Origin of the sequence: Streptomyces himastatinicus ATCC 53653 (assembly GCF_000158915.1) — a bacterium.
GTDB classification, from domain to species: Bacteria; Actinomycetota; Actinomycetes; order Streptomycetales; family Streptomycetaceae; genus Streptomyces; species Streptomyces himastatinicus.
Window position 1 is genome coordinate 17723 of sequence record NZ_GG657754.1, and the last position, 56210, is coordinate 73932.

At 69.6% G+C, this 56210-nt stretch carries 49 protein-coding genes and 10 pseudogenes (1 of these 59 cut by a window edge); 30 read left to right on the forward strand and 29 right to left on the reverse strand.

The genetic code is table 11. From position 1 onward, the window contains the following. Positions 1-48: 48 nt before the first annotated feature. On the reverse strand, positions 49-471 hold the full coding sequence (locus SSOG_RS00090; protein ID WP_245606173.1) for a hypothetical protein: 423 nt from the start codon (positions 469-471) through the stop codon (positions 49-51). A gap of 347 nt (positions 472-818) precedes the next feature. Here SSOG_RS00090 and SSOG_RS00095 point away from each other — a divergent pair, with 347 nt between their 5' ends. The 8 genes and pseudogenes from SSOG_RS00095 to SSOG_RS00135 all read left to right on the forward strand — a co-directional run bounded on the left by SSOG_RS00095 (position 819) and on the right by SSOG_RS00135 (position 13138). Next, positions 819-4607 carry an nSTAND1 domain-containing NTPase gene (locus SSOG_RS00095; protein ID WP_009712132.1) on the forward strand — a complete coding sequence of 1263 codons (3789 nt, stop codon included), beginning with the start codon at positions 819-821 and terminating at the stop codon, positions 4605-4607. Positions 4608-5260: 653 nt separating this feature from the next. Next, positions 5261-6243: pseudogene (locus SSOG_RS47885) on the forward strand (IS5 family transposase). A 581-nt stretch (positions 6244-6824) separates the two neighbouring features. Continuing rightward, on the forward strand, positions 6825-7913 hold the full coding sequence (locus SSOG_RS00115) for a radical SAM protein (protein WP_009712137.1): 1089 nt from the start codon (positions 6825-6827) through the stop codon (positions 7911-7913). Then, positions 7913-9226: a preATP grasp domain-containing protein gene (locus SSOG_RS00120; protein WP_009712138.1), complete on the forward strand. Its 1314-nt coding sequence runs from the start codon at positions 7913-7915 to the stop codon at positions 9224-9226. Before SSOG_RS00115 ends, SSOG_RS00120 begins: the two co-directional genes overlap by 1 nt. Positions 9227-9238: 12 nt before the next feature. After that, positions 9239-10411, forward strand: a complete 1173-nt coding sequence (locus SSOG_RS00125; protein ID WP_009712139.1) for an MFS transporter — start codon at positions 9239-9241, stop codon at positions 10409-10411. 659 nt (positions 10412-11070) lie between these two features. Continuing rightward, the gene (locus tag SSOG_RS55290) at positions 11071-11364 is read left to right on the forward strand and encodes a hypothetical protein (RefSeq protein ID WP_245606553.1); all 294 of its coding nucleotides are present in this window, start codon (positions 11071-11073) and stop codon (positions 11362-11364) included. Further along, positions 11297-12503, forward strand: a pseudogene (locus tag SSOG_RS55295) (ISL3 family transposase); the annotation flags it as partial. The gene SSOG_RS55290 and the pseudogene SSOG_RS55295, both read left to right, overlap by 68 nt. A gap of 179 nt (positions 12504-12682) precedes the next feature. Then, a complete protein-coding gene (locus SSOG_RS00135; RefSeq protein WP_039940379.1) occupies positions 12683-13138 on the forward strand; it encodes a GNAT family N-acetyltransferase in 456 nt (151 codons plus the stop codon). A gap of 380 nt (positions 13139-13518) precedes the next feature. On the opposite strand, the gene SSOG_RS58170 is transcribed toward SSOG_RS00135, so the two are convergent. Beyond that, a complete protein-coding gene (locus SSOG_RS58170; protein ID WP_167542443.1) occupies positions 13519-13836 on the reverse strand; it encodes an acyl-CoA-like ligand-binding transcription factor in 318 nt (105 codons plus the stop codon). A gap of 307 nt (positions 13837-14143) precedes the next feature. Between SSOG_RS58170 and SSOG_RS00140 the strand changes: the two are divergent. Together SSOG_RS00140 and SSOG_RS55310 are read left to right on the forward strand one after the other, a co-directional pair. Beyond that, positions 14144-15015 (forward strand): annotated as a pseudogene (locus SSOG_RS00140) (tRNA (adenosine(37)-N6)-threonylcarbamoyltransferase complex transferase subunit TsaD). Next, positions 15012-15467, forward strand: a pseudogene (locus SSOG_RS55310) (GNAT family N-acetyltransferase). Before SSOG_RS00140 ends, SSOG_RS55310 begins: the two co-directional pseudogenes overlap by 4 nt. Positions 15468-15486: 19 nt before the next feature. Here SSOG_RS55310 and SSOG_RS47900 read toward each other — a convergent pair. Then, positions 15487-16468, reverse strand: a pseudogene (locus SSOG_RS47900) (IS5 family transposase). A gap of 204 nt (positions 16469-16672) precedes the next feature. Continuing rightward, the gene (locus SSOG_RS00155) at positions 16673-17464 is read right to left on the reverse strand and encodes an ABC transporter permease (protein ID WP_009712146.1); all 792 of its coding nucleotides are present in this window, start codon (positions 17462-17464) and stop codon (positions 16673-16675) included. Between the two features lie 419 nt (positions 17465-17883). On the opposite strand from SSOG_RS00155, the gene SSOG_RS00160 reads away from it, so the two are divergent. The 3 genes from SSOG_RS00160 (at position 17884) to SSOG_RS00170 (ending at position 19168) form a co-directional block, all read left to right on the forward strand. Then, entirely contained in the window at positions 17884-18144 is a 261-nt protein-coding gene (locus SSOG_RS00160; RefSeq protein ID WP_009712147.1) for a hypothetical protein, read from the forward strand. 304 nt (positions 18145-18448) lie between these two features. Then, positions 18449-18727, forward strand: a complete 279-nt coding sequence (locus SSOG_RS00165) for a hypothetical protein (RefSeq protein WP_009712148.1) — start codon at positions 18449-18451, stop codon at positions 18725-18727. 138 nt (positions 18728-18865) lie between these two features. Further along, positions 18866-19168 carry a hypothetical protein gene (locus SSOG_RS00170; protein ID WP_009712149.1) on the forward strand — a complete coding sequence of 101 codons (303 nt, stop codon included), beginning with the start codon at positions 18866-18868 and terminating at the stop codon, positions 19166-19168. Here the strand turns inward: SSOG_RS00170 and SSOG_RS47905 are convergent. Then, a complete protein-coding gene (locus SSOG_RS47905; protein ID WP_078510206.1) occupies positions 19165-19914 on the reverse strand; it encodes an HAD family hydrolase in 750 nt (249 codons plus the stop codon). The two genes, SSOG_RS00170 and SSOG_RS47905, sit on opposite strands and share 4 nt — an antisense overlap. Positions 19915-20071: 157 nt before the next feature. Between SSOG_RS47905 and SSOG_RS00180 the strand changes: the two genes are divergently transcribed. Continuing rightward, positions 20072-21433, forward strand: a complete 1362-nt coding sequence (locus tag SSOG_RS00180; protein WP_086015775.1) for a PHB depolymerase family esterase — start codon at positions 20072-20074, stop codon at positions 21431-21433. A 1-nt stretch (position 21434) separates the two neighbouring features. On the opposite strand, the gene SSOG_RS00185 is transcribed toward SSOG_RS00180, so the two are convergent. From SSOG_RS00185 to SSOG_RS00200, 6 genes are all read right to left on the reverse strand, one after another. Further along, positions 21435-22358: a VOC family protein gene (locus tag SSOG_RS00185; RefSeq protein ID WP_009712152.1), complete on the reverse strand. Its 924-nt coding sequence runs from the start codon at positions 22356-22358 to the stop codon at positions 21435-21437. After that, positions 22355-23077, reverse strand: a complete 723-nt coding sequence (locus SSOG_RS55315) for an RraA family protein (protein WP_009712153.1) — start codon at positions 23075-23077, stop codon at positions 22355-22357. The genes SSOG_RS00185 and SSOG_RS55315 overlap by 4 nt, the downstream gene beginning before the upstream one ends. A gap of 220 nt (positions 23078-23297) precedes the next feature. After that, the gene (locus SSOG_RS52030; protein ID WP_154685872.1) at positions 23298-23567 is read right to left on the reverse strand and encodes a hypothetical protein; all 270 of its coding nucleotides are present in this window, start codon (positions 23565-23567) and stop codon (positions 23298-23300) included. A 547-nt stretch (positions 23568-24114) separates the two neighbouring features. Continuing rightward, positions 24115-24711 carry a hypothetical protein gene (locus tag SSOG_RS00190; protein WP_154685873.1) on the reverse strand — a complete coding sequence of 199 codons (597 nt, stop codon included), beginning with the start codon at positions 24709-24711 and terminating at the stop codon, positions 24115-24117. 404 nt (positions 24712-25115) lie between these two features. After that, a complete protein-coding gene (locus SSOG_RS00195; protein WP_039936165.1) occupies positions 25116-25910 on the reverse strand; it encodes an inositol monophosphatase family protein in 795 nt (264 codons plus the stop codon). A 130-nt stretch (positions 25911-26040) separates the two neighbouring features. Continuing rightward, entirely contained in the window at positions 26041-26649 is a 609-nt protein-coding gene (locus SSOG_RS00200; RefSeq protein ID WP_039936167.1) for a TetR/AcrR family transcriptional regulator, read from the reverse strand. Positions 26650-26695: 46 nt separating this feature from the next. On the opposite strand from SSOG_RS00200, the gene SSOG_RS00205 reads away from it, so the two are divergent. Next, positions 26696-27160 carry an SRPBCC family protein gene (locus SSOG_RS00205; protein WP_039940380.1) on the forward strand — a complete coding sequence of 155 codons (465 nt, stop codon included), beginning with the start codon at positions 26696-26698 and terminating at the stop codon, positions 27158-27160. A gap of 14 nt (positions 27161-27174) precedes the next feature. Here the strand turns inward: SSOG_RS00205 and SSOG_RS00210 are convergent, their stop codons facing one another. Both SSOG_RS00210 and SSOG_RS00215 read right to left on the reverse strand, forming a co-directional pair. Next, positions 27175-27594, reverse strand: a complete 420-nt coding sequence (locus SSOG_RS00210) for a CorA family divalent cation transporter (RefSeq protein WP_009712160.1) — start codon at positions 27592-27594, stop codon at positions 27175-27177. Between the two features lie 9 nt (positions 27595-27603). Beyond that, entirely contained in the window at positions 27604-28698 is a 1095-nt protein-coding gene (locus SSOG_RS00215) for a YihY/virulence factor BrkB family protein (protein WP_106516329.1), read from the reverse strand. A gap of 273 nt (positions 28699-28971) precedes the next feature. Between SSOG_RS00215 and SSOG_RS00220 the strand changes: the two genes are divergently transcribed. From SSOG_RS00220 to SSOG_RS00230, 3 genes are read left to right on the forward strand one after another with little or no spacing between them, the layout of a single operon-like run. Continuing rightward, complete coding sequence (locus tag SSOG_RS00220; protein WP_009712162.1) at positions 28972-29298, forward strand: phage holin family protein; 327 nt, start codon at positions 28972-28974, stop codon at positions 29296-29298. Further along, the gene (locus SSOG_RS00225) at positions 29295-29663 is read left to right on the forward strand and encodes a DUF3618 domain-containing protein (protein WP_009712163.1); all 369 of its coding nucleotides are present in this window, start codon (positions 29295-29297) and stop codon (positions 29661-29663) included. The genes SSOG_RS00220 and SSOG_RS00225 overlap by 4 nt, the downstream gene beginning before the upstream one ends. Then, on the forward strand, positions 29660-29926 hold the full coding sequence (locus tag SSOG_RS00230; RefSeq protein ID WP_039936169.1) for a DUF4235 domain-containing protein: 267 nt from the start codon (positions 29660-29662) through the stop codon (positions 29924-29926). The genes SSOG_RS00225 and SSOG_RS00230 overlap by 4 nt, the downstream gene beginning before the upstream one ends. A 208-nt stretch (positions 29927-30134) precedes the next feature. Here the strand turns inward: SSOG_RS00230 and SSOG_RS00235 are convergent, their stop codons facing one another. Together SSOG_RS00235 and SSOG_RS00240 are read right to left on the reverse strand one after the other, a co-directional pair. After that, positions 30135-31037: an ABC transporter permease gene (locus tag SSOG_RS00235; protein WP_009712165.1), complete on the reverse strand. Its 903-nt coding sequence runs from the start codon at positions 31035-31037 to the stop codon at positions 30135-30137. After that, positions 31034-31642 (reverse strand): ATP-binding cassette domain-containing protein, encoded by a 609-nt coding sequence (locus SSOG_RS00240; protein WP_009712166.1) that lies wholly within the window; start codon positions 31640-31642, stop codon positions 31034-31036. The genes SSOG_RS00235 and SSOG_RS00240 overlap by 4 nt, the downstream gene beginning before the upstream one ends. A gap of 659 nt (positions 31643-32301) precedes the next feature. On the opposite strand from SSOG_RS00240, the gene SSOG_RS00245 reads away from it, so the two are divergent. Further along, positions 32302-33642, forward strand: a complete 1341-nt coding sequence (locus tag SSOG_RS00245) for a polyprenyl synthetase family protein (protein ID WP_245606176.1) — start codon at positions 32302-32304, stop codon at positions 33640-33642. A 216-nt stretch (positions 33643-33858) separates the two neighbouring features. On the opposite strand, the gene SSOG_RS00250 is transcribed toward SSOG_RS00245, so the two are convergent. Continuing rightward, entirely contained in the window at positions 33859-35271 is a 1413-nt protein-coding gene (locus SSOG_RS00250) for an RICIN domain-containing protein (protein ID WP_039936170.1), read from the reverse strand. Between the two features lie 936 nt (positions 35272-36207). Between SSOG_RS00250 and SSOG_RS00255 the strand changes: the two genes are divergently transcribed. Further along, entirely contained in the window at positions 36208-38112 is a 1905-nt protein-coding gene (locus SSOG_RS00255; protein WP_009712169.1) for a hypothetical protein, read from the forward strand. A gap of 48 nt (positions 38113-38160) precedes the next feature. On the opposite strand, the gene SSOG_RS00260 is transcribed toward SSOG_RS00255, so the two are convergent. The 4 genes and pseudogenes from SSOG_RS00260 to SSOG_RS53030 all read right to left on the reverse strand — a co-directional run bounded on the left by SSOG_RS00260 (position 38161) and on the right by SSOG_RS53030 (position 40401). Continuing rightward, positions 38161-39258, reverse strand: coding sequence for a barstar family protein (locus SSOG_RS00260; protein ID WP_009712170.1), 1098 nt, complete (start codon positions 39256-39258; stop codon positions 38161-38163). Positions 39259-39448: 190 nt separating this feature from the next. Continuing rightward, positions 39449-39655 carry a hypothetical protein gene (locus SSOG_RS53025; RefSeq protein WP_167542445.1) on the reverse strand — a complete coding sequence of 69 codons (207 nt, stop codon included), beginning with the start codon at positions 39653-39655 and terminating at the stop codon, positions 39449-39451. Then, positions 39655-39849: pseudogene (locus SSOG_RS58175) on the reverse strand (WYL domain-containing protein); the annotation flags it as partial. The pseudogene SSOG_RS58175 and the gene SSOG_RS53025, both read right to left, overlap by 1 nt. Before the next feature lie 96 nt (positions 39850-39945). Next, positions 39946-40401, reverse strand: a complete 456-nt coding sequence (locus SSOG_RS53030) for a helix-turn-helix transcriptional regulator (RefSeq protein ID WP_050799706.1) — start codon at positions 40399-40401, stop codon at positions 39946-39948. Positions 40402-40543: 142 nt separating this feature from the next. On the opposite strand from SSOG_RS53030, the gene SSOG_RS00270 reads away from it, so the two are divergent. Beyond that, complete coding sequence (locus SSOG_RS00270) at positions 40544-41269, forward strand: NAD(P)-binding protein (protein ID WP_039936171.1); 726 nt, start codon at positions 40544-40546, stop codon at positions 41267-41269. Positions 41270-41521: 252 nt separating this feature from the next. After that, positions 41522-43102 carry a purine-cytosine permease family protein gene (locus tag SSOG_RS00275; RefSeq protein ID WP_208867309.1) on the forward strand — a complete coding sequence of 527 codons (1581 nt, stop codon included), beginning with the start codon at positions 41522-41524 and terminating at the stop codon, positions 43100-43102. Positions 43103-43141: 39 nt separating this feature from the next. Here SSOG_RS00275 and SSOG_RS47935 read toward each other — a convergent pair. After that, positions 43142-43255 (reverse strand): annotated as a pseudogene (locus SSOG_RS47935) (carboxymuconolactone decarboxylase family protein); the annotation flags it as partial. A gap of 498 nt (positions 43256-43753) precedes the next feature. Between SSOG_RS47935 and SSOG_RS58180 the strand changes: the two are divergent. From SSOG_RS58180 to SSOG_RS00290, 3 genes and pseudogenes are all read left to right on the forward strand, one after another. After that, positions 43754-43909, forward strand: a pseudogene (locus SSOG_RS58180) (DapH/DapD/GlmU-related protein); the annotation flags it as partial. A 1473-nt stretch (positions 43910-45382) separates the two neighbouring features. Continuing rightward, on the forward strand, positions 45383-45577 hold the full coding sequence (locus tag SSOG_RS00285) for an iron-containing alcohol dehydrogenase (protein WP_425385399.1): 195 nt from the start codon (positions 45383-45385) through the stop codon (positions 45575-45577). 71 nt (positions 45578-45648) lie between these two features. Continuing rightward, positions 45649-46248, forward strand: a complete 600-nt coding sequence (locus SSOG_RS00290; RefSeq protein ID WP_106516571.1) for a hypothetical protein — start codon at positions 45649-45651, stop codon at positions 46246-46248. Between the two features lie 538 nt (positions 46249-46786). Here the strand turns inward: SSOG_RS00290 and SSOG_RS00300 are convergent. The 5 genes and pseudogenes from SSOG_RS00300 to SSOG_RS55330 form a co-directional block, all read right to left on the reverse strand. Continuing rightward, on the reverse strand, positions 46787-47131 hold the full coding sequence (locus SSOG_RS00300) for an MFS transporter (protein WP_009712177.1): 345 nt from the start codon (positions 47129-47131) through the stop codon (positions 46787-46789). Positions 47132-47569: 438 nt separating this feature from the next. Further along, positions 47570-47959, reverse strand: coding sequence for an NUDIX hydrolase (locus SSOG_RS00305; protein WP_245606177.1), 390 nt, complete (start codon positions 47957-47959; stop codon positions 47570-47572). Between the two features lie 84 nt (positions 47960-48043). After that, a complete protein-coding gene (locus SSOG_RS00310; protein ID WP_009712179.1) occupies positions 48044-49483 on the reverse strand; it encodes an FAD-dependent monooxygenase in 1440 nt (479 codons plus the stop codon). A 69-nt stretch (positions 49484-49552) separates the two neighbouring features. Further along, on the reverse strand, positions 49553-49948 hold the full coding sequence (locus SSOG_RS55325) for a BBE domain-containing protein (RefSeq protein WP_063631525.1): 396 nt from the start codon (positions 49946-49948) through the stop codon (positions 49553-49555). Positions 49949-50426: 478 nt separating this feature from the next. Continuing rightward, a pseudogene (locus SSOG_RS55330) lies at positions 50427-50810 on the reverse strand (FAD-binding oxidoreductase); the annotation flags it as partial. Between SSOG_RS55330 and SSOG_RS47945 the strand changes: the two are divergent. Further along, on the forward strand, positions 50779-51195 hold the full coding sequence (locus tag SSOG_RS47945; protein ID WP_009712180.1) for a TetR/AcrR family transcriptional regulator: 417 nt from the start codon (positions 50779-50781) through the stop codon (positions 51193-51195). The pseudogene SSOG_RS55330 and the gene SSOG_RS47945 overlap by 32 nt on opposite strands. 38 nt (positions 51196-51233) lie before the next feature. On the opposite strand, the gene SSOG_RS00325 is transcribed toward SSOG_RS47945, so the two are convergent. Further along, on the reverse strand, positions 51234-51752 hold the full coding sequence (locus SSOG_RS00325; RefSeq protein WP_009712182.1) for a GNAT family N-acetyltransferase: 519 nt from the start codon (positions 51750-51752) through the stop codon (positions 51234-51236). Here SSOG_RS00325 and SSOG_RS00330 point away from each other — a divergent pair. Further along, positions 51751-52341: a helix-turn-helix domain-containing protein gene (locus tag SSOG_RS00330; RefSeq protein ID WP_039936174.1), complete on the forward strand. Its 591-nt coding sequence runs from the start codon at positions 51751-51753 to the stop codon at positions 52339-52341. The two genes, SSOG_RS00325 and SSOG_RS00330, sit on opposite strands and share 2 nt — an antisense overlap. 49 nt (positions 52342-52390) lie before the next feature. Then, positions 52391-52996 carry an MFS transporter gene (locus SSOG_RS00335; RefSeq protein WP_009712184.1) on the forward strand — a complete coding sequence of 202 codons (606 nt, stop codon included), beginning with the start codon at positions 52391-52393 and terminating at the stop codon, positions 52994-52996. 317 nt (positions 52997-53313) lie between these two features. Here SSOG_RS00335 and SSOG_RS00340 read toward each other — a convergent pair. Together SSOG_RS00340 and SSOG_RS00345 are read right to left on the reverse strand one after the other, a co-directional pair. After that, positions 53314-54524, reverse strand: a pseudogene (locus SSOG_RS00340) (cation:proton antiporter); the annotation flags it as partial. Between the two features lie 100 nt (positions 54525-54624). Continuing rightward, positions 54625-54942 carry a hypothetical protein gene (locus SSOG_RS00345; protein ID WP_063631634.1) on the reverse strand — a complete coding sequence of 106 codons (318 nt, stop codon included), beginning with the start codon at positions 54940-54942 and terminating at the stop codon, positions 54625-54627. A 275-nt stretch (positions 54943-55217) separates the two neighbouring features. Here SSOG_RS00345 and SSOG_RS00350 point away from each other — a divergent pair, with 275 nt between their 5' ends. After that, positions 55218-56168: a HAMP domain-containing sensor histidine kinase gene (locus SSOG_RS00350; protein WP_039936177.1), complete on the forward strand. Its 951-nt coding sequence runs from the start codon at positions 55218-55220 to the stop codon at positions 56166-56168. Between the two features lie 2 nt (positions 56169-56170). After that, on the forward strand, positions 56171-56210 hold the 5' portion of the coding sequence (locus tag SSOG_RS00355; protein ID WP_009712188.1) for a response regulator. The gene runs 620 nt beyond the window's last position; the window shows 40 of its 660 coding nt (coding positions 1-40); the start codon lies at positions 56171-56173; its stop codon lies beyond the right edge, outside the window.

The following is a 56210-nucleotide window of genomic DNA, read 5'->3' on the forward strand; positions in this document are numbered from 1 at the left end:
CGCCGAGGTGTGGCGTGGAAACGCCGTCAGGCGGGGGCTCGGCTGTGTCTACCAGGCGCGCTTGCAGTTGAGGAGCGGTTTCTTGCCGACCTTGCGGTCGCAGGCGTAGGCATACACGTTCGCCTTGTTCTTGAACGACCACGACTTAGTGCCGTTCACCACGGCGACCTTGTTCTTCACGGGGCGCCATGCGCCGCCGGTGAACTCGTCGTACTTGAGCGCCAGGACGGCCTCGTAACCGTCACCGGCGACACGGTCCCTGGCCGTCGCGCCGGAGAAGGATCCGTCGTAGAGCGTACGGCCGGCGGCGGTTCCGGAGACCCAGTACTTGTATGTACCGCTGATCTCGGCCTTGCCGCTGGTCGACCTCACGTTGAAGCCCACGCTCACTGCGTTCGCCGAAGTGCTGGCCCCCATGACCAGCGCGGAGGCCAGACACATGGCTCCCACGACCCCGCGCTTGGTGAACATGATCATTACGTTTCCCCCTGAGAAGAGTTGGATCCGGACGCTTCGCGGACTGCGAAACGGCGTCTGTCGGGTTCGCCAACGTCCTCAGTTTGCATTTTGGACGCCATTGAAGACCCTCTTCGCGTTAGTGGGCTGTTCATGGATGCCGACCCGTGGCCAGGGTGGCCACTGGGGGCGTCCTGGATCGAGTTCACCGGGTTTCGGGTTGTTGCACAGCCGTGTCCCGGGCATGAAACAAAGCAGGTCACAGGCCTGGGATGGCGGGATGGTGCCTTTCATGATGGTGGGGCGCGTGTTGGGATGAGACGCCGCCGCAGGTCGCGGGCGGCACGGGGGAAGGAAGCGATATGGGGCGTCCCGAGGCGGACCTCGATCCGGGGCTGGGGCCGGTTCAGCGATTTGCGTTCGAGTTGCGCAAGCTGCGCCAGGAAGCGGGCGGCATTACCTACCGGCAGATGGCCCGGCAGGTGGAGGTCTCGGTCTCCACCCTGTCCAGAGCGGCCAAAGGAGAGCAACTGCCCTCCCTGCCGGTGGCCTTGGCCTATGTGCGGGCGTGCGGCGGCGAGGAGCAGGCGTGGGAGCGGCGCTGGCGCGAGACGGTCATGGAGCTGGCCCGGACTGACGACCTCGTGGCGGACGAGGCCGTCCCGCCTCCTTACCGTGGCCTGGCCCGATTCGATGTCGGCGATGCGGAGCTCTTTTTCGGCCGGGACGAGATGACCGACGCGCTGGTCCGCGCGGTGGCGGAACACCGTGTGTTTGCGGTCTTCGGGCCGTCCGGCAGCGGCAAGTCATCCCTGCTGCGGGCGGGGCTGATTCCCCGCCTGCGCAGCCTCGACGGACCGAACCGGCCAGCGGCGGTGCGGATCCTCACCCCGGGCGAGCATCCGCTGCGCAGCCACGCCACAGTGTGCGTACCAGCCCCGGGCGAGGGGGAAACCTGGTTGGTCGTGGACCAGTTCGAGGAGGTCTTCACGCTCTGCCGCGACACCGGAGAGCGGGCCGACTTCCTTGCCCGTCTGCTGGCCGCCGCCGAGCCCGGAAGCCGGCTGCGCGTCGTCCTCGGTGTACGCGCCGACTTCTACGGACGCTGCGCCGAGCACCGTGAACTCGCCGACGCCCTGCGTGAGGCCAACCTGCTGGTGGGACCGATGAGCCCGGCCGAGCTTCGCGAGGCCGTCGTCAGGCCCGCGCAGTCGGCCGGGCTGATCGTCGAGCGCGAGCTGACCGCCCGCCTCGTGGAGGAGGTGGACGGCGAGCCGGGCGGCCTGCCGCTGCTCTCCCACGCCCTGCGGGAGACCTGGCAGCGGCGCCGCGGGCGGGTGCTCACCATGGAGGCATACGAGGCGGTGGGCGGCGTGCACGGCGCGATCGCGCAGAGCGCCGAGGAGGTCTACACCTGGTTCTCCCCCGACCACGCGGAGCTGGCCCGGCTGATCCTGCTGCGGCTGATCGCCCCCGGCGAGGGCTCCCAGGACACCCGGCGCCCGGTCGACCGGAGCGAACTCGACCTCGGCACCGCCTCCCAGGACGACATCGCCCTGGTCCTGGACCGGCTGGCCCGCGCCCGGCTGCTCACCCTCGACGAGAACACCGTCGACGTCGCCCACGAGGCGTTGATCTCCGCCTGGCCCCGGCTGCGCGGGTGGATCGAGGAGGCCCGTGAGCAGCTGCGCGCCCACCGCCGCCTGACCGAGGCGGCCCTCGCGTGGGACGACCTCGGACGCGACCCGGGAGCCCTGTACCGCGGCACCAGACTGGCCACGGCCGAGGAGGCGTTCACCCAGCCCGGACCCAGCGCCGCCCTCACCGTGCTGGAGGCGGACTTCCTCACCGCGAGTGCCGCAGCACGCGATCAGGAGCGGCAGGCGGCGGCTAGGGCCGCACGCCGGCTGCGCACGCTGGTCGGCTCGCTGTCCGCTGTGGTGGTGCTCGCCCTCCTGGCGGGCATCGTCGCCTGGCAGCAGACTCAGCAGAGCGACCGGCAGCGGGTTCTCGCCGCCGCCCGCAGGGCCGCCACCGTCGCGAACGGACTGCGCTCCTCCGATCCCCGGCTGGCACTCCAACTCAGCGTCGCCGCCTGGGAACTGAGTCACACTCCGGAGACCGAATCGGCACTGCTGGGCGCCCTGGAGCAGCGGGAGCGGGCGAAGTTCGAGCCGCCGACCTCCGACTACGACTACGAACAGTTCCTGAGCGACGGAGGCCGCACCTTCACCCGCATCGAGAACGAGAAGAGGCGCATCACGGTGTGGGACGCGGAGACGGGCCGGGTGACCGGCACCTACCCCTCGGTGCCGGGTCACACGGACCCGGAGGCATTCGTCCCTCCTCAGCACAGCCCCGACGGCGCGACGCTCGCCGTCCCCACGGGCGCCGGCATGCAGGTGCGGCTGTGGGACATCCGCGCCGGACGCTACCGCAGCCCCGCCTTCGGCCCCTCCCGTTCCGCCACCGCGTTCCTCATGGGATTCAGCAGTAGCGGGCGGGCGATGTTCTTCAGCGCCGACGACCGCGGCATAGAGGTGTGGGACACGCGCACTGGGCGGCGCCTGCTCTCCGCCCCGGATGCTCCCCAGGCGGTGGCGGCGGACGTCAGCGCGGACGGCCGCCTGCTGGCGTACTGCACCGAGGACGATCACGTCGAGCTGCGGGACATGCGCCAGGACCGCCGACCGGATGCCAAGTGGATCACGAAAATGCCCTGCTCGACCCTGCAGTACATACAGTTCTCGCCCGACGGACACACCCTGGCGGTGGCGGATGAGCAGGGACTGCGGCGCTGGCGGCTCTCCTCCGGGAAGGAACTGCCCATGCTCCGCCAGACGGGCCCGGAACGGTATGCCTTCAGCGACGACGGCAAGTTCGTGGCGGGCGCGGGCAGGAACGAGATCCTGCTCTGGCGCCTTGACCGGCCGCAGGCCCCGGTCTTCCGCCACGCACTGGCCGACGAGTACGGGGTCCCCGGCGGCATCGAACTCGACATGAGTTCCCGTGCGATCCGCTACATCGGAAGCGGAACCGGCACCCGACCCGTGGTGCACACGCTCGATCTGGTCCGGTCCATCACCTCCTCCTGGCGTGCGCAACCCCTCAACAACGCCACGTTCAGCGCGGACGGCAGCACGCTGGCCCTGGCCCACGCAGGCGCCCGCGCCGACCACTTCACCCTGCTCCACGCACGCAGCGGCAAGACCCTGGCGAACGTTCCCGGACTGGAGCGGTCCGCCCAGGCCGGGGAAAACGGCCCCTTCCTGCCGATGTCGCTGAGCGCCGACGGGAACCGCTTCGCCTACGGCCTCGACAAGTCGCCCATCCCGCACGGCGCAGACGGGATCCGCGTGTGGGATACGAGAAGAAACCGGCAGGTCACGGCGCTCACCCCCGGTGATGCGGACTTCGAGTTCATGGCAGTGGCCCTCAGCCCGGACGGCCGGGAGGTGATGACCACCGATGCGGAGAACAGAGTCAAGGTCTGGGACACCCACAGCGGAAAGCGGCTGCGCACCCTGCCCAAACCGAACCGTGGCAACCGCGATGAGCAGGTCCAGGAAATCGGCGCGCTCAGCGCCGACGGCACGAAACTCCTGACGGACACCGGCGCCCTGATCAGAGTGTCCGACGGCAAGACCCTGCCCGACGAACTCGGGGAATGCCAGGACTGCGTGTTCGCGTTCAGCCCGGACGCGCGCCGGATCGCCGTGGCGGCGACGTACCAGGGAAAGGTGTCCCTGTGGGACGGCACCCTGCGTACGCCGCTGGGCACACTGTCCGGCACTCTCTCCCGCGCCACACACGGCGCACGCGAGGTACCGACCGCGATGGCCTTCTCCCCGGACGGCACCACCCTCGCCGTCGCCGGGGAACAGGGCACCCTGCAGCTGTGGGACGTGGCCTCTCAGCAACCCCTCGGCCCCACACTGCGCACTCCGGGCGACAGCATCCTGTCCCTGGCCTTCAGCCCGGACGGCGGCACACTGTACGCCGCGGGTGAACACGTGCCGTGGCAGAAGTACGACATCGATCCGGACCGAGCCGTCGACACGGTGTGCGCACGCGCCGGAACTTCGCTGTCCCCAGCCGATTGGAACAGGTTCCTCCCCGAAGTCCCCTACCGGCAGCTGTGTCGGCCCTGAGCGTACGCAGTCCCCCGAGCGCCCTGCCACGTCCACAGGCGCCCGACCCGAACCTGATATCCGCCGATGCGGACATCCTCCGGGATCTGCGCCGCCGGCACGTGTGGGCCTACGACCTGCTACCCAACCCCCGGGGAGATGATGTCCGGCATCGGGAAGCTGCCCAGCAGCACCACCCGCGGCATCATCAAGATCGCCTCCTGGTTCACGTTGCCGTCGGCGTCGGTGAACCAGATATGGGGCAGCGGTCCGTACGCCTCCCTGCCCGTTGTTGGCGACGTGACCGATCGTCTGGCCGGCGGTCTCCTGGCAGAGGGCCGCGTACTGGGCGGTGCCGAGCATCTCGTGCCAGACCGCATGGTGATTCCCCTTTCAGTGCCGGTGGTGCTCTGCGGTCCCGGCCCAGGATGGGCTGGAGGTGGTGCCAGCAGCGCGCTCCTGGTGCGCGTGGTCGAGCCTGGGGCGCGGCAGTTCATAGGGCCCTGGGGCGGGTGCGGGGGTCTGGTCGACCGCGAGGCGACCGTCACCGGTCCCGGGTACGGGGCCGTTCAGGAAGGGCCAGCGGCGGGTGGCGTTTGGGTGAGGCGGTCCTAGGGGCTGTCTTTAGTTGTGATCAAGATCGGCGGTACCTGCCGATCCGGTAGGACTGTGGTGTGACGCGTACGCAACTCACGGACGAAGAGTGGGAGTTCATCGGGCCATTCCTGCCGGTCGGCAGGTTCGGCCCGTACCCCGACCGGCTGCGGGATCAGTTCGAGGGGGTGATCTGGCGGTTCCGCACCGGCAGTCAGTGGCGGGAGATGCCCGAGCGGTTCGGCGCCTGGCAGACCGTCTACAACCGCTTCATGCGATGGCGGGACGCGGGTGTTTTCCAGGCCCTGCTGGAAGAGGCGATCGCCGAGGCCGTCCGCAGGGAGGAAATCGACATGTCGCTGGTCAGCGTGGATTCCACCACCACGCGGGCTCATCACGACGCGGCCGGCATGCGGGTCAGCGAAGAGACCCTGGCCGCGCTCGAAGAGGCGGCCTCGCAAAAGGGGGAGCGTCCGGGGAACAAGGCGGACAGGACGGCGAAATCGATCCGGTCCGCGCCGAACGCCGACGCATCCGCTTACGACGGCGGGCACGGCTGAAGGCCGCCCTGCTCGGGCGGTCCCGCGGCGGGCTGACCAGCAAAATTCACCTGGCCGCCGACCGGCGATGCCGGCCGATGGCGCTCCTTCTGACCGCCGGGCAGGCCGCCGACAGCCCCCAGTTCATCCCAGTCCTGAGCAAGGTGCGGGTCCGTCTACCCGTCGGCCGTCCCCGCACCCGGCCCGCCGCCGTGGCCGGCGACAAGGCCTACTCCTCCCGCGCCAACCGCGCCCACCTGCGCAAACGCCGTATCAAGGCGGTCATCCCGGAGAAGAAGGACCAGGCAGCCAACCGCAGGAAGAAAGGCAGCCGGGGCGGCAGGCCCGTCACCCACAACGCCGATCTCTACCGCGATCGCAACACGGTTGAGCGGGCCATCAACAGGCTGAAGGACTGGCGAGGCATCGCGACCCGCTACGACAAGACGTCCGAAAGCTACCTCGCCGGACTGCATCTCCGCGCAGCGACCATCTGGATCAGCAGCCTCCTGAAAGCCAATTGATCACAACCGCAGACAGCCCCTAGGCCACGATGTCGATCGTGCGGGTCACCACGTACTGGGCGAGTGCTTCGGTGAACAGAGCCCGTCGGTACTTGCCACTTGACGTTTGTCCGGCCGGGCGGCCAAGTTCGCCCGTCCCCCGAACGCTCACCGCGCCACCGACGACTGCGGTGCGTGCTTTGAGCTTTTCCCACGGGTCACTGATGGCCTCCTTCTGAGCTGAACAGTGCACCGATGTGGTGCAACGACCGGCAGCGAAGAAGGAATGGCCTGATTTGGTTGGTGGGACGGCGTGCGTGCCTGAGCTGCCAGGATGCCTTCCCGGCAGCTACGGATTGCCTCCACTCGACCTCTCACCGTCACGAAACGTGACGCCCCCCATATTCCATGCATCTGACATATGTTCTAGTGGTCGGCCGGTGACTCCTGGTCACACAGCCAGTAGTGCAGGGGGATTGCCACCTTGTCAGGCTGCCGGACCGGCCACCCAGCCCGGTTCCGTCGGCCTGCGCGCCATGCCCTCGGCCAAGGGCTAGGCGCCATGTACCGTTCAGCGATCCTGAGAGGCAGATCGTAGCGCCATGGCCGGAGCCAAGAACGGCGTCTTCGCCGAGAAGATATCCCCGTACCTGCGCAAGAAGATCGAGGAAGCCGGTGAGCCGCTCCCGTTCCTCGACCTCCAGTACGTTGTCGATCCGTCGGAGGCTGTCGAGCAGACCTTCGAGGTCGCACGTCACTACCAGTCGGAGATGGGTACCGTCTTCGAGGGCCGTGAACTGCGCGGCGTCGAGAAGCTGTACCGGCGGACCCTGCTGGTCGAGCCCACCACGATCTGTGCCGCGCACTGCCGGTGGTGCATCCGCGGGCAGTACGACACCACGACGCTCTCCCGTGAAGATCTGGAATTCATCGCCCGCTACTGCGGCACGGCTCCGGAGAACCAGGATGTCCGTGAGGTGCTGGTCACCGGCGGTGACCCGCTGATCCTTATCGATCGGATCGAGTGGCTGCTGGACGCGTTGGAAGAGCACGCGCCCCAGGTCGAGATCGTGCGGATCGCTACCCGGGTGCCGCTCCAGGATCCGCGGCGGATCGATGCCCGTATGAAGCACGCGCTGCGGCGCAGGTCGACGTTCCGGGTCGAGGTCGCCACGCACATCAACCACAAGGGCGAGCTGTTTCCCGAGGTCAGGGAGGCGTACGCGGCGCTTCAGGAAGCCGGGGCACGCATCTACGACCAGACGGTGCTGCTGCGCGGGCTCAACGACAACCTCGACACCCTCGTCGAGCTCTTCGACGAGCTGCGCCACATGGACATCGAGGCGCACTACCTGTTCCACTGCGTCCCGATCCGCGGCATGGACCACCACCGCACATCTGTCGCGGAGGGCCTTGAGCTGCACCGCAGGCTGGGAGCCTCGGGGCTGACGTCGGGCCGTACGCGCCCGCACTTCACGCTGATGACGGACGTCGGCAAGGTGCCGCTGTACGAGGGCTCGATCATCGACCGGGACGAGCACAACCGGATCCTGCTCCAGACCGGCTACCGGTACGAGGAGAGGATGTCCTGGGTGCCCGGCTGGCAGCTGCCAGAAAACGCCCGCGTCGACGACGACGGGTTCTTGCAGGTCTGGTACCTGGACGCCATCGGCGGGAAGGCCGAGTTCTGATGCCCCGCCTCTGGCTCGGGAACGCCTGCACCGAGCACATGGTCGACCGCATGGACCTGCTCACGCAGGACGACTTCGACGGCATCCTTTTCGCAATGAAGCGCCTGGTGTGGCTGATGCGGGACGGCGATGCTCTCGTCCTGCCGCGGCCCGTGCCCGGCGCCTTCCTTGATCACGTCGCGCAGCACACCGGTATCTCGCCGGACCGTATTCACGTGATCGCACCGGATGCCGACCTCCTGACCCAGGGCCTGCTGCACTCGCAGGAGATCCTCGGCAGGCTGAGGGAACTGGTGACTCCCGGCTGGGAGTTCTGCCCCTACATCCACGACCGCGGTGCCGAGGTGTTCGCGCGTGAGCTCGGTCTTGTCACCGGATCGCCGTTCGTGGCGGAAGGCGGCGCGGAACTGCTCAACAGCAAGGTCGTCTTCCGTGCCCTGGCGGCGGGAGCCGGGTTCGCCGTTCCGGACGGCATTCCGTGCCGCACCAGCGAGGATCTCTCCCCCACCCTGCAATGGCTCCTGACCGCGCACCAGGCAGTCATCCTCAAGCGGGACCGCGCGGTCGGCGGCCACGGCAACATCGTGATCACCACCGACCCGGGCCTGAAAGGCACAGGGGCCCTGCACACGATCGTCCTCGCTGATCCGGCCGATCATGAGCAGGTCCTCAAGGAGGCCGGGCTGACCGCCACCCATGCCCCGCAGGGAGAGGTCGTCCTCGAGGTCTTCCACCCCGACTGCACGTCCGTCTACGTCGAAGTGGACTGCCCAGCGCACGGCGAGCCCGTCCTCCTGAACGGCGGCCAGCTCCGTACCGACCAGGATCCGCCAGTCCTCGCCGGGCTCGCGCTGCCGCCCAGGAGCGTGCCCGGCCGGGCATGGGAGGCCTTCACCGGTGAGGCCCTGCGGATGGCCCGATTCATGCAGGGCCTCGGCTATCACGGCCTGGCCAGCATCGACGCGGTGATCGACCAGGCCGGCAACGCATGGTTCAACGAGGTAAACGCACGTCTGGGCGGCAGCACCCACCTACACCACATCGCCCAGACGCTCGTCGGCCCGAACTGGACAGACAGCCACGTCCTGATCAGCAGGTTCAACGTCCGGGCACCCGCGCTCGACCGGCTCTTGCATGCCATGCAGGAACGCGGGCTTGCCTGGGATTCCCGACAGCAGCGCGGCATCGTCATCGCCTCCGATGACACTGCCGCCACCGGCAACCTCGAGTACGTGATCCTCGCCCACACCCATGAGGAAGCCGACGCCCTCGAACACCAACTGACCACCGTCTTGACCCGGCACGACAAGTAAGGATCACCACACGTGGCGTACCGTGGCCTGTTCACCAAGCACGTCTCGATCTGGGCCGCGATAGTCATGGCCAGCCGCCTCCCGGTGGCGATGGCGCCGCTTGCCTTCCTCTTCTACGGCCGCGGTACGGACGCCGGTTACAGCGGCGGCGCCGCAATGGCTGCCGGGTACGCCGTCGCCGAAGCGATAGGCGCACCGCTTCTCAGCACACGACTGCGGACACGTCCGTACCGACGCGAGATCGCGGCCGGGCTCGGCCTGTCCGCCGTCGCGTTCGCCCTGCTCGCGTTCCTGCCCAGCCCTGGCACAGCGCTGGCCGTGGCCCTGGCTGCGGTCGCCGGCGCCACCGCGGCGGCCGCACCGGGTGCCCTGCGCACCATGGCCGAGGACCTCACACCAAGACAGCACCTCCACACCATCCTCAGCCTGGAATCCACGCTCAACATGACCGTCTGGGCGGCCTCACCGGCGCTGGTATCCGTACTGGCGCTCGGCGTCGCTCCGCAGACGCCGTTCCTCATCGCCACCGTCGCCACGCTCGCCTCCATCGCCGCGCTGTGGCAGCTGCCCGACAAGACCGGCGCCACAGGCGAAGGGCAGCGTGCCCCGCTCAAGCAAGCCCTGACAGCCTGGCCCGTCTACCTGACCAGCATCGCCGCCATGTACCTGCTGGCAAGCATCGAGCTCACGCTGCCCGCCCTCCTCGAGCACCGGGGCCTGCCCGTCGCCTACAGCGGCCCGATCCTGACCGGCTTCGCCCTCGCGAGCATCGTCGGCGGCCTGGTCTACGGTGCCCGTACCTGGCCCGGCAGCGTGGAACGCCAAAGCACGGTCCTGCTCCTGGTGATGATCGCGGGCGTTGCCCTCACGGCCCTCGCTTCCCACTGGCCGGTGATCGCCGGCCTCCTCGCCCTCACCGGCCTCCTACAGGCCGCCGTACTGATCACCCGCAACCTCACCCTCCGCGAACAGCTCCCCGCCGAGCTCCACCCCGTCGGCTACTCCGCCCTCTACGCCGGCAGCGGCATCGGCTACGGCCTCAGTTCCGCTGTCACCGGCCTCCTCCTCACCGCCACCACCCCCGACACCGCCGTCCTCATCGCCACCGGCACCACGCTGGTGCTGACTGCGACAACCTGGCTCAGGCGCGAGGCCTCCAAGGTCAAGAAACCCGTTTCCGGATGAAAGAAGGCGGAGATGACGAAGTTCGCCGCCTCGTCCGGGCTGAACCGCTTCGAGTGGAGAAGTGGGAAGACAACCGCGGGGCACCCGGAGCTGTTTGCATGCTGACGTGCTGCCACCTCGCGGGATAGGCGGGGCGGTGGGGGCGCTCCGAGCATCTGCGCAGCCCACGCATCGGAGGATGCCCCAAGGGTACTAGTGTGCGCCGACTACGCCAGGACGTGAAGCGGCCCCCCGCCGACGGGGGATGCAGCGGGGGCCAGCACCAGTGTGGCACGGCGTAAGCGGCGAAGTGCCCGATCTGGTCGGCACACGTCTTCCCTGTCAAGTCTGTGAGTGTTGCGGACGGGGCTCTGACGGGGTGGCTTCGTTGATTTCTAAGGGTTCTGGCTCAACTTCCGTGAGGCACGCACTGTGAGTGACGACTGACGCCAGCAACATCCTCCGGGAAGTTGCCTGAAAATGATCAGTGGCGATGCTCGTGTGGCCGACAGTTCGGCGCCGTGGAAGAGAGAGTGCTCCGGCTGGAGGTGTTGCTTTTCCCGTCGGTCGCAGACGTGACGGTGCTGTCGGTGGACGTGAACGACGAGGCGGTGCGCATCGAGGCTTGTAGTGCGACGGCCGGGGCCGCGTGCCCGGGTTGTGGGCGTCAGTCGAGCCGGATGCACAGCTCCTACCTGCGGTTTCCCGCCGATGTTCCCAGTGCAGGCCGGCGGGTCGTCCTGTGCCTGCGGGTCCGCCGATTCTTCTGTGCGGAAGCTTCATGTGGACGGCGGACGTTCGTTGAGCAGTTGCCAGGGTTGACCTGGAGATACAGCCGGTGGACCGAACGCCTGCGTTCGATGCTGGCCGCGGTCGGTCTTGCGCTCGCCGGAGGGGCTGTCCCGGATGGCGAGCGTCTTCGGGGTTGCCGTCAGCCGCAGTACCGTGCTGCGGCTGGTCGGCTTGCTGCCTGAGCCGGATGTGCCGGCTCCGCGGGTGGTCGGAGTCGATGAGTACGCCGCGCGCAAGGGACGCGTCTACGGCACCGTGCTGGTCGATGTCGAGAGCCGACGGCTGGTGGACCTGCTGCCAGATCGAGAGGCGTCCAGTCTGGCCATGTGGCTGGCGAAACGACCTGGCATCGAGGTCGTCTGCCGGGATCGAGCTCCGTTCTTCGCGGAGGGTGCCACGGCCGGGGCACCCCAAGCGATCCAGGTCGCTGACCGGTGGCATCTGTGGCACAACCTCAGCGAGGCCACCGAGCGGGCTGTGGCCCGTCACCGCCAGTGCTTGCGCGTCCTGGTCCCCGAACCGGTCGAGGAGGAGGCCGACGAGCTCACACCGTCCGAGGAGTTCCCGGCTTCGCCCTGGAAGAGCGACAAGTTTGCCAACCGCATCCGGACCAGGCACGCCGCCGTTCACGCAATGCCGGAAGCCGGCCACAGCCGCCGTTCCATCGGCCGTCAACTCCACATGCCGCACCGCACAGGCAAAAGCCTCGCCGATGCCGCCAGGCCGGAAGACCTCTTCACCGGCCAATATCAGTTCAACCGAACATCCGCTTTAGACGAGTTCAAACCCTACCTGGACGACCGCTGGAACGAGGGCTGCACCAATGCCTGGAAGCTCTGGAAGGAGATAGTCCCCGCTCGGTTACAAGGGCAGCTACGGCATTGTAAGCGCCTACATCAGGAAGAAGCGCACCTCACCCCGTCCGATCACCGCACAGCCCCCGGCACCCCGCCTGGTGACCAGCTGGATTCTCAGCCGCCCGGAATCGCTCACCGAGATCGAACAACTCCGGCTCAAAGCCGTCCTGGCCAACTGCTCCGAGCTTGACGCCCTCACTGGTCACGTCCGGTCCTTCGCCCAGATGCTCACCGAGCGCCAGGGCGAACGGCTCACTGAGTGGCTCAACGCCGTCCGCCAAGACGACCTGCCAAGCCTCCACACCCTCGCCGCGGGCATCGACCGCGACCGTGATGCTGTGATCGCGGGTCTGACCCTGCCCTGGAACTCAGGCGTGGTCGAGGGCCACGTCAACCGGATCAAAATGCTCAAACGACAGATGTCCGGCCGTGCCGGCTTCACCCTCCTTCGCAGGCGCGTCCTGCTCGCGACGTGAACCGGTCCTCTGGCCGCCGGGCGTCCCGAAACATGTGGCCTGACTCCTCAAGATCGTCATAGTCTCGATTCGGACCACTTCCGGAAGCGGAGTCTGACAGTCGCGGCGGCACTCGGGGCGCCCGGGAGCCCAGGAGCCCGGGAGAGCCCGGAGAGAGGATGGACGCTTTGAAGATCGTGGTAGATGACCTCTCCGGGCCAGACATCGCCAGGTTCCTCGCCGAGCACGTCCAGCAGATGCGGTCCCTCACGCCCTTGGAGAGCAAGCACGCCCTCGACCTCGACAGTCTTCGGAAGCCGGACATCACGTTCTGGTCAGCCGTGGACGGCGACAGCCTGGTGGGCTGCGGTGCGATCAAAAGACTGGACGCGGGCCACGCGGAACTGAAGTCGATGCGTACCAGGCCCACGAGACAGAGAAGCGGGATCGCCTCCCAGCTGCTGGAGCACATTCTAAGCGAAGCCAAACGCATGGGGTTTACGCGTCTGAGCCTCGAGACCGGCTCGGCCGAGTTCTTCCTGCCAGCCAGGAGGCTCTATACAAAGTTCGGCTTCCACCACTGTGAACCGTTCGCGGACTACCAGCCCGACCCGAACAGCACCTTCATGACCAAGATCCTCTGAACGTTGAACGTCGGGCGTCCGTCGGCTCCCCTGGGCACCACTGGTTACTCATCGCCATCGGTTCACGAAAGTCGAGCCAGAACCGCGTCTCTTCCGACATGCGCCTCGGGGAATCGGCGGCCATCTTCATCGATGGTCCCTTCTCACGGAAAGGCGTACGAATGGACGGCGGCGCACGCAGCAGCCCTACCGTGCCACCCAGCGATCCGCCGAGAGGCCGGGTGTGTGCCGGCCCAGATTTCCGGAGTGCGTCACCGAACTGTCGCGTATGCGCGCCTGACAGGCATCGCACTCAATTGAACTCATGTCAATACCTGGTTCGCGGTGGAAAGTCGGCGGCACCGGGTACGGCGTCAGGCCGGACGGCTGCCGGCCTGACGCTACGCGCGCACGGATGGGGGTTCGTGGCCTTGGAATCCCTCGGCCAGTCCACGCATGGCCTGGCTGATGGGCTCGTCCAGGTCGGCGTCTCTTCGCGCCGCCACCGCTCGTAGGACGCCACCGCCGCACCGAGCGAGGCGTGGGCGATGACCTGCGGCAAGCAGTGCATCGACCGGCTGGTTCAGGCGTTGTGCGGCGATTTTGGCGGCCACGGCCCGCCAGTCGGCGTAACGGAGGATGGAGTGTGCTTGCAGCGCGGGCACCTGCAAGATCAGCCTCATCCGCTGCCTGTGCCAGGCAACTACGGCTGCTGCCACAGCTGCGCGCCGACGGGTTGCAGGCCGTCATCCGCCCGCCGTACGCGGTGGAGAACCTCGCGCGCGGACTGCACCCCGCGCGGTTCCGGTGACGACCCCGGTGAAGGACGCGCCCCCGTCGCCCACGGAGCGAGGGCACTGTCCGCAGGGCCGGGCGCCCCCCTGGTCCTGGCGATCGCGCTGGTGCGCAACCCGCTCGCCGAGCCGTATCTGCTCGGGGTGTCCTCCCGGGCGTCCCTCGGCGCGGTCGTACAGCGCGGCCCACGCGGGCGGGCAAATCACCGCAGTGCGGCTGGTGCTATCGGGAGTGGCGGTCGAGTCGGTGCTCCCCCGCGGACCGGGGCAACGAGGCACGGGAAGTGCACGCTGTGGCTGCCCATCGCTGCTCGGCCACGCGGTGGCGTCGAGCATGGATGAGCACGCCCGGTACGGCGGTGTCGTGCCCGAGATCGCCGCCCGCGCGCATGTGCACGCGGTGCGTCCGGTGATCCGGCGGGCGCTGGACGAGGCCGGGCTCACGCTGTCCGATGTCGGCGCGGTCGCCATCACGACCGGGCCGGGCCTGTCGGGCGCGCTCCAGGTGGGGCTGGCCAGAGCGAAGGGGCTCGCGTACGCCCTGGGTGTTCCGCTGTACGGGGGCACCTCCTCGCCGGTCATGTCGCCGCCGACCCCCTGGAGCACGGCCCGCTGCCCGACCCCTGCATGGTGCTGATCGTCTCCGGCGGGCACACCTCGCTGCTCCTGGTCCGCGATCTCGCCCGCGATCCGATCGTCCACCTCGGCGACACCCTCGACGATGCTGCCGGTGAGTGCTTCGACAAGGTCGCGCGGGTCTTGGGGCTGCCGTATCCCGGCGGTCCGGCCATCGACCGGGCGGCTCGCGCTGGGCGGAGAGCCACGCGGGCCGTGATCTGCCGGTGGCCGACGGGGCGGCCTCACTTCAGGAGGCGGTGGCCGACGTACTGACGGTGCGGTCGCTGTCCGAGGAGCGCTGCCGGGCCGCAAGCATCACGCTGCGCGTGCCACCGCTCAAACTGTGCACCGACAACGCCATGATCACGGCCGTCGGCGATCTACTCGTGCGCGCCGGTGCCGCTGGATGTGTCGATCGCCCCGTGGGCACCCCTGGGGTACGCCGCGCTCCGCCCGGCGGCTTCCGTGGTGGGGGCGGCGCGATGAGCATTCGTATCGTCAAAGGTGCCGGGCTCCTCGACCACACCGCGGCCCTGCGCTCCGTCCACGTCGATGCCTTCTGCGCCCCGCCCTGGAACGGGGACGCGCAGAAGGCGGCCGAGTTCGCGGGGCGGCTTCCGGTCAACGTACGCAGGCCCCGGCTTCGCCACCGCCTGGACCACTCTCGCCCCCTTCCCCACCGACCGCTGCTACCCGCAGGCCGCGGTGAGCCTCGGCCCCGACCGCACGGCGGAGTGGCTGTGCGGCGCACGCGAGATAGACGAACTCGCCGTCTCCGCACGCGGCACCGGCGGCGCGGCGCGCCTCCTGGAGGCGGTCACCGCCGACGCGCCGGAGGGCCGTTCCTGGCTGCCCAGGCCTCCCATCCCTCCCCCGAAGGCAAAGGCATCGTCGTCTTCCTCGGCCCCCGCCACCCCGTCCGGGCCCTCGTCCCCTAGGGGCTGTCTGCGGTTGTGATCAATTGGCTTTCAGGAGGCTGCTGATCCAGATGGTCGCTGCGCGGAGATGCAGTCCGGCGAGGTAGCTTTCGGACGTCTTGTCGTAGCGGGTCGCGATGCCTCGCCAGTCCTTCAGCCTGTTGATGGCCCGCTCAACCGTGTTGCGATCGCGGTAGAGATCGGCGTTGTGGGTGACGGGCCTGCCGCCCCGGCTGCCTTTCTTCCTGCGGTTGGCTGCCTGGTCCTTCTTCTCCGGGATGACCGCCTTGATACGGCGTTTGCGCAGGTGGGCGCGGTTGGCGCGGGAGGAGTAGGCCTTGTCGCCGGCCACGGCGGCGGGCCGGGTGCGGGGACGGCCGACGGGTAGACGGACCCCACCTTGCTCAGGACTGGGATGAACTGGGGGCTGTCGGCGGCCTGCCCGGCGGTCAGAAGGAGCGCCATCGGCCGGCATCGCCGGTCGGCGGCCAGGTGAATTTTGCTGGTCAGCCCGCCGCGGGACCGCCCGAGCAGGGCGGCCTTCAGCCGTGCCCGCCGTCGTAAGCGGATGCGTCGGCGTTCGGCGCGGACCGGATCGATTTCGCCGTCCTGTCCGCCTTGTTCCCCGGACGCTCCCCCTTTTGCGAGGCCGCCTCTTCGAGCGCGGCCAGGGTCTCTTCGCTGACCCGCATGCCGGCCGCGTCGTGATGAGCCCGCGTGGTGGTGGAATCCACGCTGACCAGCGACATGTCGATTTCCTCCCTGCGGACGGCCTCGGCGATCGCCTCTTCCAGCAGGGCCTGGAAAACACCCGCGTCCCGCCATCGCATGAAGCGGTTGTAGACGGTCTGCCAGGCGCCGAACCGCTCGGGCATCTCCCGCCACTGACTGCCGGTGCGGAACCGCCAGATCACCCCCTCGAACTGATCCCGCAGCCGGTCGGGGTACGGGCCGAACCTGCCGACCGGCAGGAATGGCCCGATGAACTCCCACTCTTCGTCCGTGAGTTGCGTACGCGTCACACCACAGTCCTACCGGATCGGCAGGTACCGCCGATCTTGATCACAACTAAAGACAGCCCCTAGCCCCTGTAGCCCCCGGAGCGCTGGACACCGATGAGGTCGGCCGCACCGCCCCCGCGGCTATGGCCCATCGCCGTTGCCGTGCTCGGGATCGGTGCCGTCCCGGCCTCCTCGCGGTTCCCCTGCTTGGATGACAGGACTCCGTCAGGGCTTCGTTCCGTCCTGGCGGGGACGGTGCAGACGGCCGCGGGCGACGAGTTCGACCGTCACCCCGACCGCGACGGACTGAACCGCCATGAGAGCGATCAGGACGAACAGCTGTACCGCCGCGGCCATGACAGGTGTGGCTCCGCCCAAGAGCATGCCGACGAAGGCGCCGGGGAGCGTGACAAGGCCGACGGTACGGGTCTGGTCGAGGCCGGGCAGCAGAGCGTCCGAGGCCGCGGGCCGGACGATTTCCAGGCGTGCGTCCCGGTCCGGGAAACCCAGTGCCATCGCGGCTTCCACCTCGCCATGGCGCAGGGAGAGTGCGTCGAGGGAGCGGCGTCCGGCGAGTACGGTCGCGGTGAGCGCGCCGCCGATGAGGATGCCCGTGATCGGGATCAGGGTGATGCCTTTGAGCGGGACGAGCCCTGTCAGTTCGAGCGCCGCGACGACGGGGACCACACCGGCGAAGATGGGCGCCGCAGCCAGCCACCAGGAGTCATCGCTGGTGATCCGCCGTCCGGCGGTTCTTACGGCGACCGTGAACATAACGGCCAGGAAGATCACCAGACCCAGCGGGGATGTGACGGCCCAGGTGATCACGAGCGACACCGCGATGAGCTGGAGCGCTGCCCGTAGTCCGGCCGTCAGCACCTCACGCGACCTGTTGGTCCGGATGTCCGGTGCCAGGTGAAACCATGCGACGGCGCCCGCCGCCGATATCAGCAGGACGGCGAGCAGGACGCCTAGGGTGACGTTGACCGGTACGAGAGATGCCGCAGTCAGATCCATGTGTCTCACCATGAGAACCGTAGGATGACGATCCGGCTAGCCGCCTGCGCTCTCCCTCTGAGCGATCTCCACGCCGCAGTGCAGGTGCACCGCCCCGGTCATTGCTCCCAGCGCGGACGTAGCGCTGCACAGGAGCGGCAGCACGGCGACGGCTGGTGCGATGGCGGTGGCGGCGGGGGGAGTGCTCAGAAGGGCCGCGACGCGTCGCGGGACGGGGCCGGTCGTGGCGCCGGGCGCGAGGAACGGTCGGCCAACGGCTGTGTCCTTCGCCCGAAGGTCGTCGGCAACGCTGAGGTCGCCCGCGACCGGACGGGTGTCTGCCCGGAGGCGCGCCGAGCGGAGCTGCCGAAGTCGGCGACTGGTCGTGGTGCGGGCTCCAGTGTCTTGCGCAGGCCCTGGCTCACGACGTATCGGCTCAGATGGGCGAGGGCGAAGCTGGGCTCGACGAGTTCCTGGGCCGCCGTAACCGATGTCAGGTCGGCCTGCGGGAAAGCGGCGCGGTCACCGGCTGGGGGCCATGGCGACAGGCGCCTGATGGGCTCCTCAAGTACCGCCAGCAGATCACCGACCAGCAGGTCAAAGTCGTCGACGGACACATCACCGTCCCCGAAGGTCCGGGCCTCGGCTTCGCCGTCGACGAGACCGAACTGCGCCGACTAGGCGCCCGCGCCCAATCCTGACCACCGCCCCGCGCCTGTCCGGGGCGGCCGGGAGGGGTCCCGGTCGTGGCGGGGTTCAATGGCGGCCATGTTGCGTAGAAGGTCATCCACCGCCGTCGTCGCCGTTGTTGTCGCTGTCGTGTTCGCCGCTCTCACGTCGTGTTCCTCGGGTTCTTCGGACGAGTCCCCCGCCGGGGGTCGGCCCAGTGGGTCCGGCTCCGGGACACCGGAGCCGGACCCCAGTCCGACTCGCACGGAAACGGCCACGCCGTCGCCCTCACCGACCGGGCCGTGCGCTGACGGGACATGTGAGATCGAGGTCGCCGTGGGGGACGGCGTGACAGTGCCGGAAAAGTACGGCCTCGGGCCGATCGAGGTGACGGCGATCACCGGCGGCGAGGTCGCGATGGCCGCGCCGCTGACGGGGTCGGGCTACAGCGTTTCTGGCTGTTCCGGTGGCGGCGGAGTGTCCTCGGAGGGCAACGGCGGCGTCAGGCTCAGCTGCGGCGAGGGACCCGCCGCGACCATCAACGATGCCATGAGCCTGAAGGTCGTCAAGATCCTCGACACCACCGCCGTCCTCCGTATCGCACCCGTTGGGTGACGTTCGGCTCGGCTCTTGGGGCAGGGTGCCGTACGGGGGTGCCGGTCGCACGGGGGTGGTGCCGAGGGGCTGAGGGCTGGTGGGCCCGTGGGCTCGCGGGCGTCGCCTTCTGACATCGGGATGGAAAGGATCTTTAGAATGCGCAGCTCAGGGCGGCCATGGCTCAGGGTCCTGGGCTGGGTTCTGATCATCGTCGGCATGACCGCGTTCTTCATCAACGCCGAGGCCCTCATGAACGGCGACGCCGTCGAGTGCGACGGCAGCCCGATGAGTCCCGGTCAGTGGTGCGTGAGGGTAGGCGGCGAATCTCTCAGCTACGACGAGGAGAAGAAGAACGAAGCCCGTGGAGAACTCGTCGGCTACGCCGGGGCGGGCCTCGGCGTCCTCGGTATCGTCGTCTTGATCAGCAATGGGATCACCACGCGGCGAGGAAACCGCTAACGCCAGCCGTCAGTGGGGAGCGCGTTGAGGGAGGCGTTACGGAGCGGGGCGGGGCTTCCCCGGTCGCCGGTGGCGAGGACCGGGCGTACGCCGAGCCGCCGCAGCCGGTGCACGGCCCGGCGGCTGCCGGGGCGGAGGACGTCGCCGACGGCGATCAGGGCCTGCGCCACCCCGTCGACGCGCACCACGACGGGTGTGTGTGCCGCCGTCTCCGCGGCCGCGAGGGCTTCCGCCAGTTCCGTGGGCAGCGCGTCGTCCGGGGCGAGGACTTCGACCCGCCGGTCGTCGACCAGGCCGCGCACCCCCGGCCCGCCGTCGAAGCGAAGTCGCTCACCCGGGGCAACGGGCACCACCGGGCAGGGCGCGCTCGCACGTACGCGGCGATCGCCCGACCCAGCGGATACTCCGAGCCCCGTTCCACCGCGCCGACCAGCCACAGCCCCGTACCCTCCCCCAACTCGCGGCACGGCCGTGAGCCGGGCAACGCTCATGTGCCCGAAGGTGAGGGTGCCCGTCTTGTCGAGGCCGACGGTGTCGATCTGTCGGAGCAACCTCCAGCGCCCGCGGTAACCGCCGCCTGTGGGTCGGATCCGGCGCCCAGCCAGAACCGCGGCCGACACCGCGCCCCCGGACAGCCGTCGCTCTGGGGGGCACGAGCACGCCTCCGGATTGATGCACATGACGCATCGACAGATCCCAGGTCCGATCCTGGGCACCATTGGGACACGGCTTGGAGACTCACCCATGACAGGCGACGCCCGCCACCTGCCTCGCCCAGGAATGACGCCGCTCGGCCGCGCGTCGGCGCTCGCCCCACCGTACGGATCGTTCTCGGTTCACCGCACCAGGCAATCGGCTCCATGTCCGGCCCTCGCGGGCCGCCCGACACCTTACGGAGGACCCATGAGAGACATCACCAGACGTACGGCGCTCACCATGGCCGCGGGTACCGTCACCGCCTCGACGGTGATCAGCGCGGCCACTGCGGCGGCCGATGCCCCGGCGCCGGGACGGCCCGTGGCATCCGGAGCCAATCCCGCTCTGCGGACCACCCTCATCACACGGGTGACGCCCAGGAACAACTGGCGGGTGACCGCCGTCGCCATCCGCTACGCGCACCCCCTCCACATGCGCGGCGGCGTCATCCCGCCCTCCGCGTTCCAGGTCACCGCCGACCTCGGCAGGCAGAGCGCGGCCCGAACGGTCATCCGGGCCTACCCGAACACCGTGGCCAGGACGGACGACCACCCCGATGCGGGACGGCCGGGCAGATACCTCGTCATCGAGCTCGACCCGGACGACGCCAATGCGCAGGCCTCCGGCACCGATCCTCTTCCGCTCCACCGCGCCTACGCCGTCCGGCAGGTGGCCGACGTGAGGACGCCCGGCGGCGGCCTGGTGCTCCCGGCCGGGCCGTGGGCGATCCGGAACGACGACGTCATCACCCCGGTGGTCGACGACTTCATCGCGGGATCGTTCACCGACTCCACGGGCTTCGAGCTGGCCTTCCGGCTCTACCAGCCGGAAAAGTTCGTGCGGAGTCCGGGGGCGGCCACCCGGTATCCACTCGTCATCACCCTGCACGGCGGCGGCGAGGTCGCCGACAACAACATGACCCAGCTCACCGCCAATCGCATCGCCGTCACCTTCGCCAAGCCGGAACGTCAGCGTCGGCACCCCGCGTTCGTGCTCGCCCCGCAGATCCCGCTGCCCCGCCCCATGGACGGGCCCGGCAATACGGACTGGACCGACCCCAAGGTCCGAGCAGCGCTGGTCGAACTCATCGACACCTTCACGATGCAGCGCCCCGTCGACGCGGACCGGCTCTATCTCGTCGGCCTGTCATCGGGTGCGCGAGGCATCTTCAACCTGCTCCCGAGGCATCCCCACACCTTCGCCGCGGCCCTGGCCACCGCCAACTGGGGCGACCCGTCGACCATGGACAGCACCACGCACATCCCGATCTGGGCCGATCACTCCATCGACGACCCGGTGGTCCCCTACCGCGAGGGACGGTTCGGCAAGCCCGGCACCTGGACGCTGATGAACGCGCTGGAGAGCGCCGGTGCACAGATCACCCGCGGGGAGTGGGCCAACGACCTGCCCAAGGGGGAGTTCGAAGCCCGGTCCAGGGCCCTGCTGAACCGCGCACGCCGGGCCGACAGCCATGTGCTGTTCACCAGCTACACGCCCGGAACGACGCCGGTGAGCCCGCACTTCGCCTGGGCACAGGCTGGCTCTTCGATCAGTCCCGTTAGGTCCTGACTCAGCTTCGGGGTGCGTGCCGGCCGGTCATGAGTTCGGCGAGGTCTTCCGGGTGAAGGAACGAGGGTGGTGGGGGTGGGCCCCAGTTGAACAGGCCTTCCGCCCCTTTCCAGACCTCGGGTTCCCAGATCTCGTCTTCGGGGATGCAGTCCATGTCCGAGTAGTACTCGGAGAAGTTGCCGGCCGGGTCTTTGAGGTACCAGAAGAAGTTCGATCCGGCGTGGTGGCGGCCCAGTCCCCACACATGGCGTTCGGGGTGGTTCTCGAGCATCGCGGTCGCGCCCCGCCCGACCTCGTCGATGTCGTCCACCTGCCAGCTGGTGTGGTGCAGGTACGCAACCGGTGCGGCCATCGCCAGTACGTTGTGGTGGTCGACGGAGCACCGCATGAACGCGCCCTTGTCGTCGATGTAGTCGCTGATCCTGAAACCGATGCCGTCGGTGAAGAAGCCCGTGGTGGCGTGGAGATTGGTCGTGCCGATGACCGCGTGCCCGAGCTTTTTGGGCCGGACCGCCCCGGTGCGGAGCACGCCGGGCGCGCGGCCGTTGCGCTCCACACGACCCGGGCCGTTGTAGGGGGTAGCGGGCACCGGTTGTGCCACGATGCGGGGTGCGACTTCGACACGGACCACCACCTCAGTGATCGGTTCGGTCGCTCGGAGGACGTGGGCATCGAAGCCGCGGGGAACACCGAGTCGTTCCAGGTTCGTCGCGATGCGGGCGATGTCGTCCGCATCGTCCACCCCGATGCCGATCTCCACCAGCCGACGGGTGGGTGTGCGCACGAGACGCAGTTGCTCCCCGCCGTCGCGGGTGGCGAACACGTTCCCACCGCGGTGCTCGAGACCGAATGCGTCGTAGTAGGCGGTCGTCGCGTCGAGATCGGGAACGCCGATGGTGACGCTGGTCAGTCGGTGCAGGCTCATGGTGTTATGCCTCCGGGGACTCGCGAAGACCTGGTCGAGCTCGCCGATTCCGTCGATCCAGCTGCGCAGCTGCTGCCCGGGGGTGGAGAACCGCCGGGCTTGGCGGCCCTGGCCGACTCCGGCAGGGTACCGGTGAACACGAGATCGCCGGGGTAGAGCGTGATGATGCGAGACAGGTTCGCGGAAACCAGATCGCGGCCCTGGAACGCCAACTCGGCAAAGGAAACGTCCGGTTCAGCTCGAGCGACCGGGCGTTCCTGGCGGCACTGCCGCACCGGCTGCCGTTCCACCCAGGCCACAGGCCGAGACGGCCCCGGTGTCACGGACGGATGAAGACCGCCGTACCCAGCCCCCACGATCCGGCGGAGGAGGCCGGGCTCGGCACGGTCCGAGAGCTCCGCATCGTGCAGTACGGCGGCCAAGGTGTCCGGCGCCAGGGCGATCACGCCGTTGGCATCGCCGAGGATGACATCACCGGGTTCGATCCGGACGCCTCCGATGTCGACGGGAACCCGCCGGTGTCCTCTTGTTCCGTCCAGCTTCTTGGTCGTGAGGCAAGTGGATCCCCGGGCGTGGACGGGAATGCCGGTTCGAGGGTCCTGGAGCGCGTCGGTATCGGTAACCGCTCCGGGAAGTGGCCGAGCGGAGATGCCGGACGGCGTGCGATCGTCCGTCTCACTGTTGGCGACCGCGTCGGTGAGGCCGCTCCATACCGTCATCGGTACGTGCCGGACGATGACCGGCGATGAACCTCTCGTACACGCGGTTGTAGGTGTCGAGTTGGTCGGGGGAGCTGAGCCACGGTTCGCCCTTGCGGTTGGCCGCAGCAGTCGGATGCCGTGGCCGGCCGACTGATGCTCGAAGTCGCGGCCGAAGTAGTTCTTGTCGCCGGTCAGGTCTGTCCGGGCCGGGTGGCGAGGAGTTCGGGCTGGGCATTCGTCACGTCGATGATGAAGCGTGCCTCGCCGGGCTCGACGCCGCGGTCGGCAGCGCCTCGATCGGCGTGAAGCCCGGGGCCTGGCTGTGGTCGCCCAGTTCCTGAAGCAGCAGTGCCGCCACCGTCAGCGCGTGCGCGGTATGAGCCTGCGACGCGCATTTCACTCCCAGCAGTTTGGGAGCACCGAAGCCGTGAACCGCTTCTCTCGTGCAGGCGCAGCTGGAAACTCGCCAGGGCAGTGAGCAACGCGATTGCCGGTCGTCGTCTTCCATGCCGTACCGGCGCCGAAGGGAGGAAGGCCCGTGGCAAGACCCGCGGTCGGGGCGGCTTTGCGCCGCTGTGCCGAATGCGGCGGATGCGAGTACAGCGGTGCACCCGCCTGCACCGCGTGCCGCGAGCTGGTGGACGGCATCCTGGAAGACGAATGGTCTGCCTTTCTGCGCCAGTGGGGTGCCAGCGGCTCGCAGGAAGCCGCGGCACTTGCCGAGGTGGTGGCGGCCGGACCCGACCGTCACGACTGGCGGGTAGTGGATGCCGCGCTCGACAGGCTGGTCTGCTCCGCATGCGGTGACCGACCCAGCCGCGGTCTTAGTCGGCTGCTCCGCATGCGATCTTGCTCACGGCTTCCGCTATGCCGCAGTCGAGACGGACCGGCCAGGTGCCCTGCACGGCAACGAGCACACCATTGAGCAGGCCATCGAGGAAACCCTCGGGCGCCAGCGCGACAGGAGGCACCCTTCCAGATGACCTCTGAGGCACTCCGGTTGGCCGTGGCGGGAACGGGTGCCGCAGCCCGTCCCCGCACGCCGTTGGGCATCCTCAGGCGGCGGCGGGATCCCCCGCTCGGCACCCCAGCCGCGCGGCCTCGCGCACCCCGTCGCTCAGCCCCTTCTCCGGCTTTCGCCCACAGGCGACGGCGCCCACCTCGAGCGCCTGCCAGGTCACCACGTGGCCCGATGCGGCCCTGCCCCGGCCCGTGCAGCGGTACCGGAAATCGGCCTCGATCAAAGTGGCGGCGCGGGCGGGGACATAGCGATCGGACGCCTCCGCCTCGTGCAGGCCGTAGCTCGAGCGGTCATTGGCGGTGGTCCTGGCCGACAAGCCGTTGACATCGCCGGCCAGCTCGTCGGCGGGCAGCTTGAGATGCCGGGCAAGGGAGTGGATCACCCGCTGCTGCGAGAGCTTGCCCCCTGTTGTCCGGACGGACCTGGTGTAGCGGGCGACCTCTCGGACATCTTTGGTGCTGACCTTCTGCCCCTTGTCGTAGTGGCGTGTCCGACCCAGGTCGGTCAGGACCGACTGCCGGGAGACGTTGAACCATTCGTAGCTGCCCTTGTCGCACGCAGGGCCGACGGCCTTCTCGCCATCTCCCCCGGAACAGCCCGCCACCCCCGTAACGATCACCATGGTCGCCATCGCGGCGCTCCACCTGCGCTTCATTCGCTCATCCCCGTTGTGTGTGCCGCGCCATCGCGGCCCGATCATGCTCGTCAGGCCATGATCCACAATGGGCCAGGGGCGGACAAGGGCGGGCGGAGATCTCGCTTCCGGAAGTCGAAGTCTGGGGAGCGGGTGGCATAGGCTCCCTTCGGCCGAATCTGAAAAGCCGTCACGCCCTCGAAATGGGACAGGACTGCCTCGGCCTGGAGCGGCAAGCGGCGCGAGCGGTATGCCAACGCCCGTCACCCAGACGTCCTCGCAGCTCAACGCCGTGAACGTGCCCGGGTCCGCAGAGAGAAGGGCATCCGCTGGGGCGGCAGGTCCCTCCAGGCCGCAGCCTGACCCGGCCCGGCGAAACCCATGCGGTCACAGCACTGGCTTCAGCTGCGCATCATCGACATCAGCAGCCCGTGAGTCTCGTCGTCGGCGGCGACCACAAGCCCACGACCTGCCTCACCTATCGGGGCACCGTCGATGCCGGTGACAACGCAGCCAGCAGCCCGGCACACAGCGATGCCGGCCGCGAAATGCACGCTCCCGGAGAGGTCGCCGCCATCGGTGACATACGCGGCGCGCTTGCCGGCAGCCACCCAGGCCAGCGCCAGCGTCGTGGATACGACGCGCGGCCGGAAACGTTCGATGAACCCAGGGTGGGCCAGCAGATCCACGGCCCGGAATCCCGGCGCACTCGGGAACGGCGGATCCAGGTTGACGTCCACCAATCGGGTAGCGCACGTGGGCGTCAGCAGTGCCTCGTCGGCCCCGTCATGCCGCACCCAGGCGGTCTCCCCGTCGGTGAAGAAAACCTCGCCGCTGAACGGGTCAGCCACCGCCGCCGCCCCATCGCGCAGCGCCACGTTGACAGCCACCAGCATGGTGCCGACGGCGTAGTTCAGCGTGCCGCACAGGGGATCCACCAACCACTGGCGCACAGCGTCGGTGGCGCCCTGCTGCCCGCCTTCCTCGCCGAGCACCGCGTCATCGGGCCGTGCGGCACGGATGACGCCGAGGATCGTCTTCTCGGCCTCCACATCGGCGGCGGTGGCGAAGTCCCCGGCACCCTTGTCGATGCGGTTGAGCCGCTGGCCGTACATGTTGCGGACCACGTCCGCGCCAGCCCGTGCCCCGGCTATCGCGACTGCAGCATCGTCAGAACTCGCGTATGAGTCGATCACGCCGTGCAGACTATCGAGGCGAAGCTGCCGACCCGGCGAACCTTCCCGGTCAGAGCACTCACCGACCGCACCGTGGTGCGGCTGATCCCATGGGTGCGGGTGCGGGAGATCGACGGTCACGTCACGGCCATCACTCCAGGCCGTAGTACAGCCGGAGGAACTCCTCCATCGCCGCGTCGACACCGGCACGGTCACCGGTGGCGAGCAGGTCGAGCAGCAATCCGCGGACGGTGGCGAGTCCCAGCCTCGCGCGGTTCCGGGCCGCGACCGGATCCGCCCCCGCGGCGACCTCGGCGGCCACGAGCGGTTCCAGCCAGTCCGTCACGAGCCCTTCCAGGATCGGGACGGCCTCGGGGCGGCCCTGTAGTGCGTGCCCGCATATCTCGAAGAAGAGCCGCTCCTGATCGGCCAGCCGAGGGTCCGTCAGCTGATGCCATAGAAGTCGTGCGACATCAGCGGGCGAAAGACCGGGCCCCGCGTGGAGCCGGGACAGCAGATCGCGCTGGCGCCGTTCCGACGCCCGGACGATCTCGACGAGCAACTGCTCCTTGGTGCCGAAGTAGTGGATCAGCATGCGATGACTGACACCGATCGCGGCACCAAGGCGGCGCAGGCTCAGGTCCGCGATGCCGTGTGCCGTGACGTGGTCGACGGCCGCGTCGACCAGTTGAGCGCGCCGGTCCCCGTCCGTGCCGGGGGCGGCGTTGCTCTCAGGATGCGGGTCATCCGTATTCACCACATCGTGAGTGTACCAATTGGTACATGACCTATGTACCGTGTGGTACATGAGGTCTGTCACCGTGTCGATCGAAGTTCCGCACACGCCCGAGCAGGTCTACGACTTCCTCGATGTCATGGCTCACCACGAGCGGTTCACGAACCACTATCTGACCGACTGGCGCTACAGCGGTCCCGTCCGCGGCACAGGATCGTGCGCCACCGTCACCGCTGCGCTGGGTGGCACGAAGACCGACGTCACCATCGAAGTGGTCGAGGCCGACGCGCCGCGGCGCATCGTCGAACGGAACGTCAGCGCGGGCGGTCGGCGCCTGGCCTACGGCACCTACACCATCGAACCGCTGCAAACCGGCGGAAGTCACGTCTCGTTCACGTACTCCTGGGTTCTCGCCCCTCTCGCCGACCGCCTGCTGGCGCCCGTTGTCCGGGCGGTGATGTTGCGTGCCAACCGCGCGGTCATGCGGCGCCTGGCCGCCGAGCTGGCCCATCACGAGTCCGCTGCCGGATCCTGACCTGCGCGGGCGTGTTACCCGGCGCTCACAGGGCAGTACGTCCAGTTCAGCTCCGGCATATGTGCGAAGTTCATGCCGTAGATACCAACGATGAGGGTCGGACTGGCCAGGATCGCAGCCGAGGCGGAAATGCGGAGCATGTCGTCGTTCTGGGGCCATCCGGCGTGGGCTCCCGCGAAATCCTGCACCACCGGGGCCAAGGGCTGGACAGCGTGGCGGAATTCGACGACCTCGCGTTTGAGAGAGTAGATCTCCTCGGTCAGGTCCTCGCGATCCGGGGAGAAGACGCGTCGTTCCAGCGCGGTCAGATCGGAGCGGACCTGGACGCTGGCCTCGGTGCAGGAGTCGACCACCGTGTCCAGGACGGCGTGCAGTACGGCGACGGACCCGAACTGGAGCCCCCCATACCTTTCAGACCGTCCAGTCGCCTTCACAGACCGCGGTCAGGTCTCATCCATGTGGCGCAGGTCCTGCTCATCCCACTTTCGGGTGTCGCGCGGCTCCACGTACGGCTCGGCATGCGACGGGTGGCCGCCGGCGATCGCCCGCTGACGCGCTGTCTCCGCGTCGAACTCCAAGCCCAGCAAGATCGCCAGGTTACTGATCCACAACCAGACGAGGAAGACGATGACACCCGCCATCGTGCCGTAGGTCTTGTTGTAGGAGGCGAAGTTGGCTACGTAGAACGTGAACCCGGCGGAGACGATCATCCAGATCACCAGAGCCAGAAAACTACCCGGCGTGATCCACCTGAACTTCTTCACCTTGGCGTTCGGGGCGGCCCAGTAGAGAAGCGCGAGCATGACCGTGATCAGGATGACCAGGACGGGCCACTTGGCGATGGACCACACCGTCAGCGTGGTGTCCCCGATCCCCAGGGCTGCCCCGGTCTGGCGGGCCAAGCCGCCGGTGAAGACCACGATCAGTGCGCTGGCCACGGTCAGCACCATCAGCACGACCGTCACCCCGACCCGCACGGGCAGGATCTTCCACGCCGGGCGCCCCTCGGGCATCTCGTAGACGGCGTTGGACGCGCGGATGAACGCCGCCACATACCCGGACGCCGACCAGACGGCCAGCACCAGGCCGGTGATCGCCATGATGGAGCCGGTGCCGCCATTGCCCTGTAGCTGCTCCACGGTCCGGGTGATGAGGTCGCGTGCCGAGCCGGGGGCGAGTTGCTTGAGGTTGCTCAGCACCTCGTCCGTAGTGGACTTTCCGGCGATGCCCACCAGGGAGACCAGCACCAGCAGCGCCGGGAACAGCGACAGCACCCCGTAGTAGGTCAGCGCGGCGGCCCGGTCGGTGAGTTCGTCGTCCTTGAACTCCCTCAGGCTGCCCTTGAACACCGCACCCCAGGACCGTTTCGGCAGATCGGCCGGAGTGTCCGGGGCGCGTCGCTCCACCTCCTGGTCGGGGCCGTAGGTGTACCCCAGGTGTGAAGGTGGTCGATGGGCAGCAGAGCCCGGGGCCGCCTCCGCGTCCTGGTCCGAGTGCAGCTGATGACTCGTGTGTCCCGGTTTCGGTAGCCGAACCATGAGGTGCGGAGTACCCCCTCGAGCGCAGGCCACGCGCTGAGGCCGCTGATGCCCCGCCGCTCGATCTCCGGCGTGAGCGGCGCGGGCAGCCAGATGTGCTCTGAACTCGTTCGTCAGGGGTACTCGTGCGCCCGACCGGAAACAAGTCGGGAGGTGAAGGAGTGTCCAAGGAGGTCCCCTCCGCGGCCGATACGCACCGCAGTGCTCAGGTCTCCGGTTCCGAGCCGGTGAGCGAACTGGTGCGGCGGGCGGTCGGAGCAGCTGACGGAGCTTGTGCATGGCGAACTGCGGCTGGCACAGGCGGAGATGGAACGGAAGGGAAAGCGGTTAGGCAAGAGCGGTGGGTTGTTCGGTGGCGCCGGTGTGATCGGTTTCCTGACTCTGGAAGCGCTGACGGCCACCGTCATCGCGGCTCTGGCCGTGGTGCTGCCCGTGTGGGCCGCGGCATTGATCGTGACCGGCGTGCTGGGCGTCATCACCGCGGTTCTGGCACTGGCCGGCAAGAAGGAAATCAGTCAGGCGACCCCGCCCGTGCCCGAACAGGCGATCGCAAGCGTGAAGGAAGACATGGCCGAGATCAAGGAGCGTGCACGCCGATGACCCAGCCGCCCCACGACGAGCCCACCGCCGCCGGCCCGGAGGAGTTGCGCGAGCAGGTCGAGCAGACCCGGCAGAAACTCGGTGAGACGGTCAATGCGCTGGCAGCCAAGACCGATGTCAAGGCGGGTGCCAAGGAGAAGGCAGCCGACGTCAAGCGGCAGGCGGGCGCCAAGGCAGAGGAGCTGAAGACCAAGGCCGCCGACGCCGCCTCGCAGGTGCAGGACAAGCTTCCCGAGCCGGTGCGCGAGAAGGCCGTCCAAGGGGCCCGTGGAGCGCGTGAGAACCGCACCGCGCTGCTGGTCGCCGTCGGCATCGCGATGCTCTGGCTGGCGCGTCGCCGCGGGAAGGGGTGGAACGAACGTTGAAGGCATCAAAGGTGGTCTACAAGCCGGTCGGGCTGGCGCTGGGAGCCGTGAGCGGCCTGATCGCCGGCAGACTGTTCCAGCAGGCGTGGAAGATACTCGGCAACGAACAGGACGCGCCCGACCCCACCGACGAGGACCGGACCTGGGGCGAGGTACTGCTCGCCGCCACTCTCCAGGGCGCGGTCTTCGCTGCGGTGAGGGCGGCCGTCGAGCGGGCCGGCGCCACCGCCACCCGCGGCCTGACCGGCACCTGGCCTGGTTGACCACATCCGGGACGGCGGTACGGCGCCGCCGCGCGCCCGGTCGGCGCTCAGGTCGTGCCCCGACACGGCCGTCGCGGCGCTGCCGTCGAGGCCGGTGTGTGCCGCAACAAACTCACCCACAGCACATCGGCCTCAGGGACCCTTCCAGGCCAGTCGACGCCGGCCCCGGCCGTAGTGCCGGTCCCTGGCGGCACACACGTGGCACCGGTCAGCGGCGACTGATCCGGCGGGGTCGTCGCTCTGTGCGCTCGGACGAGGAGGTCCCGCTCGGGAGGGCCTCGGCCTGCGGGGTGACGTCGGCGGTGGGCGGCGCGATGGCGTGCGGTCGTGTCCTGCTGAGACTGTTCCGGGTTCGGATGTGGAAGGCGAGAAGGCCGACGAGCGCGGCGGCTGCGAACCATCCGGTCTGGATGGCCAGGTATTTCGGCAGGGGCGTGGTGGAGAACCCCGCGCCCGTAGCGGCCTGCATCGCGCCGTAGGACGGCAGATAGCGCACGATGCTGCCATTGGAACTGGAGCTGTAGAGGGGGTTTTGGAGGGCGAGGTCGATGACGCTGGTCATCACGACGGCGAACATGCCCTCCACTTCGCGTCGTAGCAGTGAGCCGAAGGCGACGCCCAGGGCACCGTAGGTGATCCCGGCGAGGAACAGGGCCGCAGCGAGCAGGGCTGGTTGCTCGGGTCTCCAGAAGGCGCAGGTGAGTGCTGTCGTGTAGGCGGCCACGGCTGCGGAGGCCAGCGTGAGGGAGGTGAGCTTGGCCAGGACGAGATGGGTGCGGGGGTAGCCGGCCAGGGCCAGCCGACGGTCGAAGCGGCCGCCTGCGAACGAGGCCGCGAACATCATGAAGCCGATGATCAGGGTGACGGCGTTGAGGGCGCCGGTGATCTCGGTCAGCTGGTTGCCGTGGGGGGTGAGCAGGTTTCCGGTGGCGCGCAGCCGGAAGCGGGTGCGGGTGTCGGGAACGGACCAGAACGCCAGCGCGGTCCACACCGGGATGAACAGGGCCATGAGCACCATGGCGAAGCGGTTGCGCAGGTGCTCGGTCAGCGCGTAGCGGGCCGCGGTCGTGAAGAACGTGCGATGGCGGTGACCGGACCGGCGGGGCGTCATGCCGCACGCTCCGGGATCTGCTCGTGCAGGATGCCACCTTCCAGGCGCCACAGCACGTCCAGACGTGTCGCGTCGTAGGCGAGGTGGGAGACCAGGAGCACCGATCGGCCCTCCCCCCGCAGCCACGTCGCCAGGTCCCAGAACCGCTGGTAGGTCTCCCAGTCGAAGCCCTGGTAGGGCTCGTCCAGCAGCAAGGTGTGCGGGTCGTGCATGAGGGCGAGGGTGAGGTTCAGCTTCTGCCGGGTCCCGCCGCTGAGGACTCCGGCCCGCTCGCCCGCGTACTCGCTGAACTGCAATGCCTCCATGACCTCTTCGGCGCGCCCCAGGTCGGCCAGTCCGTAGGCGACCTTGAAGTAGTCCAGGTGCTGGCGAACGGTGAGTGCGTCGTTGAGGACGGCCGCCTGCGGACAGTACCCGAACCCTCCGTCATGGATGACCGCGCCCCGATCGGGGGCCAGTTCACCCGAGAGGATCTTCAGCAGGGTCGACTTGCCCGCACCGTTTTCGCCGACTATCCCGGCCAGGACTCCCGGTTGCAGTCGTAGGTCTATGCCGCGCAGTACCTCACGTCGGCCGTAGGCGTGGTGCACGCCCTTTACCTCCATCGAGGGCCTCCTCCCCTTGGCGTTCCGCTATAACGAGCCGGGAGCGCGTACGACACGCCAATTGCGGTGCTACAGGCGGAGGTTCATCCGATCTGATGATCTGGCGGTCAGTGGTCGTTCAGCGGGGACCACGGACACTTAGCTTCTTGGCATGGCCACATCCTCCCGCCGTGCAGCGCAAGTCCCTGCTCAAGCAGCGCGCCATGACGCCACGGTCTCAGCGCCCTTCGGCTCTCCGCACCCTTCCGCCGGCGCTGAGGCGTGGTACCTCAATGGTCATCTGCGCGACGAGGACGGCGACACCTACACGTGGATGATCAGCATGCTGCGCCACCACGACGTACGGGACAACGACGCCACCCCCGGCTATGCCCTGGTGTCCGTGTGCTCAGGCCCGAAGGGTGTGTCTCACGGAGCCTGGCTCACGCCCACCATGCACCACGCGGTGCGCGACGCGCTCACCGGCGACACCTCACAGGATCCCCGGGTCCGCGAAGCACTGACGCAGGCCCTTGCCGAGGGCCCCCTGCTTCCGGACCGGCTGCTGGCCGACCCAGTGGCCGCCTCGGCCGAGACCCTGAACATCTCCTTCGGTGACCTGGCGGCCCTGCGCCGCGAGGAAGACGGCAACCCTCAACACCTACCCCACCACAGTGCACGTGAGCGTGCCCGACCTCGGCCTGGACGCCGAGATCACCGCAACAACCGCCCAGGGCGAGGTCCGCACCCTGGTCGTGGGCCGCGCCATGTGGGAGAGCCCCGCAGCCGTGCACGGCACCATGGGAACCACGCCCGTCAGCGGCACCGCCTTCCTGCAGACCCTCCCGACCAACACCATCGGCGACATCGAGCACTACATGCGCCGTACCCACGACATCGCCGGAGCGGAAGCCGCAGCCCTGTACTCCCCCGACCCGGCAGACGACGCCGCGCTCGGGCTCCTCACCGGCACCAGCGGCCTGACCGGCCTCGACGCCGGCGCACGCGCCCGTCTCCACCGGGCGGTCGCCGCTCCGCTCCTGCACCTGCTGAACAACCCGGGGCGCTCCTGGCGCCCCTACGTCGCCGCGGCCGTCCTGTGCCTTCTCGACGCCGACCCGGAGCCCTACCGGCCTCTCACCGCGGTCACCGAGCTCCTCCACCTCTCCGCACTGGTCATCGACGACATCCAGGACGACTCGCCCACGCGGCGCGGCCGCCCGAGTGTCCACGAGGTCTTCGGCACCGCCCCCGCCATCACCGCCGGCACCCTCGGCTACTACACCTTCGACGCCCTCATCCAACGGGTCCCGCAGGCCGCCCCGGAAACCATGCTCCGCATCTACCGGCTCTACCTGCGCGACCTGCGCGCCGCCCACGCCGGCCAGGCCCTCGACATCGCCGGACACCACGCCGCGTTCGACGAAGCCGTCACCAGCGGCGACGCCCGCCCGCTCCTCGACGAAGTCCGCACCGCACACCGGCTCAAGACAGGGATGCTCGTTCGCAGCACCGCCGAGGTGTCCGCGCTCCTCGGCGGCGCCGACGAGCGGCAACTCGACGCCATCTGCCGGTACTTCGAAGCCGTCGGAACCGCCTACCAGATCACGGACGACGTCGCCGACCTGTACGGGCTGGTGACCGCCCAGGAACATCAGCAGGGCATCACCACGCGCTCCCCCGCAGAAGACCTGCGCAACGGCGAGGTCACCTATCCCGTGGCCCACGCTGTCGGACTCCTTGATACGACCGACCGCCACCACCTGCGCGATGCGCTCCGGCAGCGCTCCGACACCGGGGCGCGCGCAGCATCCGAGCTCCTCGTCCGCAGCGGCGCCCTCGAGGCGTGCATGACCGAGGCCCGCAGCCTCGTCGACGAAGCCTGGGCCAATCTCGCCCCGCTCCTGCCGCCCACCCCGCACAAGGCCATGGTGCGCGCCCTGGGCTGGTACGCCGCCCAACGCGAAACCGACCACATCCCCAGCGGGGCAGGCGAGACCCCGACTGCCACGCGGACCTGACACGGTTCCGCTCTGCCCCAGAACCGGGGGGCGCCATACGCGGCGGTATCGAGCCGGGCGCGGCCAGGCAGCCGGATGCGGCGGATGGCGCCTCTTGGACCCACGAACCGCGGAGATCAAGCGCATGTACGTGCGCCCGGACGCCCGCGGGCCCCTGGTGCTGGAGGACGTCATCTGGTGAGCCACGGCCCGCCCCTTCCGGAGGCGCCGGGGGCGTTATTGCTGGCTGTCGGGTTTGACGAGGAACCACTCGAGGTCGCCGTCGTCCTGGCAGCCGAAGATGGTGATTCTCGTGCCGTCGGCTCTGTCCTCGCCCTTGTCGGCGTAGCCCGCGACGTTCAGGCAGAGCTGGTTGCTGGCGTAGTTGTGGATCCAGTGGAGCCCGTTGGTGTTGGGCCGCTTCTCCACCCACCACAGCTGGTTGTCGTCCATCTTGCGGGTGCAGGCCGCCTCCTTCACCCCCGTCCTGATGGCGGCCGCGCCCTGGTCCGGCAGGTCCATGCAGTAGCCGTCCATGGTGTTGCGGATCTGGACGAGGTCGGTGTTGCCCGGCCCCTTGCCCTCGAACACGGTCTCCAGGTTCCACAGCTGCCGGTCCTGGGCCCCGTCGCAGGGGTACTGGGCGGTCTCCCCGTCCACCTTGCCCTGCTCCTCGACGGGGGCGACGCACTTCTGCGTGGTTCCGTTCCGCAGCAGGACGCCCGCGAACGGGTCGACCGGCTTCGGCTTGGGCTTGTCGCCCCCGGCGCCGTTCCCGTCGCCGTCCCCGCCGGGCTGCTGCGTCGGCTCGTCCGCCGGTTTCGAAGCGGCCGGGGGCTTGGGAGCCGAGGGTTCCGGGGTCGGCACCGAGGAGGCGGCGGCCTCCTCGGTCCGGTCCTGGGCGCGGGTGTTGACCGGTGGTTTGTACGAGATCCAGATCATGACGAAGGCGATGGTCAGCGCGACCAGCACGCTGAAGAGCACGCCCAGCCAGCGAGGCATCATCCCCGGCTGCTCGTAGGTGCCCTGCACCGGCAGCGGTTCGGCGCCGGAGCGCTGCACGGCCAGGGTGAAGGGCCGGGATTCCTTGGCCCCGGCCCAGATGGTCTGGCGCGGCTTGAGGGTGGTCTTGATGAACGCGGCCCGGCCGGGCTCGATCTGGACGTTGGCCGGGTGGATGTCGTACGAGAGCTGGTCGCCGTTGTCGCTGCCGCTGATGGACGCGGTGAGCTTGACGTTGCCGAAGTTGTCCACGGCGAGCTTGGGGCGCCCCCGGAACCGGCCCTTGACCGTCTGCGGCACGAGTTCGGCCCGTACCTCGCTGAACGGGGTGACGGTGACGTTGCCCTCGGGGACGGTGGTGGCCTCCGGGTGCTCGGTCGGGATGATCTGCACCCCGTACGCGTGCGGCCCGGCGGCCGCGTCCGGCGTGCGCGGTGGGGCGAAGGTCAGCTCCACCGTGCCGGTCGTCCCCGGGTACAGCCGGAGCGTCTGCGGCTCCACGGTCGTCCATGGGGACAGGGCGCCGACGGGTACGAAGCGGTACTCGTCGACGACGTCGCCGGTGTTGCGCAGCCGCAGCCGCACGGTGGCCGAGCCGCCGGGGTCCACGGTGGTCGAGGCAGGTTCCAGAGAGGTCCAAAGGCTCACCGCAACGACGCTATGGCGAACGCCCGCCCGCTGTCGCAGGCGTCGGGGCACCTTCCGTTGCCTGAAAGCCTCGGCGCGCTGCCTTGCTGGGGTGGCCTGCACTCCCCGGGGCCTCTATGCGTGCGCGACGAACACGGGACATCGAACGGGCCCCCGACCCCGCGCGGCCCTGGCCCGCCCCACGGCGGCCCGTACCGGCGCGGCACAGGCCGCGCACACGGCGTCCGGCGGCCCCATCACACCGGGCGGGCCATCGCCCTCCAGCGCTCGTTGGGCAACGCCGCGGCGAGCAGGTTGATCGGGAGGAGCGGCATGGTTCCTGGGAGCTCCTCGACCTCTGGGCGTCCGCCGTCGACGAGCCTCGACTACCACCGGGTGCGGTGGCCGGGCCTCTCGACCAGGTGCTGTTCCCCCGCCTGCCTTCGGAGACAGGATCCGCCGCTGGGACACCCAGCGCGCCCCTGACGACTGAAGGCACCCGGGCGGCACCGCACGCCCAGCCTCGCCGCCCGCACCACGCCCTCAACGCACCCGGCTCACCGAGCGCTAGCAGTCACCACGGCCTGGCCGTGCTGCGACGGCTCGGGTGGGAGGCGTTAGAGCATCGGGGCCCCGCGGTCGCCGCTACCTTGAGGTCGAGCAGCCCCTTGAGGACGTCCACGAAGCGTGGCCGGCGCGACCGAGCAGTGGCACCGGCGTTGGCGGGTGCACAGGCTTGGGCGCGAACTCCGGGAGCGATCCCGGCGTTGCCCCGACAGGCTCGTGCCGGCGATGTTCGTCGGCCCCCGGTCCAGCACGTCCACGGCTGCGGCCGCGGTCGCAGCAGTCACGATCGACGGCGCCCACTCCCCTACGAGCATGTTCCGGCCGAGGGCGCCGTGATCGAATGACCCCAGGTCCTCGTCTCAGCTGCCGTGCCTCACAGGGGTATTCCGCATGGTGTTCGTCCACCACTCGTTGCTGACCGCCACTTTCCTGGCGCCCCATCCCGCGCTTCTGCCCCGCCTGATCGAGCGGCTACGGCACGAGACCCTGCGATGCCTGCAAATCGCCGAGTACATACCCACCGCCCTGCTGGAGGAGTTGATTGCCTCTGGCGACCGGCAACTGTTGCAAGGTCTGGCGGCCGGGGACAACCGCCGTGCGTGGTTCGATTCCAGGAGAGCCCCGGCCGTTCCCGGGGTGACACGACGCAAGGACGCGCTTCTGCGACTGGCCGCCCTGGGCGACCCCGCACTGGCCAAGCCCCTCTTCGACAGCGAGGTCTGGGAACTGCGCATCGCCGTTCTCACCGCGGCGGCGGCTCGCCCCGACGATCCGGACTGGCGCCTCCCGGGCGGCCTGGTGGATACGCTGCTGTGCGCACGGGGCCTCGACGAGTTCGCCTTCGCGGTATGCGCCCCGTTTTCCGATGTCGCCGAGTGGGCGCGGAAGCACCTCGGCGAGCGGTTCCCGCCCAACGATCAGGTATTCGTCTGCAGAAGAGTGGCGAAACTCGGTGGTGCGTCCGCACTGCGCGGGATCCTGGAAGAAGGCTCGCCCGCCTCGGTGACGGCCGGAGTGCTGCGGCAGGCGGTGAAGGCGCAGGACCCGATCGCCGTGTTCCCGTATGACGCCCGCGCGTTCGAACTCGTCGACGGGACATACAAGGAGCGGCTCTTGTTTCCCTCCGACCTCGCACCGGCCTCCGGCTCCGGTCCCGGCCCGACAGCCCTGCCCCCGGACGAACGCCGTGAGCCGGCCGAGGCGTCCGACTGGTGCGTACCAGCCTCCCGTATCGAGGAACTGCTCGCCCTCGACGACCCCGAGACCAACGCCAAGATCTTCCTGTACGCCCAGCCGACCGACGAGCAGCGAAGCGCCATCCTCGAAGGGCGCCCCTTCGCCCCCGACGCCCCGGCCGGCAAGCGTCTCCCACTCAGCGAGGACCTGGTCGCCTCGATTCGCAGCAACTCCGGGGGGTGGCTGTGGTCGTCCTACGCCTCGGGGCACCCCGAGCTGGCCCGCGCCGTGCTGGGGAAGTACAAACTGCTGACGCCGGCCAGGCGACTGGCCCTGGTCACAGCCCTGTGGGAACGCAGCGGCCGCGACGCTGTACAAGCCCTGCTGGACGAGACCAGATTCCCCGGTCGCAGGCCGAAAAGGCACCCCCTGACGTACGAGACGCACCGGGCTGTACAGCAGGCGCTGAACGCCCCCGATGGACTCGGCCGACTGCGCCAGATGCTGGCGCACGCCCAAAGTCCCGAGGGACAAAGGGACTTTCTGCTGAGTTTGCGCTCTGAAGCGCAGTGTTTCAACGGCGGCAAGGCAATCGTCAAGGAGATGGACGACCAGCCGCCCTGGGCGGAACTGATCGACGCACACCGCCGCGAACCACTGCACGAGCACTTGTTGGCCGTGCTTGCCGAGCGGCAGGACGTCCCGAAAGAACTGCGCAAGGACTGCGCCGCCGCGCTCGTCCGCCTGCGGCATCCGGACCACACCCGGTGCCGTTCGTCCGAACCCCGCACCACGCTCGGCCTGCTGCGGCACCACCCCGAACCGCACGAGGACTGGCTGCGCCTGGCCTACCGGTACGAGGAGTTGACGCCGACAGACACGCTGCGCGAAGCACGGCCCGCCCGGGCCGTCGTCCAGCACTTGCTGGGACTGTTCCCCACACGGCTCGACCAGTCGCTCATCCGCCCCTATCGGTGCGCGCACGCCCAGGCGCGGCGGATGGCATACGCCCAGCTGGGCACCGACCCGGACGCCTGGGCCATGGCCGCACGCCTGCTGCCCGAATTCGAGGGCACGTTCCCGGAGCTGCTGACCACAGCGGCGGCAGTCATCAGCTGAGTCGGCCGCCCTCTCGCCCTGGGGAGATCGAGGCGGGCGGGCCGGGGGTCACGCCAGGGTTACCTGCATGCCGCCCTCGGCCAGGACATCGAGGACCGTGGCGAACCGGTCGTACGGACGGCCATCCGGTGTCAGGTTCCGGGACAGGTGCTCGCGCGCGGTCGCGGCGTCCCGCCAGAGCAGGGTTGCGGGGGCGGTGTAGCCGAAGCTACCGCCCAGGCAGTCGTCAAGGGCGTCCAGACAGCCGCCGAAGTAGCCACCCGGCCCGTTCACCGCCTCGCCGAGCGCCAAGTACAGCCCCGGTACGTCGGTGATGTGCCGACCGTCGAGTTCGTAGGCGTGACCAGGCGGCCGGTCCCGGCGGGCGCGTCGGCAGCCTCGCTCCCTGACAAGATCAAGCCAGACTGCGCGGAGTCTGGTGCCGAGGTCGGCCCAGGCGCCCGAGGTGTCCGGCGGCCCGGCGAGCCACCGCTCCCACACGGGCCGGGCGTATGCGGGAACGGGTGTGAATTGGCCTCCGTCGAGCTCCAGGTCGATCAGATCCGTCCCGTAGGAGGCGGGGCGCCAGGCTCTGACGTTGGTCCACAGCAGCCGTTCGGTGAGCGGCTCGCCCTGGTCGTCTTCTATCTCCAGGGCGACCTGCTCCAGGTCGAGCGCCCGCCGGATGCCCTTCATGAGCGCCGCCCGTAGATGATCACTTTGGGTGAGCGACCGCAGGACGAGCGGAGGTGCCACCTGATCGGGCGGCAGGATGCGAGCGAACTCCCAGCAGGCGCCCAGCCACCGGTGACCGTCGTGCACTCGGACGGGACCCCTGTACCCCTCGGGCGGGCCTTCGTAGTCGTCCAGGCCGGTGAGCACGAGACTGTCCGTCCCGGGGAGCTGCCCCGGGCTCTCCGCGTCCTCCAGCAGCCAGGCATCGCATGCCTCGTCGTCCGGTACCAGCCACACCCGGCTGCCGACCCAGCCCCGCACCTCGCCGCCTTGCGGGACCCAGCCGAACAGTTCGTACGTCCCACGCTGGGGTTCTCCGAACAGTCCGTCCACTGCGGCGCACACGCCCCAGACGTGGCCGTGCTCCGTGTCAGTCAGCGTGTACCGCCCGCGCCGGCGATCGTCCTTGTCTTCATGCACGGTGGGAATCATGCCCGGACCAGGCTTGCGCGAGGAATCTGCTTTTCCAGGCTGAACCGTTGCCGCCCCGGACGGGATAGCGGCACGAGGCTCCGTCCGAGGGCGACGTTCAGCCTGGGCCGGAGATCATTGATGGGGTGGCCCCGAGGCGGGCGTTCCGGCTGACGGCCCCGGGCGGCTGCCGGTCCGGGGTATTTCGACGTCAAGGCGGCCCCTCACTTGCCGGGCTGCTTCGGCGAGTTCGGGCGGGGCCTTCGACGGTGAAACGGCAATCGAAGGTGATCAGGAAGCCGATGAGCGCCGACCACGACCAGGCGCCCATCTGAATCCGGGTGATCCGCTCGTCGATCGCCTCGAAACTCGCCGCGCCCGGGGCCCATTTGGCCACCAGTGCCGCGGGGCACTCCATCAGGACGCTGCCCCAGCAGGGCCAGGCGTCCGGGATGTCACCGCGATCGGGCTGGCTCTGGACGAAGCGGGTGATGTCCTCCTCGGGCCCCTCCCGCTCGCCGAATCGCCAGGCGGTGGGGCCAGGAGCGTGATGCGATCGAGCCGGTAGGCATGCCAGGAGCGCCGGTGCTGATCGTAGGCGACCAGGTACCAGCGCCCCGACCAGCGACGAGCCGGTGGGGTTCGGCCAGGACATCACTGTCCTCCATCGAGCCGAGGGTGATGGTCCGGTAGGAGAACCTCACGAGGTCACGTTGCTGTGCGGCGGTGCTCAGTTGTGCCAGCAGGTGGGATCGACCTGGGGTGTGGCGCAAGCTCCCAGGCGTTCTCGGTCCGTTCGATGGAGTTGGTCGCAAAACGGTGGGCCAGATGAGGTGGCAGCAGCTCCCTGATGGAGTTGAGCGCACGCTTCGTGGCGTCCCCCATGCCGGTCACCGAGGCCGGCGCGGTCTGGAGGGACAGCGCGATGGCGAGGGCCTGTTCGTCGTCGACTATCAGCGGAGGGAGACGCGCTCCGCGGGACAACCGGTAGTAGCCGGAGGGGCCCTTCGTCGCCGTGCCCGGGTAGCCCAGTTCGCGGAGCCGGCTGATATCCCGCCGAACGGTACGTGGCGAGACTCCCAGCCGCGCGGCCAGCCCTTCGCCGGTCCACTCCTTCTGGGTCTGAAGCAGGCTGAGAAGCTCCAGCGGGCGGTTGGCGATCAACGATTGCCCTCCGGATTTGGTGTCAGTAGAGGTCAGAATTCGTCCTCTTCTCCTGCCATGGTGCCACTGCGTCGGAGGCGAGAGCCGCCCCCGCAGGCCCTGGTACGCCGGACGAGTCCTGGACGCCGAGCAGGCCGAGGACGTGGTCACGTCCGGGGACGCCGACCTGGTCGGCATGACTCGCGCCATGCTCACGCTCGCGTGCTCGGTCAACCCCGAGGTGGCGCACCCGGAACTGGCCGAGGCGCCCCCGCCGGTGGACCTCGCGGGCGCCGGACGGACCGTCGTCGTGGGTGCGGGACCCGCCGGCATCGAAGTGGCCCGCGTACTGGCGGAGAACGGGCTGGATGTTGTCGTGCTCGAGCAGGACGACAGCGTCGGCGGACGCATCGACTACGCGCTGCTCGCCGATCCACACCAGGTGTGCCGGTACCGGCGCTGGGCGGAGCGGTCCCTGTCGGAACACGGTGTCGAGGTTCGCCTCGGCACCCGCGCCACGCCGTCCGCCCTGGCGGGTCTGACGCCTGAGCGCGTGGTGTTCGCGGGCGGCTCGTCGCCGACGATGCCCCGGTGGCTGGAGTCCGCGCGCTACGAGGTACGTACCGATGCGGACTACCTTGCCGGGGCGTGGGAGCCGACTCACGACGGCAACGTCGTCGTGTACGACCCCGAGGGATACAGCGCGGGCAGCGCCATCGCACTCCGGCCGGCCAGGGACACCGATCGCAAGGTCACCCTGGTGACGCCGCTGGGGTCGGCAGGACTGTTCCTGCGTCACGTGGTCAGGACACCACCGAACTGGACGCGGGGAGCACGGTGCTCGGCTGCGGATACCGATCCCCGGACGAGGAGCAGCTCGTATCGCTGAGGGCGGCATGCCCGCGCGCACGCTGGCACGTCGTGGGCGACGCCTCCTCCCCCGGGCTGATCCGACGCGCCGTCACCGGTGGCAGCCGCCTCGCCCACGACATCCTGCGAGGTCTCGCCTCCGCCTCGATGCGGTAGTGAGCGGTTCGCTTGGGGTGCCTGCTCGTTGGCAGGGTGTGATTGAGGTTGGGTACGGTTGCCGCTGGTCAGGGGCGGGACGCAGACTGTGGGACCCGTCCCCGATCACGGGGCGATGCCACAGCCGGACCGGAGGGTGAAGCCCGTGACCACGTCGATCACCGAGATCGAGACCCATGGCGTCGAACGCATACCGGACGAGGACCGGTCGGCCCGCCCGATCGACCTCTTCCGGCTGGCTTTCGGCGGCGCCAACACCTTCGCCACGTGCGTACTCGGCGCCTTTCCCGTCCTGTTGGGCCTGTCCTTCCCGCAAGGTCTCGCGGCGACCGTCCTCGGCCTGGTCGCCGGGGCTCTGCTGCTCGCCCCCATGGCGCTGTTCGGCCCGGCGAACGGCACGAACAACGCGGTCTCGTCCTCGGCGCACCTGGGAGTGCACGGCCGGATCGTCGGCTCGTTCCTCTCGCTGCTCACCGCGATCGCGTTCTTCTCGATCTCGGTGTGGTCCTCGGGTGACGCGCTCATCGGCGGGGCCCACCGGCTCGCCGGCGTACCGGAGTCGGAGGTTTCGTACGGCGTCGCCTACGCGGTGTTCGCGGTCCTCGTCCTCGTCGTCTGCATCTATGGTTTCCGCTTCATGCTGCTGGTCAACAAGGTTGCCGTCACGGCCGCGTCGGCGCTCTTCGTGCTGGGTGCCTTCGCCTTCGGTGGCGATTTCGATCCCGGCTACGCGGGCACCTTCGACTCGACGGCCGACCCGCTGTTCTGGCCGTCGTTCATCGGCGCCGCGCTGATCGTGCTGTCCAACCCGGTGTCCTTCGGCGCCTTCCTCGGCGACTGGTCCCGTTACATCCCGGCCGCGACACCGCGCCGCCGGGTGATGGGCGCCGCGTTCCTCGCCCAGCTCGCCACCCTGCTGCCGTTCGTGTTCGGCCTGGCCACCGCCTCGGTCATCGCCACGAAGGCCGCCAAGTACGTCGACCCGGCCGCCCCCAACTACGTCGGCGGGCTGCTGGCGATCTCGCCCGGCTGGTACTTCCTGCCGCTGTGTCTGATCGCGCTGATCGGCGGCCTGTCCACCGGCACCACGGCGCTCTACGGTACCGGCCTCGACTTCTCCAGCGTCTTTCCGCGTTTCAGCCGGGTGCGGGCGACCTTCCTCATCGGGGCGCTGTCGATCGCGTTCGTCTTCCTCGGCCGGTTCGCCCTGAACCTCACCCAGTCCATCTCCACCTTCGCGACGCTGATCGTCACCTGCACCGCGCCCTGGATGATCGTGATGGTCATCGGCTACGTCACCCGCCGTGGCTGGTACGACGCGGAGGCGCTTCAGGTCTTCAACCGCCGCCAGCGCGGCGGGCGTTACTGGTTCACCCACGGCTGGAACTGGCGCGGGATGTCCGCGTGGCTGGTGTCCGCCGTCGTGGCGCTGCTCTTCGTGAACCTGCCGGGCCAGTTCGTCGGCCCGCTGGGCGATCTCGCGAACGGGGCGGACATCTCCCTGCCGGTCGGCCTCGCCCTCGCGGCCGTGAGCTACCTCGGCCTGCTGGCCGCGTTTCCCGAACCGCGCGCGGTGTACGGGCCGGACGGCCCCCGCCTCGTACGGGCCTCCGCCGCCGACACCCCGCCCATCACCGACTCCCAGGGCAGCCCCGACGGCCTCTCCGCCACCGCCTCCGCTCCCGAGCACACCTGAGCGGCGACGGCCGCGGTGCGGCGGGCGCCCCCTCGTAGACGTGTGGTAGTCGATGCAGTACGCGCAGCGGTTGATCTGGGAGGCGCGGATCTGCACCAGCTCCAGCAGGACGGGGTCGAGTCCGACTCCAGGAGCGGCAAAGACCCCGGATATGGTGCATTTTCATGGCAGAAAGAGGGGTCAATTCTCCGGGCGCAGAACAAACATGCTCACATGAGGGAAACGGACCCCATGACGAACTCACAGGCCGCCGCCGCGCCTGCCCTTTTCGACTACTCGCCCTGGCACTACTGGACCCAGGCCAGCGCTGACGACCGCGCCCGGCAGCACCGCTTCCAGCAGACGCTGTGCGAGGCGGGAGCCGAGTACAGCATCGGCGAGGACTGCTACGTCTCCCCGTTGGCCGCGGTCCAGAACGACCATCTCCGTCTCGGACCGCGCAGCTACATCGCGGCCGGTGCCTACCTGACCGGCGCCCTGCGCGCCGGGCGGGACTGTACCGTCAACCCCTACGCCGTGGTCCGCGGCACCGTCGAACTCGGCGATGCCGTACGCATCGGCGCCCACACCTCCCTGCTCGCCTTCAACCACGGATACGAGGACCCCGACACCGAGGTGTTCCGCCAGCCGGTGTCCTCCCAGGGCATCCGAATCGGCAACGACGTATGGATCGGCTCCCATGTCGTACTGCTCGACGGCATCACCGTCGCCGACGGCGCCGTGATCGGAGCCGGCAGCGTGGTGACCAAGGACGTCCCGGCCAAGGCCGTCGTCGGTGGCAACCCCGCCCGTGTCCTGCGGTGGCGCGGGACACCCCCCGGCGCGGTGCACAAGGGCGCGCCGAGGGATCTGGCCGGAGCGGTCGCCGCGTTCGCGGACACCGCCCGCGCCCAGGCCGAGGACGTCATCGCCCGTTGCTTCGTGCCCGGCCCCGGCGGCGGGCTGTTCGCCGACGTACCCGGCTGCCTGCCCACCGTGCGCGCCCAGTGCGACGCCGTGGAGATCGCCGACCTGCTCCTCGGGCGGGCTCCGCTCCCGCTGTCCGCGGACGAGCAGGTCGAACGGCTGCGCTCCTGGCAGGATCCTCACAGCGGCATCGTCGGCGCGCTCGGCGAGGACGGACGCCAACGCCCCGTGGGTCCGCTCCCCTTCAGCGCGGAGACCGGCTACCACTTCCTGTGCGTCGGCTACGCCCTCGACCTGCTGGGCAGCGCGTTCGCCCATCCCCTGCACGGCGTCGCAGCACTGACCGCCGGTGACGTCGTCGAGCACCTGGAGGCCCTGCCCTGGCAGGAGAACCCCTGGTACAGCGGCGACTGGGTCGACACCCTGGGCACCGCCATCATGTGGAACCGCCGCCGCGGAGTCCGCGAACAGTCCGGCGCACTCGACGCCCTGTTCGGGTGGCTGCTCACCCACGCCGACCCGCACACCGGGCTGTGGGGCAGCCCCAGTGCCGCCGACGGTCTGATGCGGGTCGTCAACGGCTTCTACCGCGCCAGCCGCGGCACGTTCGCGCAGTTCGGGCTGCCCGTGCCGTACCCCGAGCGGACCATCGACTCCGTGCTCCGGCACGCCCGCGATGCCCGCTACACCCGCCGGGACCGGCAGACCGCCTGCAACATCCTGGACATCGCCCATCCGCTGTGGCTGACCCGCGCCACCGGTTACCGCGCCGACGACGTCGTCGCGCTGGCACGGCAGCTGCTTGACGACGCGCTCCAGCACTGGGTGGACGGCGAAGGATTCGCCTTCCGCGCCCCGCACCCCACCACCGCGGGCGACCGGCAGACCCAACCCGGCTTGCAGGGCACGGAGATGTGGCTCGCCATCATCTGGTACCTCGCCGACCTGGCCGGTGTCGCCGACGCCCTCGGCTACCGGCCGCGCGGCATCCACCGGCCCGAACCAGCCCCCTGACAACGGTCGTTCTCTCTCCTGCCGACCTGTTCGCGCCCCAGCTGAGCGGCGCCGACGATCCGTGGAATGCCTGACACACCACCACGCTACGACGACATGGGCCGCGCCCTCCCCCGTCCCGCGCTGGCCGCCGTCTTCGTCTCCGCGGGAGCCGCACGGGCGGCTGGCATCGCGACCGCGGCCTGCTCGGCAGCGCTCGCCCGGTCGCTGATGTCCCCCCCTCGCCGGGGGCCTGCTCGCCGTCATCGTCCGTGACGAGCGTCGAACCCGGCGCACCTCCGGGTAGGACAATCACCTCGGGACGGAGCTGGTCCCGAGTGCGGTTCGACATCCGGCTCGCCCATCAGCGGACATGACGTGGTGACGCACGTACCGGTCGCCTGGGCCGAGCGGGCACGCGCCGTGGCGGCCGCGCACGAGGTGGACGTCCTGGTCAGCGTCGGCGGGGGCTCGACGACCGGGCTCGCGAAGGCGATCGCGCTGGCCAGCGGGCTCCCCATCGGCCCCACGCCCTCACCTCCGGGAGATCCCGTCGTTGAGCCGCCCAGCCCCTAGGGCGGCTGTCCGGGTGCGCTGGGGGATCGTCCTGATAGCCCCTACCCGGACCGGACGGCGACTGTATGGGCATGACATCGACGGCACCCACAACGCGACTGTTATGCGTCCTCATCCCCCTCCTGCTGCTGTCGTACGGCGTGCTTCGCCTGATCGACGGCATGGACGGCGACCACGGCCCGGGGGTGGCCTGGAACCTCGGCCACGCGTTCTTCCTCGCCGCCTTCCTCCTGTTCGGCGCCTTCGTCGTGGTGCTGCGCGGCCTCGTTCCCGCGGTCACCATCCGGATGAGAACCGCTGCCAGTGCCGCCATGGTGGCCGGAGTGTTCGGCGCGGGCTGCTTCGTCTGGGTGATCCTCGGCGATCTGTTCTCCGGCCTCGCCGACTCCGCCCCGCTGCCCGGTCCTCTCGAGGTCGCGGGTCCGATGGCCTTCCAGCTCGGTTTGCTCACCTTGCTGATCATGTTGGTGGCGGTACGGCCCGGGCAGCTGCCCGGGTGGAGCCCGGCGCTCGTGTTCGTGTCCTTCGTCCTGATCGCGGTCAGCCTCGACCTGATCCCGCTCGCGGCCGTCGTCCTCATGGCCGGTCTCACACCGCTGGCCCGCAACCGCGCACCGGGCGCAGAGTCGGGCTCATCCTCACCTGCGTCGTCGACGAGACGGGCTTCGTGAAGATGGGCCGTACCTCGGCAGGCGTGCGAAGGCAGTGCACCCGCAGCCACCGACACCTGCTCAGAGGCACTGGGCCTCCTGGCACCGGCACATCACGCTCGCCCTGACCTTCCTGACTTCCGTGGCCGTCGACGCGGCCCCGCAGCAGTCCGCGGATCGGTACCAGATCGCCCGGCCTTGCGCAGGCGCGCGAATGGCACTGCCGAGGTCAGCGAGAGAGCGATCACTTGCCCGTAGACGAATCCCCCAAGAGCACTTCCCCCGGTAAAGGCCGGACGCGCTGGACGTCATGGCAGTGGTGCCGAGCGAGACCGCTGCCGCGGTGACCCAGAGCCCGGTGCTGGGAGAAGTGGCCACGGCAATCGCGCTGATGGCCACAGGGCCGAGGAAAAGACCGACGATGGTGAGGCCAACGGCGAAAGAGCCAAGTGTGTGCAGCGGGGACACGAGCACCGCGGCGAGGCCCATGGCGACGCACAAGGCGAACAGTCGCGGCCCGAGTCCCGACGTGAGCTTCAGCTCCGCCAACCTTGGCGCATCACTGGCGACCGCAGGAGCGGGAATCGTCATCGACAATTCCGGTGCATGGTCTGCTCTTCTTCTCGGGGGGCGGCGCCGTCAGACCGACCACCGCGCTGTGCACGAGGAACCAGATAACCGTGGCCTTCTCCGTGTCCGTAAGGAGCGCCAGAGCGATGTACCCCGCGGCTTGGGCCGTCGCCATAACGGTGAGCGCGATGCGCTGCCCGAACCGGTCGACGGCCCGGGCACGCCAGGGAGCGGCGATGACGTTCGCGATTCCGAACACTGCTGTTGCGAAGCCGGCTTGCGTGTACGAACTCGTACTTTGCTGGACAGCGAGGAGGAGGGCGAGACCGCCCATGGCGGTCTCCGAAGTCTGACAGTTGTCGAAGTCCGGAGGGCATACGCAACCGCACCCTCGACGGATCAGAACCTGGGCGGGAGTGACCCAGGACCGTCAAGATGAACATCACGATGAACACCCGGGGAGGTATAGCAGGGCGCGACTGCTGACGGGGCCGACCCCACGTGCGGCGGGTATCGAACCCCACGGGCGCCCGCTCGTGCGGCTGGTCGAGCGCTTCGGCGTGCGCCGTGGGGATCCTCTCCTGCTGCGACGATGATCAGCGGTGAGTCGTCACACCGCGGGTTTGAGAAGCCCTGCGGCCACTAGACCCGCCAGACCCAGGTCCATATCGGTGAGCCGACCGCTCAGGATATGGGCCACGTACTGGTCGCGTGGCAGGGTGACCGGCTCGAGGAACTCCTCGGCGTCCGGCGTAGGGTCCGCGACCTTACGTCACTCCCGGGCCAGTGCCGCGTACCGCACGTGGGTGGCGAAGGAGGCCAGATAGGTGGTCGCGACGATCTGGAGCGAACCGGCCTCGTACCCCGTCTCCTCCAGCAGCTCGCGCGCCGCGCCGGCCGCGACTTCCTCGCCGTCGGCGACCAGGCCGCCGGGCAGTTCCGCCAGCACCGTGCCCGGCCCGGGCCGGTACTGGCGTACCAGGATGCCCTGCCCGTCCTCCGTCAGCGCGACCACGGCGACCATGCGCGGGCCGACGAGAATGTCCCAGTCGGATTCTCGGCCGTCGGGCTGCACATAGGTGCGGCATCGCACCGTCAAGTATCCGGCCGGCTCGGGACGCTCGCTCTTCAGCGTCCACTTCAGGTTGGACTCCTCCGTCACGTTCGGCATCTTATGGGCGGCACCGCCTCGTTCGAGGCCCCACGCAGGATGCCGCGAACATCATTCCCCTTCCCGCTGCCACGGTCAGCGGGCGTCGGCATGGTGCTCGGACAGGTAAGTCGTGGCATCGGCCGGATCGTGGGTCGCCAGTGCGACGTAACCGTCGGGTCGTACGAGGAACAGCCCCTCGTCGGCGTAGGCCCGGTGCGCATGCCCCTCGGTGTCGGTGAGGTCGGTGGTCTGCGGATCCGATCCGGGTTTGCCGATCCGGCAGACCCGCACCGCGTCCTCGGGGAGTCGCGGCAAGGGGGCGTCGCCGAAGGCGAGGAGGGTGAAGTGCGGTCCGCGGAACACATCGAAGAGGCGTAGCGGTTGACCCGCCCGGTCCGCGCAAGGGGCGTCCGGCGCGCGGTCGCCCGCGTGCAGGGTCCCCTCGGGTGAGGTCCCGCGTCGTTCCGCCGTCAGGGGGCTGTCGCGGTAGTGGAGGTCGAGTTGGTGGGTGTCACCTCCGCGCCGGGAGAAGCCTGCTTCCGTGTTCCTCCGGTCCTCCCCCAAGATGCGGGTGGTCCTCGTCAGCAGGTCGGCCGCGACCGGCCGGCGTTCGGCCTCGTAGCTGTCCAGCAGGACGGGCGCGGCACCGTGGCGCAGTACCGCGCCGAGTTTCCAGCCGAGGTTGTAGGCGTCCTGGACACTGGTGTTCAGGCCCTGTCCGCCGGTGGGTGAGTGGGTGTGTGCCGCGTCTCCCGCGAGGAACACGCGGTCGATACGGAAGCGGTCGGCCATCGCCGCCCGGATCCGGAGAGCGGACGCCCAGCGGACCTCGCGGACGGTGAGGTCGTGTCCCGTACGGTGCCGGAGTAACTGCTGTACCGCCTGCGGTGCGGCGTCCGGGCCGACGTCCGGCTGCGCGCCGGGGGCCGTGAAGTGGACCAGCAGGGCGAAGGGTTCCGCTCCTTTGACCCGGCACAGGGACACCAGGCCGCCCGGGGCCGCCGGCCAGACGTGCCAGTGGTCGGGGTCGAGACCGTCGATCATGACGTCGCCGAAGAGCATCGGCGGAGCGTCGAGGACCGCTCCGGTGAAACCATGGCCGAGGCCGCGGCGCACGGTGGAGCTACCCCCGTCGGCGGCCACGAGGTAGCGGGCCCGGATCCTTTCCTCGGCGCCGTCGGAGCGCCGCACGGTCGCGGTGACGGCGTGGGCGTCCTGGGCGAGGGCGGTCTGTTCAGTGTGGAACTCGACATGCCCTCCGAGCTCCTCCAGCCGCTCATGGAGGATCTCCACGGTGCGCCACTGGGGCAGCATCCACATCTCGCCGTAGGGCCGGTCCGGCGTGGGGGCGTTGCGCTCCATGATGTCGACGGTGCCGAGCGGGGTGGCGCCGTCCCACCGCATCATCAGCGGGTAGGTCCCGCCGGCCGCGCGGATGGCGCCGAGTACACCGAGATCCTCGAAGATCTCTTGGGTACGCGGTTGGAGGCCCGCCCCGCGCGTGCCGGGGAACGCCCGTCCGTCCCGCTCCACGATCCGGCAGTCGACACCGCGCCGTGCCAGGTCACAGGCGAGGGAGCCCTGTCGGCCCGCCGCCGGCGATCAGAACGTCCGTATCGAAGGTGTCCATGGACCCGCCTTCCTCAAGTCGCACCGCGGGTGGCGTCCTTCGGCACTCACGGGAGCGATGTTCTTGTTGTAACGGAGCAGGTTGCCAGGATCCCAGGCGGCCTTGACCGCGCGCAGGCGCCGGTGCTTGGCCTCGCTGCCGTGGATTCCCCGGCGCCAGGCCTCCCCCTGGTCGTCGGTGAGGTTGGTGTAACCGTTGGCCAGGGAGAGGGGCCGCATCGCCTCGGCGAGCGCCGTCGCCCACGCGTCGTACCGCGGATCGTGCTCGGAGTTGTCCCACATGCTGACGGCTTCCCACAGCCATGCCGCGCCCTGGCGGGAGAAGGCCATGGCGTCCTCGCCGACGTCCTCGGATATGGCGCCGCCCATGCTCCAGAGGTTGATCGTGAAGCCGGAGCCCGCGTGCGACGGTACGGAGGCGGCGGTGCGCAGCAGGGTGTCGATGACGTCGGCGGACAGGGCCGGCAGATAGCCGCCCCCGCAGGTTCATTCGCTGTCCGTACGGGGCTACGGCGTCCAGCATGCGGTTCGCCTGTAGCCACGGGATCGGCGTCACCAGGTTGGCGTAGGACCGGCCCAGGGAGGTGAGCGGCTCGATGACCTGATCGGCGGTCGTCACGTCTCCGCCGTAGACGGGTACGAGGACCAGAACCGGCTTGCCGTGCGCGTCCTCGGGCGGCATGGGCAGAGCGGGCGCGGGGGCGATTGCGGTCAGCAGCCCGAGTTCACGCGGAGCGGTGGCCATGTACGCGGGGAGCTTGGCGGGGACGTCGGCGGCCTGGTCGAACTCGCAGGCCAGCAGGTTGTCGACGGTGGCGCCGTAGCGGCGCATGAGGTGTCCGAATCCGCCGCCGAGGGTCAGCCCGGCGACGCCGGTGCTGCTGACGGTTCCGGCAGGTACGGCGAGGCCGTGTTGCTGGGCGGCGTCGTCCAACTCGCCGAGGAGGTCGCCCGATTGAGCCCGTACGACCCGCGTCGTCGGGTCGACGTTGATCGCCTTCATCTCCGAGAGGTCGACGACGAGCGCGCCGCCGGGCATCGCGTGCCCGTCCGAGCCGTGCCCGCCTCCGCGTACGGCCACGGGGATGCCGCGGTCGGAGGCGTAACGCAGGACGGTCGCCACGTCGCGCTCGTCGACGCACCGGGCGATCAGCGCGGGGCCTTCGTCGGCGGCGCGGCCCTGGTCCAGCACGCGTGCCGTGTCGTACCCGTGGTCGCCGGGGCGCAGCACAGCGCCCCGGAAGGCCGCGGGGAAGTCGGGGCGGGGGGCGATCCGCCTGATCCTGCGGACGGCCCGTACCGTCTTCGCCGACCGCGGATACGAGGTGTCGATCGAGAAGATCGCCCGCCGCTCAGGGGTGGGCATGGGGACCATTTACCGGCACTTCCCGAGCAAGAGCGCCCTCGTCGAGCACGTCGCGGTCGGCGTCATGGCGCAGGCGTCCGCCGAGATCGAGCGGGCCTCGGAGGAGGAACCCGACACCTGGGCTGCCTTCACCCGGGTGCTGCGCCACATGGCGCAGCACCGCAGCGGTCAGATGAACGGCATCAGCTACGGCTGGCTCACCACCAACCCGGACCGGCTCGCCGAATGGGCAGGCGTTCCCACGTCCTGAGGACCGTCCATCTCACGAACCCGCGGGCGGGCGGCGGCTCAGGCCAGGGGCAGGCGCATGATCGTCAAGTCGAGCCACCGGCCGAACTTGGTGCCGACCTCCGACACCGTTCCGACGTGATGGAACCCGAATCGTTCGTGCAGCCGCACCGAAGGGGCGTTCTCGGCTTCGATATCGGCGATCACGACACGGTGGCCGGCTTCGCGCGCCGACGCGATGAGGGCGGCCAGCAGCGCGGAGCCGATGCCGAGCCCGTGCCGGTCTTCGCGGACGTAGACCGAGTCCTCCACCGTGTGCCGGTATCCGTCCAGCTCCCGCCACGGGCCGTAGACCGCGAACCCGGCCAGTTCCCCTTCCGCCTCGGCCACGAACGCCGACCCCCGCTCCAGGTGCCCGGCCAGCCAGGCAGCCCCCTCGGCAGGGGACTGCGGAGTCTGCGTCCACAGGGCCGTCGAATGTTCGATGGCGTGGTTACGGATCGCGCGGATGGCCTCCGCGTCGCCGGGGCGGGCCCGGCGCACCGCCACAGCCCCGTTTCTCTCGTATATTGGATTCATGTCCAACATAGTAGATCCTCTGGTGGGGCGGATCGCAGCCCGTGTCCGCACCGAACGCGAACGCCGCAAGTGGACCCTGGCCCAGCTCGCGGACGCCTCCGGGGTCTCCCGCGCCATGATCAACCGGATCGAGCGCGGCGAGAGCAGCCCCACCGCCGTCGTCCTCGGCAAACTGTCCGCCGCCTTCCAGCTCAGCGTCGCAACCCTGCTCGCCCTCGCCGAAGGATCCCCGGACGACACCGATGGAGGCGCGGATGTGCGCCGACAGACCGACGCCGCCGAGTGGTACGACCCCGCCACCGGCTACCGCCGCCGTCAGATCACCAGCCCCCGCTTCCCGGCCGAGATCGCCGAGATCCATCTGCCTCCCGGGGCACGCGTCCCGTATCCGGCCGCCGCCTTCGCCTTCATCCGCCAGGTCGTCTGGGTCCTCGACGGCCGCCTGACCTTCCACGACGGCGACACTGTCCACGAACTGGAGACCGGAGACACCATCGAACTCGGCGAGCCCGCCGAGCGCGTCTTCGTCAACTCCACCGACACCGAGTGCCGCTACGCCGTCGTCCTCACCCGCGGCACCACACCGTGACCCGCCCCTCACCCGAGGCCGCGCGCCGCTCCTCGCCTCGATAGCCGGAATGGCGATCGCGAACAACTACGCTGTCCAGCCGGCCCTTACCGCGGGCGCCGACGACCTGGGCGTTCCGCTCTCCGTGATCGGCCTCGTACCGACCGCCGCGCTCGTCGGCTGCATGGCCGGGTTCGCCCTCCTGCTCCCCCTCACCGACCACCTCGCCCCCAACCGCCTGGTCGCCGCACAGCTCATCGCTCTGGCCGCCGCCCTCGCCCTCGCCGCGGCCGCACCCGGCGCGATCGTGCTCCTGGCCGCCTACCTGCTCATCGGCGCGGCCGCCAGTGTCGCGGCCCAGGCCGGCAGCATCGCGGGCCGCCACGCACCGCCCGGGCGCCGGGGAATCGGGGTCGCCACCGTGGCCGTCGGCATGTCGGCGGGCATCCTGCTCAGCCGTCTGGCCGGAGGAACACTCGCCGCTCTCCTCGGGTGGCGGCGGATGCTCCTCGTATTCGCCGCTCTCGCCCTGCTCGGCGCGGCCGCCGCCACCGCGCTCCTGCCCCGGCAGCCACCACAAGCCCACCGCGGCTACCGCGCCACGCTCACCGCACTCCCCCGGCTCCTGCGCCACCATCCCCAGCTACGCCGCGCGGTGGCCACCGGCGGGCTGTGATACTTCGCCTTCAACCTCGTCTGGGTCGCGCTCGCCCTGGCTCTGGGCCCAGCCACCCCACTCCCTTGGCCCGCCATCGGCCTGTACAGCCCTGGCCCGGACTTCTCGGCCTCGCCGTACTCCCGCTCGCCGGACACCTCACCGACCGGGTACACCCCCCACACCGGAAACCGCAGGCATGCTGACCGCCGCGTCCGGCTACCCTCGGCTGGCGTGGCGTCACGCTCACCGCCCTCACCACGCTTCTCCTCGCCGCCGTCCTCGGCATCACCGCCACCCGGCGGACCCGCCACGATCCGAGCGGGTCCGAGCCGGACGACGGCCGTGGGGCGGCGGGCCCGGTCGCCGGGCAGCAGGAAGGGTGCGGCGCGCAGGGCGCGGGAGAGCAGGTGCGAGCGCCCGGCGACGATCGGGCTGAGGACGGCGAGGACGAGGACGTAGCCGGCGATGAACGGGGCGAGGCGGTCGTCGAGTCCCGCGCCCGCGGCCATGGCGGCCAGGATCAGCGCGAACTCGCCACGTCCCAGGAGCGTGGTGGCGATGTTCGCGGCCGGCTGGGGGCCGTAGCGGTAGAGGCGTGCCGCGAACAGTCCGGCGGCCACGTTCATGGCGATGGTCAGTGCCGTTGCGGCGGCGACCGGTAGGGCGACGGAGGCGATGTCCGCGGGATTGATGGCCAGGCCGAAGGCGAAGAAGAAGATCGCGGCGAAGGCGTCGCGCAGCGGATGCACCAGTTCGCGGATCCGCGGTCCGGAGGGGGTTCCGGCGAGGATCAGGCCGACCATGAAGGCGCCGATGGCGTCGACCACCCCGAGGACCTCGGAAACGCCGGCGATGAGTATCGCGGCGCCGAGGAAGCTGGTGACCAGCAGTTCGTTGTCGCGCACCGCGATCAGGCGCCCGATCAGGCGGGTGCCGTAGCGGGCCGCGATCGCCAGCACCATCAGAAAACCGAACGCCTTGGCCGCCTGGAGGACGGTTTCCGGGACGCCCTGGGCGCCGCTGATGACGGGCTGGAGCGCGGCCAGGTACAGGGCGAGGAAGACGTCCTCGACGACGGTGACGCCCAGGATCAGGCGGGTCTCGGGGCGGGTGATGCGACCGAGGTCGATAAGGATCTTGGTGACGATCGCGGAGGAGGAGATGCCCAGGACGCCGGAGAGGACCAGGGCTTCTCGTGCTCCCCATCCCAGGGCGAACCCGAATCCCAGACCGGCGCCGACGTTCAGCAGCAGGTACGTGCCGCCTGCGGCCAGCAGGCGCCTGCCGCCGCTCTTGAGGTCGTCGAGGTGGAACTCCAGCCCCAGGTAGAACAGCAGGAGTACCAGCCCGAGCGCGGAGAGCATCTCGAAGTCGTGCGGGTCGTCCACGAGGACCGGGCCCGGGGTGTGGGGGGCCGAGCAGGATGCCGGCGAGGATGAACAGCGGGATGGTCGGCAGACCGAATGCGTCTGCCGAGGCGGGCGAAAGACGGCGGCGGGCCAGGAAGGCACCGCCCCATGGCGAGCAGGGTGTCAGCGTGTCCCACGGGTCACGACCTTCCGCAGCGTGGTGGGCGTGGTGTGTCGCGGCTGACGGGAGCGGATGGGTCCTCCTTCGTTCCGGGGCTGTCGGGCGTTCCGGGGCTGTCAGGCCCTGATGATCGTTGCCGGTTCGGTGCGCGCCGCCGCGGGTAAGGGGCGGCCCCGGTCGTGTGGCGGCGCGAGCAGATGCGTCGCCCCCGCGGTGACCAGGCCCGCCGCGAGGAGCAGGCCCTGCGGCAGCACCATGCCCATGACCACCATCACTGCGGAGAGAGCCAGCAGCGCCCGGGCCGGGCCGCGCCGTCGCCGGTATGCGTGCGGCCGGAGCGGGTGGCCTGCCCCCGGCACGCGGGCGGCAGGAGGGACGCTTCGCCGTGTCTGCGTCTCGAGGTCGTGCAGTGGCCGGGTGCCGGGCTGCGCCATGGCTTCCTCCATCCGGGGTCGGCAATGCGGGGCTCCATGCCACCGTCACACGTGGCCTTGCGGCCTCACATCGGGCGCAGCACCCAATTCCGCAGGTGTCCGACCCCCACAACCGCTCGGCACGTGGGCACCGGCACCGATGGACGGCGCCGCACCGCACCCGGCAGGCTGGCTATGAAGGCCGACGATCCCCTCGACCACTGCCGGGGCCCCCGCGCCGGTGTGCGAGCCGGGCCGGTCACAGCCGCCGACGGCGACGGGAGAAGGCGGTGCCGATGTCCCTGTTCTGGCGGATCTTCCTGCTCAACGCCGTGGTGCTGATCGCGGCGACCGCCCTGCTGCTGGGACCGGTCACCGTCTCCACACCCGTCCTGCTCACCGAAGCGGCCGTCCTGACCGCCGGACTGGCCGCGATACTCATCGCCAACGGCGTGCTGCTACGCGTCGGGCTCGCCCCGTTGCAACGCCTCACGCGCGCCATGACCACCACCGACCTGCTGCGGCCGGGCGCGCGCCCGGCCGTCGGCGGCCACGGCGAGGTCGCCGAGCTGATCACGACCTTCAACGCCATGCTCGACCGGCTGGAGGCCGAACGCGCCACCAGCGCCGCCCGCGCCTTGTCCGCGCAGGAAGCCGAACGCCACCGCATCGCCCAAGAACTCCACGACGAGGTCGGCCAGACCCTCACCGCCGTCCTGCTCGAACTCAAAAGCGTCGCCGACCACGCGCCACCCGCCGCCGTACGTGAGGAACTCCACCAGGTCCAGGAGTCCACCCGCGCCAGCCTCGACGAGATCCGCCGCATCGCCCGCCGACTGCGTCCCGGCGTCCTGGAAGAACTGGGGCTGGCCAGCGCCCTCAAGGCCCTCACCAGCGAGTTCACCGGTCCCGCCCTGGCCGTACGCCACCATGTCGACGCCGACCTGCCGCCGCTGAGCCGCGATACGGAACTCGTCCTCTATCGCGTCGCTCAGGAAAGCCTGACCAACGCCGCCCGCCACTCGGGCGCCCGCCGCGTCGACCTCACCCTCGAGCGCGCCCCCGCGGGGATGGAGCTCAGCGTCCGCGATGACGGCCACGGCATACGGGACGCCGTCGAAGGGGCCGGGATCAGCGGTATGCGTGAACGCGCCCTGCTCATCGGCGCCGACCTCACCCTGAGTCCCCGCCCCGGCGGCGGCACCGAGGTACGTCTCGTCGTCCCCCTCCACCACGGGAGCCACTGACCATGTCCGAGGCAGCCGAAACCCGCATCCTGCTCGCCGACG

Excerpts from the sequence above, each read along its gene's own strand:
- SSOG_RS00090 (WP_245606173.1), bottom strand. The coding sequence starts at position 471 with ATGTTCACCAAGCGCGGGGTCGTGGGAGCCATGTGTCTGGCCTCCGCG.
- SSOG_RS00095 (WP_009712132.1), top strand. The coding sequence starts at position 819 with ATGGGGCGTCCCGAGGCGGACCTCGATCCGGGGCTGGGGCCGGTTCAG.
- SSOG_RS00115 (WP_009712137.1), top strand. The coding sequence starts at position 6,825 with ATGGCCGGAGCCAAGAACGGCGTCTTCGCCGAGAAGATATCCCCGTAC.
- SSOG_RS00120 (WP_009712138.1), top strand. The coding sequence starts at position 7,913 with ATGCCCCGCCTCTGGCTCGGGAACGCCTGCACCGAGCACATGGTCGAC.
- SSOG_RS55290 (WP_245606553.1), top strand. The coding sequence starts at position 11,071 with ATGCACAGCTCCTACCTGCGGTTTCCCGCCGATGTTCCCAGTGCAGGC.
- SSOG_RS00155 (WP_009712146.1), bottom strand. The coding sequence starts at position 17,464 with ATGGATCTGACTGCGGCATCTCTCGTACCGGTCAACGTCACCCTAGGC.
- SSOG_RS00160 (WP_009712147.1), top strand. The coding sequence starts at position 17,884 with ATGGGCGAGGGCGAAGCTGGGCTCGACGAGTTCCTGGGCCGCCGTAAC.
- SSOG_RS00170 (WP_009712149.1), top strand. The coding sequence starts at position 18,866 with ATGCGCAGCTCAGGGCGGCCATGGCTCAGGGTCCTGGGCTGGGTTCTG.
- SSOG_RS47905 (WP_078510206.1), bottom strand. The coding sequence starts at position 19,914 with ATGGGTGAGTCTCCAAGCCGTGTCCCAATGGTGCCCAGGATCGGACCT.
- SSOG_RS00180 (WP_086015775.1), top strand. The coding sequence starts at position 20,072 with ATGAGAGACATCACCAGACGTACGGCGCTCACCATGGCCGCGGGTACC.
- SSOG_RS00185 (WP_009712152.1), bottom strand. The coding sequence starts at position 22,358 with ATGAGCCTGCACCGACTGACCAGCGTCACCATCGGCGTTCCCGATCTC.
- SSOG_RS55315 (WP_009712153.1), bottom strand. The coding sequence starts at position 23,077 with ATGACGGTATGGAGCGGCCTCACCGACGCGGTCGCCAACAGTGAGACG.
- SSOG_RS52030 (WP_154685872.1), bottom strand. The coding sequence starts at position 23,567 with ATGGAAGACGACGACCGGCAATCGCGTTGCTCACTGCCCTGGCGAGTT.
- SSOG_RS00190 (WP_154685873.1), bottom strand. The coding sequence starts at position 24,711 with ATGGCGACCATGGTGATCGTTACGGGGGTGGCGGGCTGTTCCGGGGGA.
- SSOG_RS00205 (WP_039940380.1), top strand. The coding sequence starts at position 26,696 with ATGAGGTCTGTCACCGTGTCGATCGAAGTTCCGCACACGCCCGAGCAG.
- SSOG_RS00215 (WP_106516329.1), bottom strand. The coding sequence starts at position 28,698 with ATGGTTCGGCTACCGAAACCGGGACACACGAGTCATCAGCTGCACTCG.
- SSOG_RS00225 (WP_009712163.1), top strand. The coding sequence starts at position 29,295 with ATGACCCAGCCGCCCCACGACGAGCCCACCGCCGCCGGCCCGGAGGAG.
- SSOG_RS00235 (WP_009712165.1), bottom strand. The coding sequence starts at position 31,037 with ATGACGCCCCGCCGGTCCGGTCACCGCCATCGCACGTTCTTCACGACC.
- SSOG_RS00240 (WP_009712166.1), bottom strand. The coding sequence starts at position 31,642 with ATGGAGGTAAAGGGCGTGCACCACGCCTACGGCCGACGTGAGGTACTG.
- SSOG_RS00255 (WP_009712169.1), top strand. The coding sequence starts at position 36,208 with ATGGTGTTCGTCCACCACTCGTTGCTGACCGCCACTTTCCTGGCGCCC.
- SSOG_RS00260 (WP_009712170.1), bottom strand. The coding sequence starts at position 39,258 with ATGATTCCCACCGTGCATGAAGACAAGGACGATCGCCGGCGCGGGCGG.
- SSOG_RS53025 (WP_167542445.1), bottom strand. The coding sequence starts at position 39,655 with ATGGAGTGCCCCGCGGCACTGGTGGCCAAATGGGCCCCGGGCGCGGCG.
- SSOG_RS00275 (WP_208867309.1), top strand. The coding sequence starts at position 41,522 with ATGCCACAGCCGGACCGGAGGGTGAAGCCCGTGACCACGTCGATCACC.
- SSOG_RS00290 (WP_106516571.1), top strand. The coding sequence starts at position 45,649 with ATGACATCGACGGCACCCACAACGCGACTGTTATGCGTCCTCATCCCC.
- SSOG_RS00300 (WP_009712177.1), bottom strand. The coding sequence starts at position 47,131 with ATGGGCGGTCTCGCCCTCCTCCTCGCTGTCCAGCAAAGTACGAGTTCG.
- SSOG_RS55325 (WP_063631525.1), bottom strand. The coding sequence starts at position 49,948 with ATGGGCGGCGCCATATCCGAGGACGTCGGCGAGGACGCCATGGCCTTC.
- SSOG_RS00330 (WP_039936174.1), top strand. The coding sequence starts at position 51,751 with ATGTCCAACATAGTAGATCCTCTGGTGGGGCGGATCGCAGCCCGTGTC.
- SSOG_RS00325 (WP_009712182.1), bottom strand. The coding sequence starts at position 51,752 with ATGAATCCAATATACGAGAGAAACGGGGCTGTGGCGGTGCGCCGGGCC.
- SSOG_RS00335 (WP_009712184.1), top strand. The coding sequence starts at position 52,391 with ATGGCGATCGCGAACAACTACGCTGTCCAGCCGGCCCTTACCGCGGGC.
- SSOG_RS00345 (WP_063631634.1), bottom strand. The coding sequence starts at position 54,942 with ATGGCGCAGCCCGGCACCCGGCCACTGCACGACCTCGAGACGCAGACA.
- SSOG_RS00350 (WP_039936177.1), top strand. The coding sequence starts at position 55,218 with ATGTCCCTGTTCTGGCGGATCTTCCTGCTCAACGCCGTGGTGCTGATC.